Source organism: Gordonia sp. CPCC 206044 (assembly GCF_048537895.1).
Taxonomy (GTDB): domain Bacteria; phylum Actinomycetota; class Actinomycetes; order Mycobacteriales; family Mycobacteriaceae; genus Gordonia.
The window spans coordinates 403699-459924 of record NZ_JBCLVL010000003.1 but is presented as its reverse complement, the minus strand read 5'-3'; the positions used below and the strand labels follow the sequence as shown (position 1 = coordinate 459924).

At 67.3% G+C, this 56226-nt stretch carries 58 protein-coding genes (2 of these 58 cut by a window edge); 25 read left to right on the top strand and 33 right to left on the bottom strand.

All coding sequences use genetic code 11. The annotated features are described in order from the left end of the window. Nucleotides 1-1139 carry the start of an ATP-dependent helicase gene (locus AAFP35_RS06690; protein ID WP_419220763.1) on the bottom strand. Its footprint begins 2422 nt before the window's first position, so the window shows 1139 of its 3561 coding nt (coding positions 1-1139); it begins with the start codon at nt 1137-1139; the stop codon falls past the left edge of the window. A gap of 55 nt (nt 1140-1194) precedes the next feature. Between AAFP35_RS06690 and AAFP35_RS06685 the strand changes: the two genes are divergently transcribed. Next, the gene (locus AAFP35_RS06685; RefSeq protein WP_419220762.1) at nt 1195-1995 is read left to right on the top strand and encodes an alpha/beta fold hydrolase; all 801 of its coding nucleotides are present in this window, start codon (nt 1195-1197) and stop codon (nt 1993-1995) included. A gap of 1 nt (nt 1996) precedes the next feature. Further along, on the top strand, nt 1997-2299 hold the full coding sequence (locus tag AAFP35_RS06680) for an MGMT family protein (protein ID WP_419220761.1): 303 nt from the start codon (nt 1997-1999) through the stop codon (nt 2297-2299). A gap of 126 nt (nt 2300-2425) precedes the next feature. Here AAFP35_RS06680 and AAFP35_RS06675 read toward each other — a convergent pair whose 3' ends face one another. From AAFP35_RS06675 to AAFP35_RS06650, 6 genes are all read right to left on the bottom strand, one after another. Then, a complete protein-coding gene (locus AAFP35_RS06675; RefSeq protein WP_419220760.1) occupies nt 2426-3163 on the bottom strand; it encodes a sirohydrochlorin chelatase in 738 nt (245 codons plus the stop codon). After that, nucleotides 3160-4341: a uroporphyrinogen-III synthase gene (locus AAFP35_RS06670; RefSeq protein WP_419220759.1), complete on the bottom strand. Its 1182-nt coding sequence runs from the start codon at nt 4339-4341 to the stop codon at nt 3160-3162. Before AAFP35_RS06670 ends, AAFP35_RS06675 begins: the two co-directional genes overlap by 4 nt. Next, nucleotides 4338-4760: a nitrite reductase small subunit NirD gene (nirD, locus tag AAFP35_RS06665; RefSeq protein WP_419220758.1), complete on the bottom strand. Its 423-nt coding sequence runs from the start codon at nt 4758-4760 to the stop codon at nt 4338-4340. The genes AAFP35_RS06670 and nirD overlap by 4 nt, the downstream gene beginning before the upstream one ends. Further along, nucleotides 4757-7348, bottom strand: a complete 2592-nt coding sequence (nirB, locus tag AAFP35_RS06660) for a nitrite reductase large subunit NirB (RefSeq protein WP_419220757.1) — start codon at nt 7346-7348, stop codon at nt 4757-4759. Before nirB ends, nirD begins: the two co-directional genes overlap by 4 nt. 40 nt (nt 7349-7388) lie before the next feature. Next, on the bottom strand, nt 7389-8864 hold the full coding sequence (locus AAFP35_RS06655) for an MFS transporter (RefSeq protein ID WP_419220756.1): 1476 nt from the start codon (nt 8862-8864) through the stop codon (nt 7389-7391). A gap of 184 nt (nt 8865-9048) precedes the next feature. After that, nucleotides 9049-9903, bottom strand: a complete 855-nt coding sequence (locus AAFP35_RS06650; protein WP_419220755.1) for a TIGR02569 family protein — start codon at nt 9901-9903, stop codon at nt 9049-9051. Between the two features lie 149 nt (nt 9904-10052). Between AAFP35_RS06650 and AAFP35_RS06645 the strand changes: the two genes are divergently transcribed. Continuing rightward, the gene (locus AAFP35_RS06645; RefSeq protein ID WP_419220754.1) at nt 10053-10958 is read left to right on the top strand and encodes an RNA polymerase sigma-70 factor; all 906 of its coding nucleotides are present in this window, start codon (nt 10053-10055) and stop codon (nt 10956-10958) included. Further along, nucleotides 10946-11386: an SRPBCC family protein gene (locus tag AAFP35_RS06640; protein WP_419220753.1), complete on the top strand. Its 441-nt coding sequence runs from the start codon at nt 10946-10948 to the stop codon at nt 11384-11386. The genes AAFP35_RS06645 and AAFP35_RS06640 overlap by 13 nt, the downstream gene beginning before the upstream one ends. Nucleotides 11387-11436: 50 nt before the next feature. Here AAFP35_RS06640 and moeZ read toward each other — a convergent pair whose 3' ends face one another. Further along, the gene (gene moeZ, locus AAFP35_RS06635) at nt 11437-12624 is read right to left on the bottom strand and encodes an adenylyltransferase/sulfurtransferase MoeZ (RefSeq protein WP_419220792.1); all 1188 of its coding nucleotides are present in this window, start codon (nt 12622-12624) and stop codon (nt 11437-11439) included. A 76-nt stretch (nt 12625-12700) separates the two neighbouring features. After that, complete coding sequence (locus AAFP35_RS06630; protein ID WP_419220752.1) at nt 12701-13813, bottom strand: DUF3152 domain-containing protein; 1113 nt, start codon at nt 13811-13813, stop codon at nt 12701-12703. Between the two features lie 101 nt (nt 13814-13914). Here AAFP35_RS06630 and AAFP35_RS06625 point away from each other — a divergent pair, with 101 nt between their 5' ends. Further along, a complete protein-coding gene (locus AAFP35_RS06625) occupies nt 13915-14562 on the top strand; it encodes a TetR/AcrR family transcriptional regulator (protein WP_419220751.1) in 648 nt (215 codons plus the stop codon). Nucleotides 14563-14787: 225 nt separating this feature from the next. On the opposite strand, the gene AAFP35_RS06620 is transcribed toward AAFP35_RS06625, so the two are convergent. Together AAFP35_RS06620 and AAFP35_RS06615 are read right to left on the bottom strand one after the other, a co-directional pair. Beyond that, the gene (locus tag AAFP35_RS06620) at nt 14788-15021 is read right to left on the bottom strand and encodes a DUF3107 domain-containing protein (RefSeq protein ID WP_419220750.1); all 234 of its coding nucleotides are present in this window, start codon (nt 15019-15021) and stop codon (nt 14788-14790) included. A 135-nt stretch (nt 15022-15156) separates the two neighbouring features. Beyond that, nucleotides 15157-15855: a ferritin-like fold-containing protein gene (locus AAFP35_RS06615; protein WP_419220749.1), complete on the bottom strand. Its 699-nt coding sequence runs from the start codon at nt 15853-15855 to the stop codon at nt 15157-15159. A 267-nt stretch (nt 15856-16122) separates the two neighbouring features. Here AAFP35_RS06615 and AAFP35_RS06610 point away from each other — a divergent pair, with 267 nt between their 5' ends. Next, nucleotides 16123-17742, top strand: coding sequence for a DEAD/DEAH box helicase (locus tag AAFP35_RS06610; protein ID WP_419220748.1), 1620 nt, complete (start codon nt 16123-16125; stop codon nt 17740-17742). A 53-nt stretch (nt 17743-17795) separates the two neighbouring features. Continuing rightward, on the top strand, nt 17796-19076 hold the full coding sequence (locus AAFP35_RS06605) for a PQQ-binding-like beta-propeller repeat protein (protein WP_419220747.1): 1281 nt from the start codon (nt 17796-17798) through the stop codon (nt 19074-19076). A gap of 11 nt (nt 19077-19087) precedes the next feature. Here AAFP35_RS06605 and AAFP35_RS06600 read toward each other — a convergent pair whose 3' ends face one another. Together AAFP35_RS06600 and AAFP35_RS06595 are read right to left on the bottom strand one after the other, a co-directional pair. Continuing rightward, nucleotides 19088-19879 (bottom strand): ParA family protein, encoded by a 792-nt coding sequence (locus AAFP35_RS06600; RefSeq protein WP_419220746.1) that lies wholly within the window; start codon nt 19877-19879, stop codon nt 19088-19090. A gap of 82 nt (nt 19880-19961) precedes the next feature. Further along, on the bottom strand, nt 19962-20402 hold the full coding sequence (locus tag AAFP35_RS06595; protein ID WP_419220745.1) for a hypothetical protein: 441 nt from the start codon (nt 20400-20402) through the stop codon (nt 19962-19964). A 151-nt stretch (nt 20403-20553) separates the two neighbouring features. Between AAFP35_RS06595 and AAFP35_RS06590 the strand changes: the two genes are divergently transcribed. Beyond that, nucleotides 20554-21507, top strand: a complete 954-nt coding sequence (locus tag AAFP35_RS06590) for a diacylglycerol/lipid kinase family protein (protein WP_419220791.1) — start codon at nt 20554-20556, stop codon at nt 21505-21507. On the opposite strand, the gene AAFP35_RS06585 is transcribed toward AAFP35_RS06590, so the two are convergent. Next, nucleotides 21441-22565, bottom strand: coding sequence for an MFS transporter (locus AAFP35_RS06585; RefSeq protein ID WP_419220790.1), 1125 nt, complete (start codon nt 22563-22565; stop codon nt 21441-21443). The genes AAFP35_RS06590 and AAFP35_RS06585 overlap by 67 nt on opposite strands. A 438-nt stretch (nt 22566-23003) precedes the next feature. Here AAFP35_RS06585 and AAFP35_RS06580 point away from each other — a divergent pair, with 438 nt between their 5' ends. After that, nucleotides 23004-23258, top strand: coding sequence for a WhiB family transcriptional regulator (locus AAFP35_RS06580; protein WP_161062209.1), 255 nt, complete (start codon nt 23004-23006; stop codon nt 23256-23258). 151 nt (nt 23259-23409) lie between these two features. On the opposite strand, the gene AAFP35_RS06575 is transcribed toward AAFP35_RS06580, so the two are convergent. Together AAFP35_RS06575 and AAFP35_RS06570 are read right to left on the bottom strand one after the other, a co-directional pair. Next, nucleotides 23410-24924, bottom strand: coding sequence for a sensor histidine kinase (locus AAFP35_RS06575; protein ID WP_419220744.1), 1515 nt, complete (start codon nt 24922-24924; stop codon nt 23410-23412). A gap of 17 nt (nt 24925-24941) precedes the next feature. Beyond that, on the bottom strand, nt 24942-25157 hold the full coding sequence (locus AAFP35_RS06570; protein WP_419220743.1) for a biotin/lipoyl-binding carrier protein: 216 nt from the start codon (nt 25155-25157) through the stop codon (nt 24942-24944). 160 nt (nt 25158-25317) lie between these two features. On the opposite strand from AAFP35_RS06570, the gene AAFP35_RS06565 reads away from it, so the two are divergent. After that, complete coding sequence (locus tag AAFP35_RS06565) at nt 25318-25392, top strand: 50S ribosomal protein bL37 (RefSeq protein WP_370452957.1); 75 nt, start codon at nt 25318-25320, stop codon at nt 25390-25392. Nucleotides 25393-25560: 168 nt separating this feature from the next. On the opposite strand, the gene rsrA is transcribed toward AAFP35_RS06565, so the two are convergent. After that, nucleotides 25561-25878, bottom strand: coding sequence for a mycothiol system anti-sigma-R factor (gene rsrA / locus AAFP35_RS06560; RefSeq protein WP_419220742.1), 318 nt, complete (start codon nt 25876-25878; stop codon nt 25561-25563). Beyond that, nucleotides 25875-26759 (bottom strand): sigma-70 family RNA polymerase sigma factor, encoded by an 885-nt coding sequence (locus AAFP35_RS06555; protein WP_419220741.1) that lies wholly within the window; start codon nt 26757-26759, stop codon nt 25875-25877. Before AAFP35_RS06555 ends, rsrA begins: the two co-directional genes overlap by 4 nt. Nucleotides 26760-26990: 231 nt before the next feature. Here AAFP35_RS06555 and AAFP35_RS06550 point away from each other — a divergent pair, with 231 nt between their 5' ends. Both AAFP35_RS06550 and AAFP35_RS06545 read left to right on the top strand, forming a co-directional pair. Further along, entirely contained in the window at nt 26991-27488 is a 498-nt protein-coding gene (locus AAFP35_RS06550; RefSeq protein ID WP_419220740.1) for an aminoacyl-tRNA deacylase, read from the top strand. A gap of 44 nt (nt 27489-27532) precedes the next feature. Next, entirely contained in the window at nt 27533-28339 is an 807-nt protein-coding gene (locus AAFP35_RS06545) for an SOS response-associated peptidase (protein WP_419220739.1), read from the top strand. A gap of 9 nt (nt 28340-28348) precedes the next feature. Here the strand turns inward: AAFP35_RS06545 and AAFP35_RS06540 are convergent, their stop codons facing one another. Further along, a complete protein-coding gene (locus AAFP35_RS06540) occupies nt 28349-29374 on the bottom strand; it encodes a zinc-binding alcohol dehydrogenase family protein (protein ID WP_419220738.1) in 1026 nt (341 codons plus the stop codon). A 17-nt stretch (nt 29375-29391) separates the two neighbouring features. Next, entirely contained in the window at nt 29392-30873 is a 1482-nt protein-coding gene (locus AAFP35_RS06535; RefSeq protein WP_419220737.1) for a flavin-containing monooxygenase, read from the bottom strand. 215 nt (nt 30874-31088) lie between these two features. Here AAFP35_RS06535 and AAFP35_RS06530 point away from each other — a divergent pair, with 215 nt between their 5' ends. Together AAFP35_RS06530 and AAFP35_RS06525 are read left to right on the top strand one after the other, a co-directional pair. Further along, on the top strand, nt 31089-31511 hold the full coding sequence (locus AAFP35_RS06530; RefSeq protein WP_419220736.1) for a globin domain-containing protein: 423 nt from the start codon (nt 31089-31091) through the stop codon (nt 31509-31511). 118 nt (nt 31512-31629) lie between these two features. Further along, nucleotides 31630-32628 (top strand): hypothetical protein, encoded by a 999-nt coding sequence (locus AAFP35_RS06525; protein WP_419220735.1) that lies wholly within the window; start codon nt 31630-31632, stop codon nt 32626-32628. A 10-nt stretch (nt 32629-32638) separates the two neighbouring features. On the opposite strand, the gene malQ is transcribed toward AAFP35_RS06525, so the two are convergent. The 5 genes from malQ to AAFP35_RS06500 form a co-directional block, all read right to left on the bottom strand. Continuing rightward, nucleotides 32639-34783, bottom strand: coding sequence for a 4-alpha-glucanotransferase (gene malQ, locus AAFP35_RS06520; protein ID WP_419220734.1), 2145 nt, complete (start codon nt 34781-34783; stop codon nt 32639-32641). Nucleotides 34784-34886: 103 nt separating this feature from the next. After that, a complete protein-coding gene (locus AAFP35_RS06515) occupies nt 34887-36236 on the bottom strand; it encodes an MFS transporter (RefSeq protein ID WP_419220733.1) in 1350 nt (449 codons plus the stop codon). An 82-nt stretch (nt 36237-36318) separates the two neighbouring features. Beyond that, nucleotides 36319-37710 carry an FAD-binding oxidoreductase gene (locus AAFP35_RS06510; protein ID WP_419220732.1) on the bottom strand — a complete coding sequence of 464 codons (1392 nt, stop codon included), beginning with the start codon at nt 37708-37710 and terminating at the stop codon, nt 36319-36321. A 21-nt stretch (nt 37711-37731) separates the two neighbouring features. Further along, nucleotides 37732-38379, bottom strand: a complete 648-nt coding sequence (locus tag AAFP35_RS06505) for an SDR family oxidoreductase (RefSeq protein WP_419220731.1) — start codon at nt 38377-38379, stop codon at nt 37732-37734. A 69-nt stretch (nt 38380-38448) separates the two neighbouring features. Beyond that, nucleotides 38449-38718, bottom strand: a complete 270-nt coding sequence (locus AAFP35_RS06500) for a GlsB/YeaQ/YmgE family stress response membrane protein (RefSeq protein ID WP_419220730.1) — start codon at nt 38716-38718, stop codon at nt 38449-38451. Nucleotides 38719-38938: 220 nt separating this feature from the next. Here AAFP35_RS06500 and AAFP35_RS06495 point away from each other — a divergent pair, with 220 nt between their 5' ends. Together AAFP35_RS06495 and AAFP35_RS06490 are read left to right on the top strand one after the other, a co-directional pair. Beyond that, nucleotides 38939-39427: a MarR family winged helix-turn-helix transcriptional regulator gene (locus AAFP35_RS06495; protein WP_419220729.1), complete on the top strand. Its 489-nt coding sequence runs from the start codon at nt 38939-38941 to the stop codon at nt 39425-39427. Nucleotides 39428-39467: 40 nt separating this feature from the next. Further along, complete coding sequence (locus AAFP35_RS06490; protein ID WP_419220728.1) at nt 39468-41285, top strand: MFS transporter; 1818 nt, start codon at nt 39468-39470, stop codon at nt 41283-41285. A gap of 417 nt (nt 41286-41702) precedes the next feature. Here the strand turns inward: AAFP35_RS06490 and AAFP35_RS06485 are convergent, their stop codons facing one another. The 6 genes from AAFP35_RS06485 to AAFP35_RS06460 all read right to left on the bottom strand — a co-directional run bounded on the left by AAFP35_RS06485 (nt 41703) and on the right by AAFP35_RS06460 (nt 45715). Beyond that, nucleotides 41703-42959, bottom strand: coding sequence for an HNH endonuclease (locus AAFP35_RS06485; protein ID WP_419220727.1), 1257 nt, complete (start codon nt 42957-42959; stop codon nt 41703-41705). A gap of 406 nt (nt 42960-43365) precedes the next feature. Then, complete coding sequence (locus AAFP35_RS06480) at nt 43366-43656, bottom strand: hypothetical protein (RefSeq protein ID WP_419220726.1); 291 nt, start codon at nt 43654-43656, stop codon at nt 43366-43368. A gap of 23 nt (nt 43657-43679) precedes the next feature. Continuing rightward, nucleotides 43680-44327 carry a hypothetical protein gene (locus AAFP35_RS06475; RefSeq protein ID WP_419220725.1) on the bottom strand — a complete coding sequence of 216 codons (648 nt, stop codon included), beginning with the start codon at nt 44325-44327 and terminating at the stop codon, nt 43680-43682. Nucleotides 44328-44437: 110 nt separating this feature from the next. Continuing rightward, nucleotides 44438-44947: an O-acetyl-ADP-ribose deacetylase gene (locus tag AAFP35_RS06470; RefSeq protein WP_419220724.1), complete on the bottom strand. Its 510-nt coding sequence runs from the start codon at nt 44945-44947 to the stop codon at nt 44438-44440. A 4-nt stretch (nt 44948-44951) separates the two neighbouring features. Next, nucleotides 44952-45161, bottom strand: coding sequence for a hypothetical protein (locus AAFP35_RS06465; RefSeq protein WP_419220723.1), 210 nt, complete (start codon nt 45159-45161; stop codon nt 44952-44954). A gap of 62 nt (nt 45162-45223) precedes the next feature. Next, on the bottom strand, nt 45224-45715 hold the full coding sequence (locus AAFP35_RS06460) for a hypothetical protein (RefSeq protein WP_419220722.1): 492 nt from the start codon (nt 45713-45715) through the stop codon (nt 45224-45226). Nucleotides 45716-45827: 112 nt separating this feature from the next. Here AAFP35_RS06460 and AAFP35_RS06455 point away from each other — a divergent pair, with 112 nt between their 5' ends. From AAFP35_RS06455 to AAFP35_RS06440, 4 genes are all read left to right on the top strand, one after another. After that, a complete protein-coding gene (locus AAFP35_RS06455) occupies nt 45828-46301 on the top strand; it encodes an NUDIX hydrolase (RefSeq protein ID WP_419220721.1) in 474 nt (157 codons plus the stop codon). A gap of 131 nt (nt 46302-46432) precedes the next feature. Then, the gene (locus AAFP35_RS06450; RefSeq protein WP_419220720.1) at nt 46433-47266 is read left to right on the top strand and encodes an aldo/keto reductase; all 834 of its coding nucleotides are present in this window, start codon (nt 46433-46435) and stop codon (nt 47264-47266) included. A gap of 28 nt (nt 47267-47294) precedes the next feature. Continuing rightward, nucleotides 47295-48497, top strand: coding sequence for a pyridoxal phosphate-dependent aminotransferase (locus tag AAFP35_RS06445; protein ID WP_419220719.1), 1203 nt, complete (start codon nt 47295-47297; stop codon nt 48495-48497). Between the two features lie 76 nt (nt 48498-48573). Next, nucleotides 48574-49794, top strand: a complete 1221-nt coding sequence (locus tag AAFP35_RS06440; RefSeq protein WP_419220718.1) for a serine hydrolase domain-containing protein — start codon at nt 48574-48576, stop codon at nt 49792-49794. Between the two features lie 132 nt (nt 49795-49926). Here the strand turns inward: AAFP35_RS06440 and AAFP35_RS06435 are convergent, their stop codons facing one another. Beyond that, on the bottom strand, nt 49927-50592 hold the full coding sequence (locus tag AAFP35_RS06435) for a DUF6891 domain-containing protein (RefSeq protein ID WP_419220717.1): 666 nt from the start codon (nt 50590-50592) through the stop codon (nt 49927-49929). Nucleotides 50593-50718: 126 nt separating this feature from the next. Here AAFP35_RS06435 and AAFP35_RS06430 point away from each other — a divergent pair, with 126 nt between their 5' ends. Both AAFP35_RS06430 and AAFP35_RS06425 read left to right on the top strand, forming a co-directional pair. Then, entirely contained in the window at nt 50719-51390 is a 672-nt protein-coding gene (locus AAFP35_RS06430) for a class II aldolase/adducin family protein (protein ID WP_419220716.1), read from the top strand. Further along, a complete protein-coding gene (locus AAFP35_RS06425; protein WP_419220715.1) occupies nt 51387-52301 on the top strand; it encodes a carbohydrate kinase family protein in 915 nt (304 codons plus the stop codon). The genes AAFP35_RS06430 and AAFP35_RS06425 overlap by 4 nt, the downstream gene beginning before the upstream one ends. Here AAFP35_RS06425 and AAFP35_RS06420 read toward each other — a convergent pair. Next, nucleotides 52298-52888 carry a TetR/AcrR family transcriptional regulator gene (locus tag AAFP35_RS06420; RefSeq protein ID WP_419220714.1) on the bottom strand — a complete coding sequence of 197 codons (591 nt, stop codon included), beginning with the start codon at nt 52886-52888 and terminating at the stop codon, nt 52298-52300. The two genes, AAFP35_RS06425 and AAFP35_RS06420, sit on opposite strands and share 4 nt — an antisense overlap. Nucleotides 52889-52990: 102 nt before the next feature. Here AAFP35_RS06420 and AAFP35_RS06415 point away from each other — a divergent pair, with 102 nt between their 5' ends. The 3 genes in view from AAFP35_RS06415 to AAFP35_RS06405 are tightly spaced (at most 48 nt apart) and all read left to right on the top strand, a layout consistent with a single transcriptional unit that may run on beyond the window. Next, a complete protein-coding gene (locus tag AAFP35_RS06415; protein ID WP_419220713.1) occupies nt 52991-54766 on the top strand; it encodes an acyl-CoA dehydrogenase in 1776 nt (591 codons plus the stop codon). Nucleotides 54767-54814: 48 nt separating this feature from the next. Then, nucleotides 54815-55576: an SDR family NAD(P)-dependent oxidoreductase gene (locus tag AAFP35_RS06410; RefSeq protein WP_419220712.1), complete on the top strand. Its 762-nt coding sequence runs from the start codon at nt 54815-54817 to the stop codon at nt 55574-55576. A 47-nt stretch (nt 55577-55623) separates the two neighbouring features. After that, on the top strand, nt 55624-56226 hold the 5' portion of the coding sequence (locus tag AAFP35_RS06405; RefSeq protein WP_419220711.1) for an SGNH/GDSL hydrolase family protein. 165 nt of this gene lie beyond the right edge of the window; only the first 603 of its 768 coding nucleotides appear in the window; its start codon is at nt 55624-55626; the stop codon falls past the right edge of the window.

Here is a 56226-nt window from a genome sequence, read left to right as displayed (position 1 = left end):
ACCAGCTCCTCGACGAACCGCGGGCTCGCACCGCGGAACCCGAAGACCGACTGGTCGGTGTCGGCCGTCACGATCGTCGACTCCGTGCCGGTGCCGATCAACGTGACCAGTGCCGCGGCCTGCGGGTCGAGGTGCTGCGCGTCGTCGACGAGCAAGTGCCGGATACGGCGCCGCTGGCCCTCGAGCAGCTCGGGATCGGTGGCGAACGCGGAGAGTGCCGACCCCACCAGCTCGGCGGCATCGACCGCGGGCGCGGATGCTCCCGGGGCGTCGGCCCCCACCGCACCGCGCAGCAGCATGTTCTGTTCGTACTGAGCATAGGCGCGCCCGGCCGCGACCCATTCCGGACGTCGGTGCCTGCGCCCGAGCTTGGTGAGCTCTTCGGGACCGATCCCGCGTTCGGCCGCACGCATCATCAGATCCCGCAGCGCCTGGGCGAATCCGTCGGTGCCCAACGCGGGCCGCAACCGTTCCGGCCAGTACAGGGCACCGTCCTCGAGGTCACCGGCCAGCAGCTCACGCAGCACCATGTCCTGTTCGGAGCCGGTGATCAGCCGGGGCGGCGGATTGCCGTGCGTGCTCGCCTGCAGGCGCAGGATCGCGAAGGCGTACGAATGCACGGTGCGCACCAACGGTTCCCGCAGCGCGTGCACCCCGCCCTCGGCCCGCGACTCGGTGGCCGCGAGCACCCGCCGGGTGATCTCCTCGCGCAGCGTGGCCGCCGCCCGGCGCGACGAGGCCAGCACCAGAACCGATTCCGGGTCCACACCCGGGTGCAGCAGGCGCGCGACCGCGGCATCCACCACGAGCGATGTCTTGCCGGTCCCCGGACCCCCGTGCACGCGAACGGGAGACCACGGCCGTTCCGGATCCGCCGACATCGCGCCGTCGATCACCGCCTGCACGTGCGCAGGCCAATGCCTCGCCCCGGCCGTCTCCGATGCCGTGGCGACCAGTCGGGCACGCAACGCGGTGCCGGCGCCGGAACCCGACTGAGCTCTAGAACCAGACTGGGCTCGAGAACCAGACTGGACCCGCGAACCAGACTGGACCCGCGAACCAGACTGGGCCCGCGAACCCGACTGGGCCCGCGAACCCGACTGGGCTCCGGAACCCGACTGGGCGCTGCGACTTGCCATGCCACCATGGAATCACGCGGCGCCGACACCGCCGCGCGTACGGCAGGATGGCCACATGCCTCTGCACACCTCGTTGTTCGGGCCTGCCCTGCCCGACACCCCGACCGTGCTCGCCGTCCACGGGTTGACCGGCCACGGTCGTCGCTGGGAGTCACTGGCGCGCGATCACCTCGCCGATCTGCGTGTCGTCGCTCCCGACCTCATCGGCCACGGATACTCGCCGTGGGAGCCGCCGTGGTCGTACGACGATCAGGTCGACGCGCTCGTCGAGGTGGTCGACGAGCACATCGGTCCATGGGCGCGGCCGTTCGTCGTGGTCGGCCACTCGTACGGCGGCGCGGTCGCGATTCGTCTGACGCAGCGTCTGGGCGCCGACGTCGTCGACGGTCTGGTGCTGCTCGATCCGGCACAGGGTCTCGATCCCGCCTGGACCCTGGAGGTGGCCACCGACAGCCTCACGCATTGGGACTATGCCGACGCCGCAGCGGCCAGGTCCGCCAAACGTGCCGAGGGCTGGGCGGACATACCGGATATCCTGCTGGACAAGGAGATCGACGACCATCTCATCGACCTACCGAACGGCCGAGTCGGATGGCGGGTCAGCGCTCCCGCGTGTGCGGCGGCCTGGAACGACATGGCGCGACCGGCCGCGCTGCCACCGCCGGGGACACCCACGTCGATCGTCGTCGCCGACCGGGTCGACCCGCCGTTTGTGCGACCCGACTTCCTGGCTGCCTGCGCCGCCGAACGCGCAGGATCCGTCGAGGTGATCCACGCCGACTGCGAGCACATGGTGCCCTTCCTGGCCCCCGACCTGACCGCCGGGTTGATCCGCGCCATGCTCGATCGGGCCTGACATGGCAGCTGTCACCGAGGACGAGGTGGAGCAGGTCCGCGCGCTGGTCGCGGCCATCCCGGTCGGCCAGGTCACCACCTACGGCGACCTTGCAGGCGCCGTCGGGCTCTCCAGCCCGCGCATCGTCGGCTGGATCATGCGCACCGACTCCGCGGATCTGCCCTGGCACCGGGTCATCTCGGCGAGCGGCAAGCCGGCCGCCCACCTGGCCGGTCGACAACTCGAACGCCTACGCGCCGAAGGCGTTCCGGTCCGCGACGGGAAGGTCGTGCTACGCGAATGCCGCTGGTCCCCCGCTTCCTGATCGCACGCGCCGGCGTCGACGAACCACCCGCGATCAGCTCCGCGACGGCGAATCCCGCGCGGCGAGGCGGATCACGAAACGTGGCCGCGAGAGCCGATCGGGAGACGGCGATCAAGGACGGGGCGATCAGCGACGGGCAACGGGTTGGCGCCGGTACGGACTCACCGCGGCGCGCATCCGGGTGACGATGAGATCCGCGATCCGTCGATCCGCACCGAGCGGTTCGGCCACGGCGTCCGCCCCATAGGTGTGCAGACGATTGTGGAACAGCCCGGGCGCCAACAGATACGACGCGATCACCACCCGACGCCCGCTCCGCGCCGCACGTTCGACGGCTTCGGGCACCGACGGTGACGCGGTGGTGATGAATCCGACCTCGACTCGCCCACCGATCAGCGACTCCAGCTGACGCGCCGCGAGATACACCTGTGCGCAAGCACTTTCGTCCGAGGAACCGGCGGCCGCCAACACCACGGCGTCACCGGGTTCGAAGCCCGCCTCGATGAGGCGCAGACGCGCGACCGCGGCGATCGTGGGGTCCGGTCCGAGGGCGCGCGTGACCACCGTGTCAGCCCGGCCCGCAGCCTGGACATGGTGCGGGATGTCCTGGCGCACATGATATCCCGAGGCCAGAAAGGCGGGCACCAACACGGCGGGCCGGTCCACGTCGGCGATGACCTCCGACGGCGTCGGCCCCAACACGTCGACAAAAGCGGTCCGGGTGGTGCCGATCCGGTCGCTCACCGCCTCGGCGATCTGCGCGATCACGTCGATCCCGTGCGGGTTGCGGGTGCCGTGGGCGACCAGCACGGGGCTGATGTCGCGCAGACGGTCACCGACGGGCAGGAACGATTCGTGGGTCATTCCCCGTCCTCTCCCTCGTATTCCAGGTCGACGGCGAGGCGATAGCCGCGCTTGACCACGGTCTGGATCATCTTGGGGTCCCCCAGCGCGTTGCGTAGGCGGGCGACGGCCACCTCCACCGCGTGTGTGTCGGAACTGTCGCCGGGCAGCCCGGTGAGCAGGTCCTGCCGCGACACCACCCGGCCCGGTGTGGCCGCGAGCGACTTGAGCAGGATGAGACTCGTCGCCGAGAGATCGCGCAACTCGCCGTCGACGAGAACCGCCTGGCCACGAATGGCCGTGTCGTGACCGTGGATTCGCAGATCGTGACTGCGTCGCGGCAACTCGTCGGTGATCAACCGCGCCAGGGCGCCGAGCCGATACCGCTTGGGATAGATCGTCGGTATCTGCAGCGCTTCGAGCGGGCCTGCGGTCACCGAACCGACACACATGACCGGCACCGAGGTGCGCATGGCATGGACGAACTGTGACAGCTTTCCCAGTTCTTTGGCACGGGTGAGGATCGAGGCCGCCGCCGGTGCACTGGTGAAGGTGATGGCGTCGAGATCGGCTCGGATGACCGCGGCGATCATCTTGTCGATCCGGTCGACGTCGGGATGCATGTTCCACCGGTACACCGGCACCGGCAGGACGTCGGCACCGGCGGCGCGGAGCACGGCACAGAAATCCGGCAGCGGCTCCCACTCGGTGGTGGCCCCGTGCAATTGCACCGCGATGCGGACACCCTCGACGCCTTCTTCGAGAAGTCGGTCGAGAACCTCCGAGGAGGATTCGCTCTCCGGCGACCACTCCTCACGCAGCCCGGCGGCCCGGATCGCTCCCTTGGCCTTGGGGCCGCGCGCGATCAGTCTGCTCTTGCCGAGCGCACCGAGCAGCGCCTCGGCCCGCCCCCACCCGTCGACGGCCTCCACCCATCCGCGGAACCCGATCCCGGTGGTCGCCACCATCAGGTCGGGTGGATCGGCGATGATCGCCTCGGTCACCTGCTCGAGTTCGGTGTCGTCGACCAGTGGCAGGATGCGGATCGTCGGCGCGGCCATCACCTCCGCACCGCGGCGGGCCAACAGCGCGGCGAACTCCTCCGCGCGTCGGGCCGCCGTGATGCCGATGGTGAATCCGGCCAGCGGCAGGGCGTCGGTGTCGTCAGGGGCGCCGGTGCCTTCTCTACGGGTGCTCATCGTTGCGGAAAGTACACCTCGACCATGGTGTCCACGACTTGGACCGCATAGCTGGGGACCGATGTCGACTCGTCGTCGAGGCAGGCGCCGGTCCGCAACGAGAAGATCTGCTTGCCCAGGGGGCTGGCGACGGTGGGTTCGCCGGATCGATCACCGGTGACACCACGCGAGAGCACCGCGGCGCGCGCGAACGGGTCGATGTTGCCGATCGCGTAGAGGCGTGATCGGCCGGCCGCCGCCTCCCGATCGGTCTCCATGGCGGGCACCCGGAACAGCGCGGCCTGTTCGAAGTTCGGTCCGAGCACTCCTACACCCCGACCGACGGACAGATCGGCGAGAGCGCAGGCGCGCACCCACTGCCCGGGCAGGGCGTCGGGATGGGTCGTCGGCTGGGTGGATGATCCGTGCGCGAGACTCACGACGGGACTCCTTCACGTTCGGCGGCGTCGGCGGTGACGCGCGGAGGCAGGGACGGCATGTCGAGCAACACCGGGACCTTCCGTTCGGGCTCGAGCTCACCGAGTCCGTCGGTCGGATCACCGGGGCTCGCGAAACGGATGGTCGGATCGGGCACCTCCGGAGCGTTGACGAAGGACACGAACCGCTTGAGCTTGTCCTCGTCTTCGAGAACCGCTGCCCACTCGTCCCGATATCCGGCGACGTGTCGCTCCATGGCGGCCTCGAGCTCGACCGCCAACCCCAGGCTGTCGTCACAGACGACAGCCTTCAGATGATCCAGGCCGCCCTCCAGCGACTCCAGCCACGGCGCTGTGCGCTGGAGACGATCTGCAGTGCGGATGTAGAACATCAGGTACCGATCAATGTAGGCGATCAGCGTCGCGTCATCGATACCGCTGGCCAGCAGCTGCGCGTGTTTCGGGCTCTGACCACCGTTACCGGCGACGTACAGGTTCCAGCCGTTCTCGGTGGCGATCACGCCGACGTCCTTGCCGCGGGCCTCCGCACACTCGCGGGCACACCCGGACACACCGAACTTGAGCTTGTGCGGCGACCGCAGGCCGCGATACCGCTTCTCCAGGAGCACCGCCATCCCGACCGAATCCTGTACGCCGTATCGGCACCACGTCGAGCCGACGCAGCTCTTCACGGTGCGCAGGCTCTTGCCGTAGGCGTGACCCGATTCCATCCCGGCATCGACGAGACGTCGCCAGATCTGCGGCAGCTGATCGACCCGCGCGCCGAACAGGTCGATGCGCTGACCGCCGGTGATCTTGGTGTAGAGGTCGAAATCGCGGGCGATCTCGCCGATCACGATGAGCTGCTCGGGCGTCACCTCGCCGCCGGGCATCCGCGGCACCACCGAGTACGAACCGTTCTTCTGCATGTTCGCCAGGAAGTGATCGTTGGTGTCCTGCAGCGCCACCTGCTCGCCGTCGAAGATGTGGTCGCTCGACGTCGAGGCCAGGATCGACGCGACGGTCGGTTTGCAGATCTCACAGCCCTGGCCGGTGCCGTAACGCTCGACCAGTTCGGAGAACGTGCGGATCCCGGTGACCGAGACGATCTCGAAGAGTTCCCGACGAGATTGCGCGAAGTGCTCACACAGCGACTTGGACAGCTCCACGCCCGATGCCTCGAGCAACGCCTTGATGCTGGGCACACAGCCGCCACAGGTGGTGCCCGCAGACGTGCAGCCCTTGATGGCGGCGACGTCGCAGGCCCCCTCGGCGATCGCCGAGCAGATACTGCCCTTGGACACGCCGTTGCAGGAGCAGATCTCGGCATCGTCGGGCAGGGCATCGAGACCCACCCCGGTGCCGCCGCCCGCGGGTGCGATCAGCGCGGCGGGGTCGCCGGGGATCTCGCGACCGACCATCGGCTTGAGCATCGCGTACGCCGAGGCGTCACCCACCAGGATGCCGCCCAGCAGCGTGGTGGCGTCGTCGGAGACGACCACCTTGGCGTACTTGCCTGCGACCGGATCGTGGTAGACGATCTCGAGCGCATTCTCGCTGGTGGCCATCGCGTCGCCGAAGCTGGCCACATCCACGCCGAGGAGCTTGAGCTTGGTGGACATGTCCGCGCCGGGGAAAGTGGACTCCGGCCGTCCCAGGATCTGGTCGACGACGATCTCGGCGGTGCTGTAACCGGGCGCCACGAGACCATAGCAACGGCCCTCGACCGCGGCGACCTCGCCGATCGCGTAGATGTCGGGATCGTCGGTGCGGCAAGCGGTATCGACCAGCACGCCGCCGCGCTCACCGACCGCGATCCCCGCCTCCCGGGCCACCTGATCGCGGGGACGCACACCCGCGGAGAACACCACCAGGGCGGCATCGATCTCGCTGTCGTCGCTGAGCGTCACGGTGAGTCCGCCGCCGTCGTTGTCGGCGATGTTCGCCGTGCCGACGCCGGTGTGCACACTCAGACCGAGATCGGTGACCAGCTTCTTCAGTACCGCGCCGCCCCCGTCGTCGACCTGCATCGGCATCAGCCGCGGAGCGAACTCCACCACGTGCGGGGTCATCCCGAGCAACTTGAGGGCATTCGCCGCCTCGAGGCCGAGCAGCCCACCACCCACCACGATCCCGGGCGCGCCCGGACCGGCGGCATCGGCGGCTGCCCGGATCGCATCGAGATCGTCGAGGGTGCGGTACACGAAGCACTTCTCGTTGTCGTGGCCCGGCACCGGCGGCACGAAGGCGTACGAGCCGGTCGCCAACACCAGTGCGTCGTAAGCGATCTCACGTCCCGCCGACGTCACCACCCGGTGACCGGACCGATCGATGTCGGTCACCGTCTCGCCGAGGTGCGTGATGACGTGTGCGTCACCGTCGTAGGTGTTGCCGTCCAGCGCCAGCGCATCCCGCTGCCACGAACCGACGTACGACGACAACCCGACACGGTCGTAGGCGGGATCGGCCTCCTCGGAGACGATCTCGACACGCCAGAGTCCGTCGGTGTCACGCTCGCGAAGCGTTTGCACGAAACGGTGACCCACCATGCCGTGCCCGACCACGACGACTGTCTTGGATGTGCTGGTCACTGGACTACTCCTTGATCGATGAACTGTGGTTCGACGGACGTCAGGCCATGGCCTTGCCGGCCGAACCGCTGCCGGTCGCCGACGTCGCGGACTCCGAAGCCGGAGCGGCGACCTGCAGGTCGGTGGTCTCGCCGATGACGATCGGCTTGCGGGCGTAGAACCACCAGGTGATCACGGCGGCCACCACGTAGAAGCCCATGAAGATCCAGAAGGCCAGGGTGGCCGACTGATTCGACTTGTAGCTGGCCCGCAGAACCAGGTTGATCCCCACGCCGCCGAGTCCTCCCGCTGCTCCGGCCAGACCGATCAGGGCACCGGACATGCTGCGTGACCATTTGGTCTTACCCAGGGCATTGAGCCCGGAGATGTTCTGCGCCTTGTGTTCCCAGATGGTGGGGATGATCTTGTAGACCGAACCGTTGGCGATCCCCGAGATCAGGAAGAGCAGGATGAAGCCGGTGATGAAGGCAGCGAGCACACCACCGGTGATCACCTTGTCGTTGGCGTCGGCGACCATACCCGCGGTGACGAGGATGGCTGCGGAGAAGATCATCGCGATGAAGCTGTACAGGGTGACCTTGCCGCCACCGATGCGGTCGGACCATTTGCCGCCGTAGGGACGGGCCAGCGAACCGAGAAGCGGTCCGATCCAGGCGATCTGAGCTGCGGCCAGCGCAGGCTTGGCCGCGCCCGCCGACGTGAAGCTGATGTTGAGAACCTGGCTGAACGCGAAGCCGAAGCCGATGAACGAACCGAAGGTGCCCACGTAGAGCAGGGCGATCAACCAGGTGTCGCGGTATTTGAGGCAGTCGATCATCGCCCGTCCGCTTGCCGTCTGGTGGTCGAGGTTGTCCATGTAGATCGCAGCACCGACGCCGGCCACGGCGAGTGCGACGAGATAGATGGCACAGACGATCTCGGGCCGATCGGCGGCGAGCCAGATGACCAGGAGTCCCACCAGCTGCACGACCGGGACACCGATGTTGCCGCCACCGGCGTTGAGCCCGAGTGCCCACCCCTTGAGCCGCTGCGGATAGAACGCGTTGATGTTGGTCATCGACGACGCGAAGTTGCCGCCGCCGAAGCCGGTCAGCGCCGCCACGGCCAGGAACCAGCCGTACCCGAACTCACCCGGGTTCATCATCAACATCAAGGTGAGGGCGGTGGGGATCAGCAGGACGATGGCGCTGAAGATCGCCCAGTTGCGCCCGCCGAAGCGAGCCGTGGCCTGGGTGTAGGGAATGCGAAGGCAAGACCCGACGAACGTCGCGGTCGCCGCGATCACGAACTTCTGATCGAGACTGATCCCGTACTCGGGTCCCATGAACAAGGCCATGACGGAGAACAGCGACCACACCGAGAATCCGACGTGCTCGCAGATGACCGACCAGACCAGGTTGCGCTTGGCGATCGCGGCGTTGCCGTTGTCCCAGGCCTTCCGGTCCTCGGGATCCCAGTCGGTGATCGTGTGGTCACGTCCTAGCGCGTTGCGCACGGACGCAGGCAGTACAGGCATGGGCCGTCCAATCGTGGTGTTGATCGAGCTGTTCCCGACGACGGTGTCGGACGATTGGACTCAAAGTTAGGCAGCCTGTGTTGCCGGGGTTTTTTCTCCCGTGACCGAAGAGTCACGTTGTGCTCACATCACCCCGACAAACCTGTGAGAAGCGCAGAAAGTACCTCTACCTGCGCGGACGCTGCTAGAGCAGCAGTCGGACCAGATCCACCACCCGTTGCAGACCGGGCAGTGCCCCCGAGGTGGCACGCGGATGTAACGCGTGCACGGCCAGCCGGAACATCGTCGCGCGCAGCATCATCTGTGGCCATTCCGGCTGGTCCGCCCAGCGTTGCACGAGTTCATCGTCGGCGCCACCCCAGGCGAGCGAGTCGACGACGACGACCGCGGCAGCCCACGGCGCGGGCCGCCAGTACGGCACGATATCGGTGATACCGGGTGCCGCGGCACCGGCGAAGAGCACCGTGCCGAACAGGTCCCCGTGTACCACCTGCGACGGCAGGTCGACCGTTTTTCGCAGCGTCGCAAGCGTTTTCAGCATCCCCATGCTCTCGACGCCATCTGCAGACGTCGGCTCCGACATCCCGGCCGCGCGTGCCGTGCGCAACGGGACGGCCTCCCAGGCGGCACGGTCGGCGGCCGTGAAGACGTCCACGTCGGTGTGTGGTGGCGCAGGTGACTGCAGGAGGAATCGGGGCCGATCGAGTCCGGCCGTTGCCGCATGCAGTCGGTCGGCGACCAGCACGACCTCGTCGTGGCGAGGCTCGGAGGTACCCGCGATGTAGGTGTCGGCCCGCCAACCCGACACCACGTAGCGCCCGTCGGTGGCACGGAAGGGCCGCGCGATCCGCAACCCCTCGACGTACAGGGACTCGCGCACCCCCGCCGACCACGCGGCCCGCGCATGATCCGGGACGAGCGACAACACCACCTCACCGACACGCCAGCCACCGATCCACGAATCTCCCATGGGAATCGGCGGGTGCGAGGTCAGCCCGAACGTGTTGAGCACGTGCTCGGGCGGCTGGACGGTGTTCACTTCTGCAGAGATTACCGAGCAAACCCGGTGGTGGGCGTCAGCGACGCGGCCCTCAGGCCACCCCATCGTCCACGAGGGCGAACACGCCGTGTGATGCACAACACACCGGGAACCTGTCACGCACCCCCGGGGTGCGGTGTCATTGGACTGTGACCGATCCCGACGAGACCTTCGCGGAACTCCGACCACTGCTGTTCACCGTGGCCTACGACGTCCTGGGCGCCGTCGCCGATGCCGAGGACGTCGTCGGCGAGTGTTATCTGTCCTGGTCTCGACAGGATGCGTCGACGGTCGACGATCCGCGGGCGTATCTGGTGACCGCGGTGTCCCGCCGTGCCTTCAACCACCTGCGCACGGTGCGACGACGGCGTGAGACCTACATAGGCTCCTGGCTGCCCGAGCCGCTGCATACCGAATCCGACGTCGCCGACGACGCGGTGCTCGCGGAATCGGTGTCGATGGCGATGCAGATCGTCCTCGAGACGTTGTCCCCCGTCGAACGGGTCGTGTTCGTACTGCACGAGGTGTTCGGATACGAGCACACCGAGATCGCCGCCGTGGTCGATCGATCCGATGTCGCGGTACGTCAGATCGCCCATCGGGCCCGTCAGCACGTCCACGCGCGCCGCCGCCGCGCGGTCGCCACCCCGCCCACCGACACCGACGATGTGGTGGCCCGACTCCTGCTCGCCTGCCTGACCGGGGACGTCGACGGCCTGCTCGACGTGCTCGCACCCGACGTCGTCGCGATCTCCGATGGCGGTGGCCACGTCGCCGCCGCCCGCCGCCCGCTGGTGGGTCCGGAGAAGGTCGCGCGGTTCCTGCTGGCGGTGGCGCGCACCGAGATCGGCCGGGCGACGGTGGACCTGGCCACCTTCAACGCGTCGCCGGCAGCGATCTTCACCGTCGACGGACGCGTCGACACCGTCGCCGTCTTCGAAGTGCACGACAAGAAGCTGACCGGGTTCTACGCGATACGCAACCCCGAGAAGCTCGACCGGATAGAGCGCACACATCGACTGGACCGAGGAGAGGACACCCCATGCAGACCGTGACCGTGACCCGCACCATCGACGCCCCGCTGACGTCGGTGTTCGACTGGATCAGCAATGCGCACAACTACACTCACTCACGCTGGGTGATTCGGGAACGGTTACGGACGCCGGGGGCCGACGCCCCGTACGGGCTCGGTGCCGTGCGGGTGCTGATCTGGGTGGTCGGCTGGTTCTCCGAGCGGGTCACCGCCTACCACCCACCGCACTCGTTCGACTATCACGTCGATCGCAGCGTGCCGCCGTCACGGCACGAGCACGGACGCGTCACGTGCACGGCCACCGACGGCGGCACCCACGTCGAGTGGACCACGACCTTCGAGGTCGCGGTCCCGATCGTCGGCGGTCTGCTCACCCGCTACGTGGGTCGCCCGGTGATGACCTACGCCTTCACCACGATCCTGGACCGTGCGGAACAGGATCTGGCGTAGGCGGGTCGTCAGCAGGTGGTTCGGTACGCAGTCGGCGCCAGTCTGTGCGGTCAGTAGGTCGGCAGGCTCTTGTCGACCTGGTTGGCCCACGCGGTGACACCGCCCTGCAGGTGGGTGGCATCGGCGAACCCGGCACGCTTGAGCGCGGCGAGTGCTTCCGCGGACCGGATGCCGGTCTTGCAGTACAGCACCGTCGGGCGGTCCTGCGGGATATCCGACAACGCCGCGCCCGACAGGATCTGGTCTTTGGGAATCAGCGTGGCACCGTCGATGCGCACGATGTCCCACTCGACCGGCTCCCGCACGTCGATGAGGGCGACATCCTCGCCGGCGTCGAGCTTGTCCTTGAGCTCGGCGGGGGTGAGCGTGGAACCGGTGGCCGCATCGGCCGCCTCGGTGGAGACCACGCCGCAGAAGTCGTCGTAGTCGATCAGCTCGGAGACCCGCGCACCGTCGGGATCCTTGCGGATCTTGATGGTTCGGTAGGTCATGTCGAGGGCGTCGTAGACCATCAGACGGCCGAGCAGCGGCTCACCGATACCGCAGATCAGCTTGATCGCCTCGGTACCCATGATCGAACCGATCGAGGCACACAGGATGCCGAGCACGCCACCCTCGGCGCAAGAGGGCACCATCCCGGGCGGAGGGGCCTGCGGGTAGAGATCGCGGTAGTTCAGGCCGCGACCGTCGGGCGCGTCTTCCCAGAACACCGAGGCCTGTCCCTCGAAGCGGTAGATCGAACCCCACACATAGGGTTTGTGCGCCAAGACCGCGGCGTCGTTCACCAGGTAGCGGGTGGCGAAGTTGTCGGTGCCGTCGAGGATCAGGTCGTAGCGACCGAACAGTTCGATGGCACCTTCCGGTTCGAGGCGCTGGTCGTGGATGTTGACCGTCACGTACGGGTTGATCTCCAGGATCGAATCGCGCGCGCTCTCGGCCTTGGGCCTGCCGATGTCGGATTGGCCGTGGATGACCTGGCGCTGCAGATTCGATTCGTCGACGACGTCGAACTCGACGATGCCGATGGTGCCCACCCCGGCCGCGGCGAGGTAGAGCAGTGTCGGCGACCCGAGCCCACCGGCCCCGATGACCAGGACCTTGGCGTTCTTGAGTCGTTTCTGACCGTCCATCCCGACGTCCGGGATGATCAGGTGCCTGCTGTAGCGGGCCACCTCTTCGTTGGAGAGTTCCGCTGCGGGTTCCACCAGCGGGGGCAAGGACGACACGGGCGCCTCCATCACGTGCTGAATTGTTGCGACTTAGGAGTCAACCGGCTCGGCGGTCCCGACATTCCGCCCACAGGTACCCGGGGGCTCACCGATTCGGGAACGGCCACGGATTCGGTTTGCAGACCAGACTCCGATTGGCCTGCATCTGCGGGTCGAGGGCGAGGATCTCGCTGTTGGCGACGCCGAAGGACTGCTGCATCATCACCGGGGCGAGCGCACCGTTCTCCTTGCAGGGTTCGTGGGCCTCGTACCCGATCCCGTGCCCGGTCTCGTGGTTGACGAGATATTGGCGGTAGAGAAGGTCGTCTCCCTGGTAGGACACCGCGCCACGCACCCACCGGGCCTCGTTGAGGGTGACCCGCTCTTCGGGCGGATAGAAGCACGACGTCTCGAGTTGGATCTGGTAGCCGCACAGTTCCCGGGTGGTGCCCGGCGAGGCGAGGGTGATGCGCAGGTCCGGTTCGCCGGAGGAGATGCGTCGGAACGAGACCTTGCCGTCGCCGATCCAGCTGCGCGGATTCGCCAGCGTGGCGTCGACCATCTTGCCGAAGCTGCCGTCACCGCCGTAGTCCTGCGGATTGACGCCGTTCTCCACCTCGACGGTGTAGGTGTACACCTGCCCTCCGGTGCCCACCTGCTTCCCGCCTCCGGGCACCACGTGGTAGGACTCCTTGCCCTTCTGGGTGAACGGCCCGCCCGCAGGTAGGGCGCCAGCAGGCAACGACGCGGCCTGGATGGCCCCGGTCGGGGCCCCGATGGGCTTGGTCTCCTTGCTGACGTCGGTGTTGCGCGACGCCGAATCCGGATTCACGTCGGCGGCAGGAGCGAATGCCGAATCGCTGCCGTCCTTCACGGTCATGACGATGAGCGTGATGGTGATGATGGCGAGCACCGGGACGGCGTAGGCGCGCCATCCGTAGGTGGCGACGAAGCGCCCCAGCGCCGACTGCTTCTTGCGCTCGGGCTGGGCATCACGGTCGACGCGCGGTCGGCCGCTGTCGTCCGTCGGGTCCCACCGCGCCCGTAACGGCTGGTCCGGGCGTGGCCGTGTCCGCGGGATCGCCTCGGTGGCGTCGCGGTCGGGTGACTGCGTCGTCGACCGCGCACCGGTCCCACCGGACATTCGAGGGTCGCCGTCGACCCCGGTGCCCCCGCGTTCGACGCCCCCCGGGTTCGGCCCCTCTCCTGGGTGACTCACATGGCAACTTTCTCACAGGTCAGTGCGAATCTCTTCGACCCGCACCCCGCCGAGCCGTGTGCGGATCGGATTGTGAAACCCGTCGCAGGTATTCTCGACGCATGACGACCACGACCAACTCTTCGCATCGTGCGGCACGCAGCAACACGCGGATGCCGCGCAGCGCGCGTCGAATGCAGTTGCTCGATGCCGCCAGCGAGATCTTCGTGGAGCGTGGTTACCACTCCGCTGGGATGGATGAGATCGCGGTACACGCAGGGGTCAGCAAACCTGTTCTGTACCAACATTTCCCGTCGAAGCTCGATCTCTACATCGCCGTCGTCGACTCGCACGCCGAGAAGCTCGTCAGCGACGTCAACGCGGCCCTGCTGACCACCACCGACAACCGGCAGCGTGTCCGAGCCGCGGTAGAGGCGTTCTTCGATTTCATCGACCAGGACAACTCGGGTTACCGCCTGATCTTCTCCTCCGATGCGATGGATCCGGCGGTGATCCGTCGGGTCGAGGGCGCCACGGAGGCCTGCGTCGACGCGGTCTACGGCCTCGTCATGCACGATTCGGGACTCGATCCCTACCGTTCCCGCATGCTCGCGGCAGGTCTGGTCGGCGCCAGCCAGGTCAACGCCCGCTACTGGCTCGAGGCCAAGCGGCCGGTCGACAAGCAGACCGCCGTGGACACCACCGTCGCGCTGCTGTGGGGCGGACTGTCCCACGTGCCCAAGCAGAACGAAGAAGCCGAGCAGGACTGAGTTCGTACCGGTCAGACGCCCCACCGCGCGGTTAGTCGCAGTGAGTCCTCCGAATGCGCAGGCCGCTGCCCCGCCGATGAGCGAGCACACGCATCACCGTGTCCGGTCGAGCGTTGCGCCCACGACCGTCGATGTGAGGCCGTCCATTCGGAGCTGCCGACACGAGACCGCCCAAAAGAAACAGTGGCGCGCCCGCGAACGGGCACGCCACTGTTTTCTCTCGATTCAGACGGCGCCGAATCCGACGCGGCGGTTCTCCGCGCCACCCACCTCGACGTAGGCGATCTTGGTGATCGGGATCAGGTAGCGCGCGCCCTTGTCGTCGGTCAAGGAGAGCAACTGCGCCTTGCCGCTCAGCGCCGCCTCGACCTCGGCGTAGGCCTCGTCGCTGGTGAGCGTCGAGGCGACGGTCACCTCCCGCGGACTGTCGGAGATGCCGATCTTCACTTCAACGGCCATGGCCACCCTTCTCTCGTCTCGACGATGCTCACGATGCGTGCGGAAAGAAACTCTCGACGTCCGAGACTAGTTGAGCTCCAAGCGACGACGGTATCGGCTCCGCTCACAGCGCAACCGGAGGCCGATCGGGGCGTTTCAGCCCAGACCGAGATCGGCCATGCGGTCGGCGTGCTTGGCGGCGACCGCGTCGAAGAACGTCGCGATGCCCTGCAGCGACGACGCATTCGAGAACAGCAGATCGGTGACCTCTTCTTCGGCCGCGAGCACCCACTGCGCATGCGTCACGGCCTCGCCGAGCAGCCTCCTGCCCCACAGGGTCAGGGGCGAGCGCAACAGCGGGTCGGCGGCCACCGCGGCCGACACCTGTTCCCGCGCGAACTGCGAGCTGGCCGTCTGCCCCATCACCTCTCCGACGACGTCGCGGACCTCACGCGGCAGCACACCGACGAGTTGGGTGTAGAAGTCGGCGGCCAGACCGTCACCGACGTAGGCCTTGACGAGCACCTCGTACCAGGTCTTGGGCGTCGTCACCGTGTGGTACTGGTCGAACACCGAGCGGTAGCGCTGCACTGCGCCGGCCGGGTCGATGCCGCGCGCCGAGATCTGCTCGGCGAGCAGGTCGAAATGACCGATCTCCGAGGCGGCCATCCGTGCGATGGCGATCCCGCTGGGCACGTCCGGCGCCATTCGCGACTCGTCGATCAGCCGATAGAAGGCCGCGTACTCGCCGGCGAGGAGCACCGCGAACAGCTTGCCGACGGCGTCGGATCGGTCCGGATCGGGGCTGGCGGTCGGGTCTGACGAGACCCCGGACGGAGGCGGCGCGGTGGACATGCAGGAGATGGTAGGCGGGGGTGCAGCGTTGACCAAGTACACTGGGTGGCGGTGTACCAACGCGAACGTGACGATTCGCGATCACGCGCGGGACACCGGACAATGTGCGCGCACTCTGCGCCGGGCACCGATGCTCGGCCTGGCCACCACACAGTCGGGAACGAATCTGCAGGTCAAGATCGTATCCCCCTCACGCGAGACGACTCGCGATCTCCGCTGTGGTGCCTTTCGTGCGTGCAGGAAATGCAGAAAGGCATACAACCACACATGAGCAGTACCGGCGCATCCAGCGCGACCACCAGCGACGTGACCACGACCGACGCCGACGACGTGCAGACCACGATCCTCGACGACACCCACACGTCCCCCACCTTCGCCGAACTCGGCGTCGACGACCGCATCGTCGCGGCCCTCGCCGACGACGGCAAGACCCACACCTTCGCGATCCAGGAACTCACCCTGCCGCTGGCGCTCGCCGGCGACGACCTCATCGGCCAGGCACGTACCGGGATGGGCAAGACGTTCGGCTTCGGCGTCCCGATGCTGCACCGCCTCGTCCATGCCGAGGAGTCGGGCCTGCGTCCGCTCGACAACACCCCGCGGGCCCTGGTCATCGTGCCGACCCGTGAGCTGTGCGTCCAGGTGACGGGCGATCTCGCGGTCGCCGCCCCCAAGCTCGAGGTGACCCTCCCCGACGGCACGGTCCGCCCGCTGAAGGTCGCATCCATCTACGGCGGCCGCCCGTACGAGTCGCAGATCGCCGAGTTGCAGGCAGGTGTCGACGTGGTCGTCGGCACCCCGGGTCGTCTGCTCGACCTCGCACAGCAGGGCCATCTCATCCTCGGCAAGGTCGAGGTCCTCGTCCTCGACGAGGCCGACGAGATGCTCGACCTCGGCTTCCTGCCCGACATCGAACGGATCATCGGATCGCTCCCGACGGCACGCCAGACGATGCTGTTCTCGGCGACGATGCCCGGCCCGATCGTGACGCTGGCGCGGACCTTCCTGAACCGTCCGACGCACATCCGTGCCGAGCACGCCAACGATTCGGCGGTGCACGAACGCACCACCCAGTACGTCTACCGGGCCCACGCACTGGACAAGGCCGAACTGGTCGCCCGCATCCTGCAGGCCGAAGATCGCGGCGCGACAATGATCTTCACGCGCACCAAGCGAACCGCACAGAAGGTCGCCGACGATCTGGGTGAGCGCGGGTTCTCGGTGGGCGCGGTCCACGGCGACCTCGGGCAGGTTGCCCGGGAGAAGGCGCTCAAGCGCTTCCGCAACGGCGACATCAACGTGTTGGTTGCCACCGACGTCGCGGCCCGCGGCATCGACATCGACGACGTCACCCACGTCATCAACTACCAGTGCCCCGACGACGACAAGACATACGTGCACCGCATCGGACGCACGGGTCGCGCCGGTCGGACCGGTATCGCGATCACCCTCGTGGACTGGGACGAGCTGCACCGGTGGGAGCTGATCAACTCGGCGCTCGGCCTCGAGGTGCCCGACCCGGTCGAGACGTATTCGACGTCGGAGCATCTGCGGTCCGACCTCGGTATCCCCGAGTCGGCGACCGGCCGGATCGCGTCGTCGAAGCCGCGCGGCGACGACGAACAGCGTGAACGCCGCCCGCGTTCGGAACGGCCGAAGTCCACCCGGACGCGTCGTCGCACCCGTGCTGGTACCCCGGTCACCAGCGCCCCGGACGAATCGGCAGGCGGCGACACCGACAAGGCAGACAAGTCGGCCGCGGCCCCGTCGGCCGAGGACGGCACCGACAAGCCCCGTCGCCGGCGTCGCCGTCGCGGTGGCGCCAAGCGCAGCGGATCCAACGGCCAGCACACCGACCAGGCCGCCGCGGTGAACGCTGCGGAGTGACCCTCGACGAGTGAACCGGACGGCATCCATTCACTGCGACGAGGCGAGGGCGCGTGGCACGCATCCGACCTGAACGACGGACCGCCGTCGATCTGTGGATCACCGCTGCGATCGTGACGATCGTGCTCGTGGTCGGCGTGATCGTCTGGGCGAACAGCCCGGTCCGCCACACCGACAGCGCCCAGGCCGCGGTGCCCGCGGTGGCACCACAACCGGCGACGGCGGTACCGGCTGCCCTCACCCCGACCTGGCGGGCCACCTCGAGCGCCACCGACACCCCGGCGCTGACCGGCGCACTCGTGGTGACCGCCGATGACGGCGCGGTGGTCGCACACGACCCGTCGGATGGCCATCAGGTGTGGCATTACCGTCGCGACCTGGCGCTGTGCGCCGTGGTCGCGGCCTGGCCCACCAGCAGCGACGAAGTCCTCGCCGCCTACCGCAATGCGCGCGGCTGCGGTGAGGTGACCGGACTCAAGGGTTCCACCGGGCAACGGGTCGGCGCCCGATCGAGCGACGCCGACAACCGGGTCCGACTGACCCCGAGTTCGGGATATGTTGTCTCCCAAGGGCCTACGCGCCTGGAGAGCTGGGGGTCGAACCTGGTCCGTGGCATCGAGTACGGGCGAATCGACGCTCCGGTGAAACCCGGCGTGCAACCCGGGCGCGAGGACTGCCGCCTGTTCTCGTCTGCGGTCGGCGGGGACCGCATCGCGGTCATCGAGCACTGCGGCACCGAGCGGGGGTACCGGCTCACCGTCCTCGGTGCCGTCCTCGACAAGGACGAGACGGTGCAGGAATACGGCTCCACCCTGATCACCGAGGGCACCGCGGGCGCGCCACCGGTGGCGATGGCGATGAGCAGTTCCGGGATCGCCGTCTACGACGGTGGCGCCAATCCGCCCGCACCGCCGACCGATACGCCCGCGGCCCCCCGCACGCCGACCATCCGCCAGTTCAGCAGTGACGGTGTCGCGTCGGCCACCAACATGGTCGACGGTGACGCGTCGCCGCCGTCGTCGGTCCCACCCGTGACCGCCAACGGCTTGACCACGGTGTTCACCGGGCGCGCCACCGTGGTGCTCGACGCACAGACCGTGCGGCCGATCTATCAGGTACCCGGAACGATCGGGACCGGAGACGTGATGGCCGGACAACTGCTGTTGCCGACCGCCGCCGGTGTGAGCGTCCGCGACGCGGCCACCGGACGAGAGCTACGCACCATCCCGTTCACCCGAGACGGACGCGCCGACGAACCGGTCAGCCTGAGGGTCCTCGGCGACACGGTCGTCGAACAGTGGGGCGACACCGTCCAGTCGTATGGACCGGCCTGACACAGGCGGGGTCAGATGACCTCGAGGATCCGCACCTGCTCGCCGGTCTCCCAGTACTTCCAGAGATTCTCGGCAAGATCACGATAGGCGTTGGCGCCCTTGTTCTTCCGGCCACGGATCACCGACGTCCCGGATGCCGAGGCCTCGGCGAACCGCACGGTCCGCGGGATCGGCGGATCGAGCACCGGTAGTTCGTACCGGTCGGCGACGTCGGACAGCACATCGCGGCTGTGGGTGGTGCGGGCGTCGAACAACGTCGCCACCGCCCCCAACACCGACAGGTCCGAGTTGGTGATCTGCTGAACCTCGCGCACGGTGCGCATCAACTGCCCGACCCCGCGGTGCGCCAAGGTCTCACACTGCAGCGGCACCACCACCTCGTCTGCCGCGGTGAGACCGTTGAGCGTCAGCACGCCCAGCGACGGCGGGCAGTCGATGAGGATCACGTCATAGTCCTCGGACACTTCTGCCAGTGCCCGTTTCAGCGCATACTCACGGCCGGGCCGCATCAGGAGCAGCGCCTCGGCTCCGGCGAGGTCGATCGTGGCCGGCAACAACGTCACATTGTCGTCGGTGTCGAGCAGGACATCGGCGATCTCGGCGTCGCCGAGCAACACGTCGTGTACCGACAACTCCAGCTGATCCGGATCGTGTCCCAACGAAAAGGTAAGACAGCCTTGGGGATCGAGATCGACGACGAGCACCGATACGTCGAGGTCGGCCAACGCCGCGCCGAGAGACGCGACCGTGGTGGTCTTGGCCACCCCACCCTTTTGATTCGCAATGGCCAGCATGCGTGTCATGGCATCACTTTACGGCCCATCCTCGCGATCATGCGCCCTACCGCCGCCGATCGGCCGGACGACCGACACCGCCGACGGCCCCTCAGCGCCGCCGCGGCCCCGAATCGTCCGCAGTCGAGTCGTCGGGGCCGTAGTCGACCATCAGCCAGCGTGTCGACGCAGGGCTGAAGATGAGGACCAGCACCGCGATCGCAGCGATCGCGAGTGGGATGCCGAACCACGGCTGGTGGCTGTCGGTCAGCAACGCGTACGCCACCGGCAGCAACAGGATCTGGGCGACCACCGCGATCGCCCGTCCCCAGCGGCGGCCGGCCAACAACGCCACCCCGCCGACGAGGACGCCGCCACCGATGATGCCGAACCATGCGGCGGTGCCGTAGCCGCTGATCGCGGCCTCTTCGTGCCCGGCGGCCTCACGGATCGCGAGCACGACGGCGACGATCACCGCGATCGCGCCCTCGAGTGCGGTGACCAGCCCGGCCACCCGGATCGTCGTCGGCGGCCCGGTCTGCTCAGTGGACACCGAGCCACCCCCTGTCTTGCCTCACGCAACCCAGAGTATGGGTCCGCGCACCGTCTGCGCCCCTCGCCCCCGACGGCCGTCTACTCCTCACCTCGCCGGGGGGATGCACGTCACACGGCCCGACCCCATATCGTTGGGAGCCGTGCGCGTCATGCTCATCGTCAATCCGTTCGCCACCGCGACCAGTCCCGCGGGCCGCGACGCGCTCGCGCACACCCTCAGCTCCCGCTTCCACCTCGACGTCGAGCACACGACGCATCGCGGGCACGCGGGTGAGCTGGCGCGCCGCGCGGCCGACGACGGCTTCGACGTCGTGCTGGTACACGGCGGCGACGGTTCGGTGAACGAGGCGGTCAACGGTCTGCTCGGTCCTCCCGGGACATTCCGCCCGGGCGCACCCCGCCCCCGACTCGGTGTCATCCCGGGCGGCAGCGCCAACGTGTTCGCCCGCACGCTGGGCATCCAGGCCGATCCACTCGCCGCCACCGGCCAGATCATCGAACTCCTCGAATCCGGACAGTGCCGCCAGATCGGCCTGGGACACACCCGCGATCGATGGTTCCTGTTCAACACCGGCATGGGGATGGACGCGGTGGTCGTGCACGCGATGGAGGACAAGCGACACGCGGGCAAACCGGCCACTCCGGGGCGATACTTCTGGACCACGGTCACGTCGTTCCTGCGGCACGCCGGGAGCACGGCCTCGTTCACCGTCGAGCTGCCCGATCGCGATCCGATCCCCGGGGTCCGATTCGGCTTCGTCAGCAACACCAGCCCGTGGACGTATTTCGGCGACTTCGAGATACGTACCAATCCCACGACCGGTTTCGACACCGGACTCGGGATCTTCGCGGCCACCTCGACCGGGGTGGCCCGCAATCTCCCGTTGGCGGCCCGACTGCTGACCCACCGCACCCCGGCAGGCCGACACCTGCACCGCGACGACGACGTCGCGTGGGTGCGCTTCCATGCCGACGAGCCGATCGACGTGCAGATGGACGGTGACTACATCGGCGCGCATGCCTCGCTGGACTTCGGTCACCGCGCCGACGCCCTCGCCGTCGTCGCACCCGACCAGAGCAGCACCACACACAGCACCGCGTAGGGCGTCGCGGCCAGCGCGAACAGTATCGTCGGCGGCCACCACTGTGCACCCACCGCCCACGCACCGAACGCCGCGATCGCGACCAACTCCTCACCTACCCCGGCCATCGACGTGATGGTGGCGCGATGGCTGGAGGGCACCCGGTCCTGCAGCATGCCGTCTGCAACCACCAGCGCCCAGCCGAGAACTCCGAAACCGAAGGCCACCAATACAATTCCCGCGGGATGACCGGAGCCGGCACCGATCGCCATCGAGAGCGCCCCGGCAAGCAGCCAACCGGCCAGCACGGCCCGTCGCACGACCGGGGCACGCGCGGCCGCCAGGCCGCCTGCGATGTCGCCCACCGCGACGACGAGCATCAGCAACGCAACACCCGCGGGAGCGTCGCCCCCACCCAACATCGTGTCGGCCAGCAACGGCAGATATTCATCGAGCGCGGCAATCCAGGTGAGCGCGATCAGGAGCGCAAACGGTGCGTACACCGCGCGTGTGCGGACCGCGGCGAGGGCACCCATGCCGGGCGACCCGGTGTGGCAGGCATCCTGCTGGGTCTCGGGTCCCCGCGACGGGGGCGCGTCCTCCGGGAGCAGCGCCGACGCCAGTGCGCAGACACCGCATGAGACGACGCTCGCCACACCGGCCGCGGTATATCCGCCCCAGGTGGCGAGCGGCACGGCCGCGGCGGTACCGAGAACCACACCGGCCGCCCCCATCGCCCGCACCCTTCCCGCGACCGCGACATATCGCCTGCCCTCGCCGCGGGCCGTCAGGGAGTCGTACAGCAGCGCCTGCAGGGTGCCCGACCGCATCGATCCGCCCGCGGCCCAGAGCACGAAGCCCACGGCGAACATCGGATATGACGGCCACCACATCCACGACATGAATCCGATCGCCGTCACAATTGGCCCGAGCGTCAAGAGAATTCGACGCGGAATGCGGTCCGCGATCAGTCCCGTGGGAACCTCGAGGACAACCGCGGACACCGACCAGATGACAAACAGAGAAGAGATGGCCGCGTCCGACAATCCGGCCCCGGCCACCGTCGGGTCGGAGAACATCACCGCGTAGAGCGGATAGAGCGGGACCGCGTCCTCGGCCAGGGCCGCGACGTAGGCCGCGACACTCAGCCGGTGTGACGAGGATCAACATCGTCGGCGTGTCATGGCTCACAGAATATCGGAGTTGACTCGAAGAACACCAGGGTGCAGACGTGACGACCTGCGGAAATTCACTGACAGTGCCTCATCCGACCGGGTAGACTAATACATCGGTAGGCCACCGAGTGCAGGCACCCCCTCCCGGGGTGTGTTCACACACAGTGATATTGCACACGTGTCAACGGAACACCATTGACTTCGCCTGGATTCGTGAAAGTATTCACAAGCAACAGTGCGGAAACATTCGGTGGGTCCGCGTGAACTAGCGGTTACAGCCACAACAAACCAGACATTGGGAGTTGTCGAGTGGTGCGTAAAAAGCACCTGAAGGAGTAAGGAATGGACTGGCGTCACAACGCAATCTGTCGCGACGAAGATCCGGAACTGTTTTTCCCGGTGGGAACCAGTGGCCCGGCCATCGCGCAGATCGCTGATGCGAAGCTCGTCTGCGCCCGCTGCCCCGTCACAGCCGAGTGCCTTTCCTGGGCACTGGAATCCGGCCAGGACGCAGGCGTCTGGGGCGGGATGAGCGAGGACGAGCGACGCGCACTCAAGCGGCGTACCGCTCGGACGCGGACCCGCAGCAGCGTCTGAGGGCAGACGAACCACGCCGTTCGCAACGGCCCGAAGAGACCCGGCCCCGGCCGGGTCTCTTCGTCTGTGGTGAATGAGATGCGTTGCGGGACAAGGGCCTGGTCGGCCCTCGACCCAGAGTTCAACGCAGCAGGGTTCAACGCAGCAGGGTTCAACGCAGCGGGACGACGACGGTCACCTCGGTGCCCCGCCCGTCCGGGCGCGGGCCCATGGTGAGGGTGCCGCCGAGTTCGATCTGCACAAGCGTCTGCACGATCTGCAGCCCGAGGCGATCCGAGGTGCCGATGTCGAAACCTTCCGGGAGGCCGGAACCGTTGTCGCGCACCGAGATCCGCAACTGACGCATATCTCGGTCGGCGATTATCTCGATACCGCCTGTGGACTGGCCGTCCTGCGTCGGGTCGATGCCGTGCTCGATCGCGTTCTGGATCAGTTCCGTCAGCACCATCACCAAGGGCATCGCCAGCTCTGCCGAGAGCACCCCGAGACGGTCGCGATGACGCACCGACACAGGCGCATCCCCCGATGCGACATCCACGAGGATCGGCACCAGACGGTCGACGACCTCGTCGAGGTCGACCTCTTCGTCGACGCTGCCGGAGAGCAACTCGTGCACCAGCGCGATGGACGCGACTCGACGGACGGCCTCGGTCAGCGCACCGCGCGCCTCCGGGTTACCCGTCCGGCGGGCCTGGAGTCGCAGCAGTGCCGACACCGACTGCAGGTTGTTCTTGACACGATGGTGGATCTCGCGGATCGTCGCGTCCTTGCTGATCAGGGCCAGGTCCCGACGTTTGACCTCGGTGACGTCGCGGATCAGGACCACCGCGCCGGTACTGACCCCACGGGGACGCAGCGGCACCGCCCGGATGAGCACCGTGGCCCGGCGGGCGTCGGCCTCCATCCGCATACCCACATCGCGGTACGGGCCGTCCGGCACGGTCTGGGCGTCGACCGCCGAGTCGATCATCGTGGCCAGATCGTCGGATTCGAACCGGTCGGTCAGCAACGAGGCCGCCACCTCGGACAATCGAGAATGGGTCAGTTCGGTGGTCCACCCCATCCGGTGGAACGCCGACAACGCGTTGGGACTGGCGTAGACCACCATGCCGTGTTCGTCGGCACGGACGAAGCCGTCACCGGCACGGGGCGTCGACAGCCCCCTCGGATTGCCCTCTTGCTGGGGGAACGTACCGTCGGCGACCATCTGGCACAGATCGTTGGCAGAATCCTGGTACGCGAGCTCCAGGGGTGACGGAAGCCGCGGGTGGGTCAGGTCCACCGCCCTGGTGAGAACCGCGATCGCACCGTCGGCGCCGGGGAACCCGACGGGCACCGCCTCGCGTCGAATGGCCACCGACCCCAGCCATAACGGATCCTCGTCGCGCAGCACCCGGTCGGCGGCGAACGCGCGCTCGAGCTGCGGGCTCACCCGGCCGTAGGCGACGGTGCCCACCTCATCGTTGGGGAACACCGTCGAGGCCGTGTTGGGCCGGCACTGCGCGACGGTGAGGATGTCACCGTTCTCGGTTCGTACCGACATCAACAGATCGGCGAACGACAGGTCGGCGAGCAACTGCCACTCGGCGACGAGTCGCTGCAGATGGCCCGCCGCGGCGTCGGACAGATTGGTGTGCTCGGCGAGCAGATCCGCGAGAGTCGACATGCGCCGCCGTCGATGCCCTACTCGTAGACGGCGATGACGTCACCGGCCTGGATGACGTCACCGACCTTCACCTTGATGTCGGCGATGGTGCCGGGTTCCTCTGCGAGAACAGGGATCTCCATCTTCATCGACTCGAGCAGAAAGAGCGTGTCGCCGATGTCGACCTGCTGCCCGGGGGTGGCCCGCACCTCCAGGACGCTCGCCACGATTTCTGCCACGACGTCTTCAGCCATGCACATAACCTAGCCCACCGGTGGGGCGCTCACGACGCGGTGGGCGCCACCCGCCGATAGCGTCCACGACCGCCGCGGGCAAGCCCACGACAGGCGATTTCGGTCACGCACGACCTCCGTGGGACAATGGACGACGCACACAGCACGAAGGAGGCCCGTCATGGGTAAGCGCGGACGTAAGAAGCGCGCTCGCAAGAAGAACGCAGCCAACCACGGCAAGCGTCCTAACTCCTGAGTCCTCGACTCAGGGAACCGAGCACGGTCGTTGGAACGCCTCGACGCCCCTCGCGTCGAGAGCAACCAGAAAAACGCCGAGAGCAACCAGACTCACCGCAGCGTCGATGCTGTCGATGACGAACTGGTTGCTCTCGGCGTTTGTGGTCGGTCTCCAGAGACGGCCTGATCAGCCGAGGTCGGTCTCGCGGACGGTCACGGTCCTACGGATCTCGATGCGCAGGCGCTCCCGCAGCCCCTCGGGCGCGTGGTCGCCCCCGCATTTGCGGCTGATCAGCGTCTTGAGCTGCTGCTCGATGCCGTAGTGCGCCAGGCACGACGGGCAGTTGTCGAGGTGCCCCTGCAGGCGTGAACGGGCGCCGGGATCGCATTCGTTGTCCAGCAACAGCCATACGTCGGCGATCACCGCCGAACAGTCGAGGCTGGTGAACTCCGGATCGGCGTCGGGATCCGGACGCGACATCTCGGGCCGGTCGTCGGTGCTCATCGGGCCACCCCGCTGCCCGAGGTCGGTGCCGAGCGGTTGAAGCCACGTTCGCGGGCCACGTCGGCGAGCAATTCGCGCAGTTGACGTCGGCCACGATGGAGTCGGGACATGACGGTACCGATCGGGGTGTCCATGATCTCGGCGATCTCCTTGTACGGCAGACCTTCCACGTCGGCGTAGTACACCGCCATGCGGAAGTCTTCGGGCAGCTCCTGCAAGGCCGCCTTGATGTCGTCGTCGGGCAGGGCCTCGAGAGCCTCGATCTCGGCCGATCGCAAGCCCGTCGAGGTGTGCTCGGCGGTCGCGGCAAGCTGCCAGTCGGTGATCTCGTCGGTCGGGTACTGCGCCGGTTGCCGCTGCTTCTTGCGATAACCGTTGATGTAGGTGTTGGTGAGGATGCGGTAGAGCCACGCCTTGAGGTTGGTGCCCGCGCGGAAAGACGAGAACGCCGAGAACGCCTTGACGTAGGTCTCCTGGACCAGGTCCTCGGCGTCGGCCGGGTTACGTGTCATCCGCAGCGCGGCGCCGTACATCTGGTCGAGCAGCGGCAGGGCGTCGCGCTCGAAACGCTCGGTCAGCTCCTCCGGCGTCTCCGACGGGTCGGCCCGACGGGGCGCAGCCGAACGGGCTCCCGACGTCGTCTCGGCGACGTCGGCGGACTCGGCTGTCGACGATTGGTCCGGTGTTTCGGCTTCGACCACTACGATCCCTTCGGTGGCGGCGTTCGCAGCGGAGTCCGGTGTGTCGATGACCCAGCGGGGGTCGACGTTGCGGTGTCCGCTGTCGGTCCAGCTTACCGAGACCGCGTCCGGTGCGACCGGAGACCGGTCGCCCGCGGGCACGTCGGTTCTGGTGGGCACGAGCAGGCCGGGGGTACTCATCGGGCTGATCGACCTTCCTTCGACTCGGGATCCGCTGGTCACGAACGCGACGACGACCGGATCGGATCGTCGGCACCATTCGACACAACAGACCGACGTCGACAAATGTTCCATGCCGCCACCGGTTCCCGACGCGGACACTGCCGTGACGGTCGGGGCGGCCCCGGATTCGCCCGTGTGTTCACGTCGCCATCCGTCGGCGTGAGACGCCCAGAACCGAGAGGACACGACATGGCCGCGACACCCGCGATCGCCGCACTCGAACGTGCCGGTGTCACCCATACGGTGCATCGATACGAACACGATCCGCGACACGACTCCTTCGGTGACGAAGCGGTCGCCGCACTGACGCAATCGCTCGGCGTCGACAGCGAGCAGATCTTCAAGACGCTGGTCATCGAGGTGTCCGGCTCGCTGGCCACAGCCGTCGTGCCGGTACCGCGACGACTCTCGCTGAAGGCCGCGGCGATCGCTCTCGCCGGCGCGGGCATCGGGTCGGGAAAGGCCCGGATGGCCGACGAGAAGGCGGTGACCCGGGCGACCGGATACGTCCTGGGCGGTGTGTCCCCCGTCGGTCAGCGCACCGCACTGCCGACGGTGATCGACCGTTCCGCCCTCACCTGGTCGACGGTGCTGTGCAGCGCGGGCAGGCGCGGACTCGAGGTCTCACTGGCCCCGGCCGATCTGATCGCCGTCACCGACGCGGTGGTCGGTGACATCGCGGTCTGATCGACACCGCCGCGCTGTCGGCCACACGTGACAGCATGGTCTGCATGTGCGGACGTTATGCGGTGACCACCGACCCGGCGAAACTCGCCGCGGAGATCGACGCGATCAACGAGGTGCCGGTGCCCCTCGACCCGAGCGCGTCGGGAGCCGAGGCCCAGGATTCGTCCACGGTCGCCGACGCCGTCGACACAGAGCGGGCGCCACGCGCGCTCGGACCGAATTACAACGTCGCGCCGACGACCACGATCATGACCGTCGTCAAGCGCCACTCCCCCGACGATCCGGACGACGATCCGGCGTTGCGTATCCGTGCGATGCGGTGGGGTCTGGTGCCACCGTGGGCCAAGGAGGTCGGCAAGGGGCCCCTGTTGTTCAACGCGAGGGCCGAGAGCGCGGGCGAGAAGAGTTCCTTCCGGACGTCGGTCAAGTCCAAACGGTGCCTGGTACCGATGGACGGTTGGTACGAGTGGAAGAAGGGACCCGTCGACGCGAAGGGCAAACCCACCAAGGTGCCCTACTTCATGTCGCCGCACGACGGCACCCGTTTGTTCATGGCGGGCCTGTGGTCGGTGTGGCGACCCAAGGACGCACCTCGCGACACCGCACCGCTGTTGAGCTGTTCCATCCTGACCACCGACGCCGTCGGCCGGCTGCAGGACGTCCACGACCGCATGCCGCTGATCATGCCCTTCGACAACTGGGATGCCTGGCTCGATCCCGACCACACCGCCCCCGGCGATCTGTTCGCCCCGCCCGCCACGGCGGTCGCCGACGCCATCGACATCCGTGAGGTTGCGCCGCTGGTGAACCGGGTCGCCAACAACGGTCCCGAGCTGCTGGCTCCGGTGTAGCGCCGACGATCAGTCCGCGACCAGGACTGCCGCACCGTCGAAGCGGCCCGCGGCCAGGTCGGCGAGGGCATCCGCGGCCGCCGACAAGGGGTACGGATGCACCGTGGACCGCACGCCAAACCGGGCGGCCAGCTCGAGGAACTCTCGCCCGTCGGCACGCGTGTTCGCGGTCACCGAACGGATCTCCTTCTCGTAGAACAGTTCCCGCTCGTAATCGAGTGCCGGGACATCGGTCAGATGGATACCCGCGATCGAGAGGATGCCGCCACGATCCAGCGCCCGCATGGCCACCGGGACGATCTCCCCCACCGGCGCGAAGGTGATCGCGGCATCGAGCGGTTCGGGTGGCGCGTCATGGGTGTCGCCGACCGACGCCGCGCCCAGTTCACGGGCCAGGTCGCGGGCCGCGGCGCCGCGGGTCATGACGTGCACCCTCGCCCCCATCGCGATGGCCACCTGGGCACACAGATGCGCGCTGCCCCCGAAACCGTAGAGCCCCAGGCGCGGCGGCACCGTGAACGCCGTCCCCCGGTCACCGTCGCGGGCGGCACGTTTGAGCGCCCGGTAGCCGATGATGCCCGCGCACAGCAGCGGAGCCGCCTCGACGGTGTCGATGTCGGCGGGCAGACGATAGGCGAAGTCCGCAGGTACCGTGGCGAACTCGGCATATCCGCCGTCGGCGTCCCATCCGGTGTACGACGACGCCGCACAGAGATTCTCGTCGCCGCGGCGACAGTACGCACAGGTACCGTCGGTGCTGCGCAACCAGGCGATCCCGACACGGTCGCCGGATGCGAATCCCGCGACGTCGTCGCCGGTCGCGACGACCTCACCGACCACCTCGTGACCTGGTGTCACGCCCTCGCGCCGTACCGGGAGGTCGCCCTCGGCGACGTGCAGATCCGTTCGGCACACCCCGCACGCGAGGACCCGGACCAACAGTTCTCCGGCGGCAGGTGTGGGCGTGGGTTTCTCGACAAACGCCAGCGGGTGTCCCGCGATCGGACCCGGTCGGGTCACCGCCCATGCGCGCATGCCCTCAGGATAGGACCTCAGGCGAAGTCGTAGGCGTCCAGCGGAAACCGTGACATCTCGCGCAGCGTGGTCAAGGTCGAATTCGGTCGGAGCAGTGCCGCCTCGCCGTGCTGGTTGAAGTAGTAACTGCGCGCGCTGCCGCAAACGCCGTTGTAGAACACCGACGACTGCAGATCGTCGGTGACCTGCTGCAGGAACGCATCGTTGGCCGAGTCGGTGACCTCGAAGGTCGTGGCGCCCCGACGGTGCAGTTCCCCGAACAGCCTGCGGATGTGGCGCATCTGCCCCTCGATGGTGGTGAAGTACGACAACCCGCTGTAGGAGTACGGACTGTTCAGCGAGAGCAGGTTGGGAAAGTGCGGGATGGCGATCCCCTCGTACGCCTGAAATCTGTTGTCGCGCCACCATGTACCCAGATCTCTACCTTCCCGCCCGACGATCCGGAAGGCCGGGAAGTTGACGTCCCACAGGTTGAATCCGGTGGCCAGCACCAGAGTGTCCGCGACGATCTTTTTGCCGTCGACGGTCACCAGACCATCCGGCTCGACGCGCTCGATCGCACTCGTCTCCAAGGTGACGCCGGGCTGGTTGAAGGTGCGGAAGTACGTGTTGGAGAAGGTCGGCCGTTTACAGCCGAAATCGTAGGACGGCGTGAGTGCCCGTCGTGTCGCGCGGTCACGCACCGACGCCCGCAGATGGGCCCTGGCCAGCAGTGCCGCACCACGATTGCCCGGTTTTGCCTGCTTGAAATGCAGCACTCCGAACACCATCAACACCTCGAGCAGCGAGGTGCTGACGGCACGCGCGGCACGTTGGGTCATCGGCATGCGGGCGAACAACTCCTGCACCACCGACGGGATCGGGAAGTCGATCTTGGGTACCACCCAGATCGGGGTGCGCTGGAAGACAGCCAGTGTCGCTGCCCGTCTGGCGATCTCGGGGATCAGCTGCACCGCCGTGGCGCCCGTCCCGACGACGGCGACGCGCTCGCCGGTGAAGTCGTGACCGTCTTCCCACGCCGTGGTGTGGATGATGCGGCCGGCAAAGGACTCGATGCCGGGGAAACCCGGGGTGTGCGGCTGCGACAGGAAGCCGGTGGCAGGAACCAGGTATCGGCAGGTTCGGACTCGTCCGTCGTCGGTCGTGACGTGCCAGATCCGTTGGGTGTCATCCCATTCGGCCCGCTCGACCACGGTGGAAAACTCCATCCGTCGCCGTAGGTCGTATTTGTCGGCGACGTGCTCGGCGTAGCGTTTGAGTTCTGCGCCGGGCGCAAACATCCGCGACCAGTAGGGATTCGGCTCGAAGGAATACGAGTACGTGACCGATGCGATGTCGACCGCGAGGCCCGGATAGTGGTTGACATGCCACGTCCCACCGAGGTCGTCCGAGCGTTCGAGAATCGCGATGTCGTCATGGCCGAGGCGGGCGAACTCGATGGCGGCGCCCATACCCCCGAACCCGGCACCCACGATCACCACGTCGTGGTCAGGCTGCATGCCACCTCCCGGTGGATCCGTGAACGTCATTTACGTGTTACACAGCGACACATTAATCCACCGGGGCGGTGATGACCAGACCTCCGACCCACCTGCCTCGGGCGCGCGATCTCACACACCATGACCACGCGTGTGAGATCCCGGCAACGCGGTCGCCAACAGACCTTGCGGAAGGGGTAATCAGCCGGTAACGGCGTGCGCCCACCCTGGCGCACATGGACAAAACCCTTCTGGAGAGCAGCCTTTCGGTGGTCGATCTGCCCGACGACGGCTTGACCATTCGCTTCTACGAGATCCTGTTCGAGCGCTACCCGCAGGTGAAACCCATGTTCAGCCGGGACACCGAGGTGCAGGCATCGATGTTGCGGTCGGCCGTGATCTCGGTGATCGATCACCTGGACGACGCCGACTGGTTGTCCACCAACCTCGGCACCCTCGGTCGTCGACACGCCGAACTCGGTGTGACCGAACCCATGTACGGCGCGGTCGCCGAGTGCATGATCGCCGCGATGAGCGAGATCGGGGGCCGACGGTGGACACCGGAGATGACAGAGGTCTGGACCGAGGCGCTCACCGCAGTCGCGTCGCTGATGCTCGCCGGATATCCGGCGGCCGGGGATACCTCCGGCGCCGCCTGACGCCTCCGGCCGGACGTGCGCAGCCCCCAGGTCGCGGCGACAACGGAGTCGCCCGGTGGTGCACGGAACAGCGGATCGGCGCCATGCGACAATGATTCGCGCCGATGATTCGCGCCCGATGTCCGACACCAGGGAGTCCGATCTGTTCATGACCGCCGCCGAAACCGTCACCCTGGACAACTTCGTGCAAGCCGAATCGGCGCGCTATTTTCGGGCACAGGTGGCGAACGCACCGGTCAACACCTATTTCCACAATCGGGTTCCGGTCAGTGCGCGTAACCAGGTCATGAACCGCTCTGCCGTCGACCTGATCTACTCCTACGCCGTCGTCGACGTCACCGAACAGGCCACCTTCTCGGTGTCGGCCTCCGAGGAGTTCCAGGTCGATCAGATCATCGACCAGCACCACCACACCCTGGCGGTCGTGTATCCGGGGCAGACCCACACGGTGCGTCGCGCCGATCTCTCCGGCGGTACGCACGTCTACGTACTGGGCCGGACGTCGACCGCGAACGGGATCGAGCGTGCGCACGCACTGCAGGACGCACGACGGATCGAGGCGGCGACCGCCAACGTCTTCATCGCCCCCGACTACGACGAGGCCTCACGACAGCACGTGGGAGCCGAACTCGATGCCCGCGCAGGCGAGATCGACTTCTCCCGAGCCTTCGGCGCACCAGGCACGACAGATCCCTTCCACCATCTGCTCGGCACCAGGCTGGGCTGGGGCGGTCTGCCCGACGATCACGCGCAGTTCTTCCAGGCGGCGGCCATCGGTACCGGAGCCGACGTGTGGACCTTCCCGGTCCCACCGCTCGACTACGCACACAGCGGCTACTTCGCGGTGATCAAGTACGACGCGAACGGGTGGCTGGACGTCACCTGGCCGGGTTTCTCCGACCGTGAACTGGTCCGCAACGGCGACGGCACCATCAGCATCTGGTTCGGTGACAGCCGGTGTGTCGATCAACAGAACGTGATCGAGACCGCGGAGGGACAGCACTTCATCTACGGCCTGCGCCTGTACCGGCCCGCCGATGCCGCCGAGACCCGGCGTTACCTCGAGGAGCTGGGTACACGGGGCCTGACGCCCGCCGACCCGCGGCGCAACGCCTGACGGTCCGTGGTCATCCACCGACCCCGGAGGCGCGCAGCGCTGCGACGAGGTCGGTGAACCGCGCATTGCCGTCGAGATCTTCCACGAGCACCGCATTGCCCTCCGAATCTGCCAGTGGCACACACCAGTTCGGATACTGGTCGGCTCCGGTGCCCGGCTGGTTCTGAATCCGCCGCTCCCCTACCGCGTCGACGAGTGCGACACCGAGCAGCACCGACGGGCTCGACGCGATCAGCCGGTAGAGCGCATCCACGGTCTTCGGATCGGTTCGCGCCGTCGTCTCCGACAGCAGGCCACGGTGGCGTGCCAAGTCCAGGATCGCGTCGCGGTCACGCTCGTCGCGTGCCCGCTCGGCGTCCTCGCCGGTCTCCAACAGGCCCAGCCGAGAACGTAATTCGATGTGGTCGCCGGCGAGATAGCCCACCGTCGGCGGCAGATCGTGGGTGGTCACCGACGTCAGACACAGCTGCCGGTACTCCTCGGGAGGGATCGGGGCGTACGGCCCGTGTTCGAACCAGAGGATGGAGGTCCCGAGGATGCCGCGGGCGGACAGGGTCTCACGCACATGCGGTTCGAACACGCCGAGGTCCTCCCCGATGACGACGGCACCGGCCCGCTCCGCCTCCAACGCGAGGATGCCAATCAGGGCGTCGTGATCGTAGTGGACATAGGCACCTTCGGCCGGGCCCATCCCGTCGGGAATCCACCACAGCCGGAACAGGCCGAGGATGTGATCCACACGCAGTCCGCCTGCGTGCCGCAACACCGTCCGCAACATGTCCCGGTACGGGACGTAGCCTTCCTCGGCGAGGTGCCGCGGATGCCACGGCGGCTGATCCCAGCTCTGCCCCTGCTGGTTGAAGCCGTCGGGCGGAGCGCCCACGACGGCTCCGGTTGCGAGAACGTCGCCGAGCATCCAGACGTCGGCACCGTGGCGACCCACCCCCACCGCGAGATCCGCGACGATGCCAATGGACATCCCCGCCGAGACCGCCGCGTGTTGCGCGGCGGCCAGCTGCTCGTCGCAGATCCACTGCAGCCAGGTGTAGAAGTCGATACGATCGGCGAGCTCACGTCGCTGCTGCTTGACGAACCGCTTGTCGCGCAATTCCTCCGACCATTCGGGCCCCTCCGAGCCGTGGCGTTCCACCAATGCGCACCACGTGGCGAACCGGCGCAACCCCTTGCCCTCGCGTTTGCGAAAAGAGCGGAAGGCGAAGTCGCGTCGCTCCGTCCGGGGTAGACGGTGAATACGCTCGAGCATGTCCATTTTTGCTCGAAACGCCTTGTTGCGCTTGATCTTGCGCGACGACAGGTTCTCGTCGAAGAACATTCGGGTCAACTCGGCCATCCGTTTACGGTCCCGTTTGCGCAGACCTGCGGCCTCCGGGATGTCCTCGACTCGAATGTAGAGCGGGTTGACGAAGCGCCGGGTCACCGGGAGGTACGGTGACGCCTCGACGGGCGCCTGCGGCTGCGCGGCGTGCAGTGGATTGACCTGGATGAAGTCGGCGCCGTACACACTGGCTGCCACCTCGCTGATCCGGGCGAGGTCGGCGAAGTCGCCCACCCCCCAGGAGCGCGCCGAGCGCACCGAGTACAGCTGGGCCGCCAGCCCCCACCGCTGCGTCCCGAGCAGTGAGTCCGCGGTGGACAAACGTCGCGGCGTCACGATGAGCGGACGTTCGTCGGTGTGGTCGGCGGTCGAATCCAGAGCGTGGAGCCGGTGATAGCCGGGCTCGAGTTCGTCGGGAACGGCAAAGGTGGCCCGGCCGACCAGGACACCGTCGATCTCGCGCGGGTCGACCCAGACGTCCATCTGCGGCGGGTGTAGCGTGCGACCGTCCTCGGCGACGATCCACACGTGGACCGGATTCCAATGCGGGACATGGACACCGAACGTCGCACCGCCACCCTCGGTCGCCACCGTCACCGCCGGGAGCATCCGTTGCCACGGCTCGTCGTCGAGTCGGGTGTGCGCGTCGGCGATCTCGTCGGCGCTGCCGGCGGGCACGCCGAGGGAACCGAGAACCGCCACAATCGTTTCCGAACTCACGTCGTGCTCGCGCTGATCCCAACCGACGTAACGGGCCGCCACCCCACAGCGTGCGGCGAGGTGGACCAGCGCTTCGCGGTGAACCTCATCGGTGCTCACCCGAGCATCGTCTCACCGATCCCGGGATCCGCGCGCGTCGGCGAGGGAAATCCGTCCGAGTGGTCGCCTCTGCGCCTGCCGCTCGACATTCGATCGTGGTCGCTCAGTCACGTCCGGACACCAGGTGCAGGTCCCGTGAGCGGATGAGCGCGGTGGCGATCACGCTGACGATCGCGGTCCCCACGAGGTAGGCCGCGGCCGCCCAGGGCGCCCCACCGGCCGCACCGACGAGCGCGGTGAGGATGAGCGGGGTCAGGCCGGACGCATAGATGCCGGAGAACTGATAGACGACCGACAAACCGGTGTATCGCACCGGGGTCGGGTACAGACTGGCGAACAGGGTGCCCTGAGCACCGTAGAACAGGGCGTGCACGACGCCGAACACGATGATCAGACCGACGGTGAACCAGACCAGATCTTCGGTCCCGAACAACGCGAACACCGGATACACCGCGACGCCGTATGCCGCGATCCCGATCAGATAGATCCGTTTGGGCCCGTAGGCATCCGACAGCAGGCCCGACACCGGCAACAGCACCGCCATCACCACCGATGCGATGGTCACCGAGACCAGGACCGGCACCTTGTCCATGCCGAGTTCGTTTGTCGCGTAAGCGATCGCGAAGACACCCCACGTGTTGAACGCCGATCCCTCGCCCCAGCGGGCCAACAGTCCCAGCACCGTGTTCCGGGTGTTCGGCGGCATCAGCACGTCGCGGATCGGCGCCGACGACTTCTGCGCCAACGCGTCCACCGCGGCGAAGGCCGGTGTCTCGTCGACTTTGAGCCGCACCACGAAGCCGATCACCACGAGCACGATGCTCACGCCGAAGGCGATCCGCCACCCGTAGGTGAGGAAGGCGTCCTCGTCGAGGACGCCCTGCAGCAGTGCGAACACGCCGGTGCCCAACGCCAGGCCGAGGGCGAGTCCGACCTGCGGGATGCTGCCGAACAATCCGCGTCGGCGGCGTGGGCTGTGTTCCACCGCGAGCAGCACCGCGCCCGCCCATTCACCGCCGAGAGCGAAGCCCTGCACGATGCGCAACGCGAGCAACAGGATCGGTGCTGCCACACCCACCTGGGCCGCGGTGGGCAGCACGCCCATCAGGGCGGTGGCCGCGCCCATCAGCAACATGGTCAACGCCAACGTCTGTTTGCGGCCGATCCGATCCCCGATGTGCCCGAACACGATGCCGCCGATCGGCCGCACCACGAAGCCGACGGCGAAGGTGGCAAACGAGAGGAGCGTGCCGACGAACGAGCTCTGGTCGGGGAAGAACACCGAGTTGAACACCAGGCTCGCCGCGGTGGCGTACAGGAAGAAGTCGTACCACTCGATGGTGGTGCCCAGCAGACTCGCCGCGATCACGGTGCGCAGCCGCTTGCGACGTTCGTCCTCGGTCTCGTCGCCGACCACGGCAGGGTTCGGGTCGGTCGTCAGGATGGTCGCCATAACCGGACCACCGTAATCGTGGCCGGACGCGTCGCCCAAGACTCGAAATCAGCGTGAACAAAACCCCGTCGCGGCTCGGACGTCAGCCGAACAGCACGCCCGGATTGAGCATGCCCGCCGGGTCGAGCGCGTCCTTGACGGTGCGCATCACCTCGCGATCGACGTCGCTGCGGCCGAGGTCGGTCCACTGCACCTTGGCCCGGCCGATCCCGTGCTCGGCGCTGATACTGCCGCCGTTCGCGGCGACGACGGTGAACACCCGGGCGGTCACGCTGTGCGCCGCGGCCTCGGGAACATCGAGGAGGTTGACGTGGATGTTGCCGTCGCCGATGTGCCCGAACAAGATCGGCCGACACGGATGGTCGACCACCTCACCGACCGCCGACAGTTCGGCCATCGCCTCCGGTAGTGCCCGCAACGGCACCGAGACATCGAGTTTCACGACCGGTGTCGTGGAGGCACGCGCGATGGACTCGGTGTGCTGTTCGCGGACCGCCCACAGGGCGCGCGCCGGACCGGGTTCGACCACCGCATCCACCACCGGCGCGTCGTCGAGGATCTCGAGCACGACGCCCTCGATGTCCCCCGGACCCGACGCCTCGAGCAGCAGGTGAAAAGGCGAAGCGCTCGCCGACGGCCGCCGCAGGCCGTGCTCGTGGACGAGCGCGACGCCCGCCTCGGTCATGATCTCGGCCGCCTCGATCGTCAGGCCGCGGTCGGCGACGGCGTCGAGCAGCCCGAGCGCGTCTTCGACGTGACGCACCCCGGCGACCGTCACCACGGTCGCCGCGGGCGGTGCCACCAACCGGAACAGCACCCGGGTGATGACCGCGAGTGTGCCCTCGCTGCCGGCGAGTAGACCGGGCAGGTCGTATCCCACATTGTCTTTCACCAGTGAGGTCCAGCGGCGCAGGATCCGTCCGTCGGCCAGGACGGCCTCGATGCCGAGGACCTGGGCCCGTGTGTTGCCGCGTCGGATCATCCGGATGCCGCCGGCATTGGTCGCCACGACGCCACCTGCGGTGGCACTTTCTCGCGAGGCGAGATCCACAGGGAAGGTCAGTCCCGCTGCGCCCGCCCGCCGGTCGATGGCGTCGACGGTGACTCCCGCTTGGACTCCGACGCATCGGCCGACGGCGTCCACCTCGTCGATATCGGACATCCGGACGGTGCTCAACACGATCAGTGGGGTATCGGGGCGACGATCGGCCGGTGGCACCGAACCACCCACCAGACCTGTGTTGCCGCCCTGGACGCAGATCGCGACATCTGCGCCTGCGCACCGCGCCACCACCGCGGCCACCTGGTCGGTGGTCCGCGGCCGCACCACCGCATCAGCGGTGCCGGAGAACCGGCCCGTCCAGTCCGTGAGATGCCCAGCCATCGCATCGGGTTCCGTCAGCACGTGGGTGTCGCCCACGATCCCACGTAGATCGTCGGCCCAGAACGGATCGCGCGTCCGGTTCCCGGTCACCGGTCTTCTGTCCGGCGGCCGTCAGGTCAGTGCGTCGGCGATGGGGGTGTCACCGTCGTCGAACTCGATCGTCCGGCCCGCCGTGGACGGGTCGGACAGCACCGCTGCCGCGACCTGCGCCACGTTGTCACGGCTGACCTCGCTGTTGGGTCCACGTGTGCCACCCACGGCGATACGGCCCGAACCGGGTTCGTCGGTGAGCCGGCTGGGCCCGAGGATGGTCCACCGCAGTGTGGTGCCTGCCAGGTGGACGTCTGCGGCAGCCTTGGCGTCGGCATAGGGAAAGAACGAATCACCTTCGGGTACACCGTGGTCGGGGCCCGCACCGAAGTAGGACACCATGACGTAACGCAGCACCCCCGCGGACGCCGCCGCGTCCATCGACCGGATCGCCGCGTCCCGATCCACCGCGTAGGTGCGCGCCGGATCGCCGCCGCCGGCGCCTGCCGACCAGACGACGGCCTCGGAACCGTCCAGCACCGTCGCCAGCCCGGCGGTGTCCAACGCCTCCACGTCGGCGACGACCGGAGTCGCCCCGGTCGCCGCGACATCATCGCTCTGGGCCTCGTCACGGATGACCGAACGCACCACGTCGCCGCGGGCGGCCAGGATCTTGGCGAGCCGTAACGCGATCTTGCCGTGTCCACCGATGATCGTCACCGTGGCCATGGATCATTCCTCTCGTCGTCGAGCACGTCGATTCCCAACGTACCCAGCGACGCGCTCCTGCGGGGGTGGTCACGCCTTCTGACGTCGGCGCACCATCCCGACGATCCACAGCAACACGCATGCGCCCGCCAGACATGTGACGAAGCTGAAGATCCATCCCGCACCTTCGACATCGACGCCGAAGAGGCTGAGGATGAAACCGCCGACCAGTCCGCCGACGACCCCGACCACGATGTTGAGCAGGATGCCCTGTTGCGCGTTGGTCTTCATGATCATGCTGGCCACCCAACCGGCGAGTCCGCCGATGATGATCCAGCTGATGATTCCCAATCCGAGCATTGCGACCTCCAGATCTGTGGCGTGCGGCCACCACGTTCGACCGACCTGATTCGGACGCTACGCGCTCCGTGGTCGCGGTGGGTCCCGAGAAACCTTTTGTCGCAAAGACGAGACCGCACGCCCGTCGATCTCCCGAAAAGCGACCACTTACTTAGCAGTAAACAACTAATCTGTCCGGTAGCGACTCAATCATTCGCACGCAGCATCGAAAGGCACCCCGATGACGAGTCCGTCTGCTCCCGAAACGCAGCACGGGGAACCGGCCCACACGTCCGGCGAACCGGTACCCGACACTCCCGCCGACGTCGCGGTGCTCTATCACCTGCTCACCCGGATCAACCGCACACTGCGGGCCGGCGGCGGGAACGGGAACCTCAGTGCCGGTGTGGCCGCGGCCCTGTGGACGATCATCAACCATGCTCCGATCCGGATGACCACACTGGCCGATCGCGAAGGCGTGACACCGCCGACCATGTCGCGAATCGTCGCGGCCCTGGAGGAGAACGGCTACGTCGAACGCACCGCAGACCCCGAGGACGGTCGTGCCCGACTGCTGCGGCCGACGCGCAGCGGCATCGACCTGATCGCCCACGCACGCACCCAGAAGGCGCACCTGCTCGCCGACGCGATCGCCGGCCTCGACGACGACGACCGCCGGACCGTCGGTCGCGGCCTGGAGATCCTGGCCGCGGCACTCGGCGCGACCTGATCACCGCCGAGCCCTGTCCACCCTGCGTCACGAGGACCCCATGATCGCCACCCATCCCGCCACACCGCACCCGGACGTCGAGACAACCGACCCGCGGTACAAGTGGATCGCGTTGTCCAACACCACACTCGGGATGCTCATCGCGACCATCAACTCCTCGATCGTCCTGATCGCGCTGCCCGACATCTTCCGCGGCATCCATCTCGATCCGCTGCTGCCCCAGAACACCAGCTACCTGCTGTGGATGATGATGAGCTTCCTCGTCGTCACCGCCGTACTCGTGGTCACCTTCGGCCGCCTCGGCGACATGTTCGGTCGAGCCCGCATGTACAACATGGGTTTCGCCATCTTCACCGTCTCGTCGATCTTCCTGGCCATCACCTGGTTCGACGGCAGTGAGGCGGCGATCTGGCTGATCTTCTGGCGAGTGATCCAGGGCATCGGTGGCGCCTTCCTGATGGCCAACTCGTCGGCCATCCTCACCGACGCCTTCCCCGCCGACCAACGCGGACTCGCGTTGGGCATCAACGGAGTCGCCGCGATCGCCGGCTCGTTCCTCGGCCTGCTCGTCGGCGGTGTCCTCGCACCGATCCAGTGGCACTTCGTCTTTCTGGTCTCGGTGCCCTTCGGAGTGGTCGGAACCGTCTGGGCCTACCTGAGGTTGCGCGACACCGGTCTGCGACGCCGCGCCCGGATGGACTGGTGGGGCAACGTGACATTCGCCGTCGGATTGATCGCGGTCCTTGTGGGGATCACCTACGGCATCCAGCCCCACGGCGACCACAGCATGGGGTGGACGAGCCCGATGGTGCTATCGTGCCTCATCGGTGGCGGATCGTTGCTCGCGGCGTTCGTGGCGATCGAGACCCGCGTGCCGAGTCCCCTGTTCGATCTGCGCCTGTTCGCCAACCGCTCGTTCACGTTCGGCAACATCGCGAATCTGATGTCGTCGATCGGCCGCGGCGGACTCCAGTTCATCCTCATCATCTGGCTGCAGGGCATCTGGCTTCCGCAACACGGCTACAACTTCGAGCAGACACCACTGTGGGCCGCCATTTACATGATCCCGATGACCGTCGGCTTCCTGGTGGTCGCGCCCGTCTCGGGCGCGCTGTCGGATCGACTGGGCACCAAGTGGTTCACCACCACCGGCATGCTCATCACCGCGGGCACGTTCTTCGCCCTGATCGTGATGCCGGTGGACTTCACCTATCTTCCATTCGCGATCGTGTTGCTGCTCAACGGGATCGGGATGGGCCTGTTCTCCTCACCGAACCGGGCCGAGGTGATGAACAGCCTACCCGCCGACGCGCGGGGCTCGGGATCGGGCATGATGGCGACCTTTCAGAACGCCGCCATGGTGCTCTCGATCGGGCTGTTCTTCAGTCTGATGATCACCGGGTTGTCGGAACATCTGCCCAGCGCGATGAGCGATGGACTGACCGCCAACGGGGTGGCCGCGGCGCAAGCGGATCAGATCGCCCAACTCCCCGCCGTCGCCGTCCTCTTCGCCGCCTTCCTCGGCTACAACCCCGTCGAGCACCTCCTCGGCACGCATCTGACGAGCCTGCCGCAGGCCGGCCAGGATGCCTTGACGGGACTGGACTTCTTCCCGCGTCTGATCAGCGACCCGTTTGCCGACGGGCTCTCGGCGGCCTTCACCTTCGCGATCGTCTGCTGTCTGATCGGCGCGGTGGCATCACTGTTCACCGGGGGCCGACGAACAGAACCGGAATCGTTGCCGCGCAACGCCGCCCGATCCCACAGCTCGGCAGGCGCAGACCTGGCGGCGGCGACACACTGCGCCTCGTCGGAAACCCTGCCGGAACTGATCGACGAGCCGACGCGACACCCCTAACTTCTTGTCCTACGCCTGCGTCGAGAATCGAACGTGCGAGCCTCCCGACCTGTCGGCAGGTGGTTTGCGGGGTGTCACGATATGGCCGCCGTTCGGATGCCCCATTCACACTGTGGAGTTTTCAAGGGTCGTACACGACCCAGGGGTCGCCCGCGTCGCCGGTCAGAGGTTGGTGAAAGTTGTGGTAGGTCAGCCTGCTTCGGCTATGAGGATGCACTCGGCATCGAATCCGTGCCCGGGATTCCCACCCACCGCTGATCGAGTAGCCCGCGATGCCCGCCCACCGCTGATCGAGTAGCCCGCGAGGCGCAAGCCGAGCGAGCGTATCGAGATCAACCTCCTGACTGTGCCTCCACTGCAGGCGGTGGCCGCTATGCCGCAGGGGCCGGGGCAGGCGGGCGCTCGGTCGGGACGTGGTCAGGCCGCGAGCGTCATGGTGCGTCTGTTGTAGGCCGGCAATGGAGTCCGTGTCGGGTCGATCTCGGCGGGTGGGATCAGCCAGGGGTGTCGGTCGGCGCCCATGATGATCTCCCAGTCTGATGCGTGGATTTGGGCGTGGCAGGCGGTGCACAACAGGCAGCCGTTGTCGATGACCGTGGCACCACCGTGTGACCAATAAATGATGTGATGGCACTGCGTATACCCCGCGGCGGCTCCGCATTTCACACAGCAGTGATCACGCACGATTAACGCTCTGCGCTGCTGGACGGTGAACAGCCTCGCTGCGTTGCTCACGCCGAGGGGTGCACCGTGCTCGTCGACCTCGAACACGGTGACGGCGGAATCACACGCCACCAGATGGGCCGTGGTCTGGGAGACCGGACCCAACCATTCCAGAGACGCACGATCGGGGTGGTCGGCGGGCACCGTCACACTCACCTGCGTTTTCGGGGCCACCACCATGTCGGCGTCACCGGTTCGAGTGGCTTTGGCCGCGGCATCCAGGATCATCTCCAACGCGTCGGCGCGACGTTGCCCCTTCGAGCGGGCGTCGTCGGATCCGTCGGGCTCGGGCCTCTTCTTCGACAGCGATTCGACCGCGGACACGAACTTCTCACCGGTGACGATGTCGAGGTTGGCGAACACCTCCAACCGGCCATCACCTGTCACGGTGGTGGAGACCTCGTTGATCGTCCGGTCTTCGGCGGCTGGTACACCGTCCTGGTCGTCGGCGATCTGGTTGCCTCGCGCGCGTGCCGCCGCCAGTACTTCGCGTGGAGTGGCACCGGAGAATGCTTGGGCGATCAGGGCGAGTTCGTGTTCGATCACCGACCCCGCCGAGAGTGGTTCTGGTGCGCGTTGGTCGATGTGGGCCATCCCCCGCACCAGTGCGTCGACATGCTCGCCGGAGAACACCCCGTCCGCAGAGTAGGCAGCGATCCGTTCCAGCCGATTCAGGGCGGTCCCGATGCGTAGCCAGCGGTCGGCGACCGCTGGGGCGGCTCCCATCTCGATCAACAGGCCGCGGGTGCGGCCACCGGACCGCTGCGCCACCCCCAACCTGTCCATCGCCGCCACGTGCACCGCCAACTGGTGATCGACCAGGTTACGTACCTCCATCAATGTCTTCGTGGTCTCGAAGACCTGGCGACCGGACGCATCAGCGTCGATCGTCACCTCACGCAGCAGCGGTATCAGGGTGTCCAACGGCATGACTCGATTGTAGTCGAACATACGTGCCCCTGGAAGGGTTCATCCACAGTTATCCGACTGTGCGGCAACGTCTTTCACTACCACAGTCGTCACCCATTGCCATTGTAGAGGCACCCTCCGACAGGTTCAGCGCGGTGAGTCCTGTTGTTGTACAGGGGTAGTCCTTATCCGCTGATCGAGTAGCGTCCGAGCGCTAGCCAGGCAGCATATCGAGATCTGTTGCGAGAGTGTTGGTCTCGATACGGTGTCTCCATCCCACACCTGCCTACGCAATGTCTTCGACCATCACCCTGGCATCGAAGAACGGTCACCCACGCCGACCGTCCGCACCGGCAACAATTCGGCGATCGACTCCCACTACTCATCCGAGCACTCCTGAAACCGCGACAGTCCCACAGGCTCACGCAACGACTCAAACAGCCTTGGGTCAGTCGTGGAACTCGTTCTTGGGTAATCGCGGTCGGGCACCGGCAGGCCACCTGCGGCCGGGCACACGCAACGTCCAGCCTGCCGGCGGCACGGTGAAGTCCATCCACCGCCCGTCACCGAGCCACAGCGACCACAGATCCTCGTCGGGAAAATCGCCCATCCGGACGAACAGACTCCGACCGGACACCTCCGCGGTCATCCAACCCTGATCATCCGGATCGTCGTCGAACACCGCGGTGGCGACCAACGCAGCCTCGAGGTCGTCCACCCGATCGGATCGGCTGACCATGATGTCGATGTCCTTTCGTGTGTTCAGTCGTCGAGACGTACGGTGCTGACGGCTGCCGCGATCGAGGTACGGAACGTCGCACCCTCACGGGCCGGCGCAGTGCCCGTCGCATGCACGAGATAGGCGACGTTGCCACGCCGATAGGCAGCGTAACGGATTGCGCAATACCAGGTTTGATCATCGCCGACATAGGTGCCCGTCTGCATCGACGACCCCTCGTTGCGAAAGCCGGGCTGAGTGCGGGTCGCCTCGAGTTCGTGCCATTCGGGCAGACCGCGCGCCTCCACGAAAGCGTGGTCGATCAGGTCACCGATGACCACCGCATGATCGACGACGAACCTCGTCAGGACGATGGCGATGGTGCCGTCGTTGCCGTGGTCGGCGATGAACAGCCGCAGATAGCCCGGCGCGGTGGCACTGCGCCACGTGTCGGCATCGATGTCGACGAGGATCTCCCCGGGCACGGACCGCTCGTCGACCACCCGATTCGCCGAGACCGCCATCCGCTGCAGCCGGTCGAGGATCGGAATCGTCTCACGTGCCGATGCCCGCGGTCGTCGGGCCTGCGCCGCCGCGCCGTAGGCGAAGGTGTGCGGCCGCAGCACGGTCGGCTCCACGATCCGCGGTTCACGGATGCCCGCGTCGACACGGTCCGTCGACTCCGTCGTCATCGGTGTCCACGCATCCGATCGGTGGTCGCGATCACGACCACCTCGACGTGCGCGACGCTCCCCCTGATTTCGGCCACCTTGCGAGGATAGTCAGGAGTGTCGACGAATGCTCAGATCAGCGCCCGGCGTGTGCGATCGGCCACGTCGGGCGAAAAGGCAACCAGCGTAACGAGTTCGACAGCACAATTCGAATCTTTGACAGCACGAACCTGCTGGTGGACCGCGTCGTCGAGGGGCCATCCGTACGCTCCACCGGAGATCAGTGGGAACGCGATCGAGCGGGCGCCCAGAGCGTCGGCCAGTCGCAGACTGCGGCGGTAACACGCGGCCAACAATTCGGAGCGGTCGTCGCGATCGGAGAAGACCGGGCCGACGGTGTGGATGACCCAGCGTGCGGGCAGCGCGCCCGCGGTGGTGGCCACCGCCGCGCCGGTCTCGAGCCCCGACGGCAGAGTTGTCTCGCGCAGCAGCCGGCACTCGGCCAGGATCGCCGGGCCACCTCCCCGATGGATGGCACCGTCGACGCCGCCACCGCCGAGCAGCGACGAGTTCGCCGCGTTGACGATGACGTCGGCATCGACCCGGGTGATGTCGCCGGTCACGACATCGATGGCGGCCATCGGGTCAGTAGGAGTTGCCGTTGTGGTTCTTCTTCGAGGAGCGCAGCAGCACCCAGCCGCCGTAGATCGCGAGTGCGACGAAGGCGATCCAGAAAAGGCCCTTGAGCAAGGGACCGACGATGGCGAGCGCGAGGAGCACCACCGCGATGATGCCGAGAATCTTCCAGAAGCCGAGGCCCTGGGAGGTGGTTCCGTTCTGAGTTGGTGTGGTCATGACTCCACTGTGCGCTCGTCGCGGTGATAAATCACCAGGCGCGAGCGCATATCGGGGAAAGATCAGGGGTATCCCTGACGCTCGACCGGGTGGTTGCCCTCGGCGCTGCGTGGCAGCTGTACGGCCTCGGTATAGGAGCATCCCAGTTCGTCGGGCGAGCCGAATCCACAGCGGTCCCGAAACCAGGCGACGGTGATCTCCGCGATGCGCCGACGAGACCTGCTCATCAGGTATCCGTGCGTGCAGTCGGTGAACGCGTCGTCGTAGAACCACCGATCGAGCGCGTCGCGTGGCACGCTGTGCGACGCGAGTAGCGGTGCAGACATCGCGACCGTGGACAGCCGGACGATGAAGGTCCCCGACGACAACGCCTGGATCTGAGCGCAGTCGACCTCCGGGGCGTCGTCGCCGACGTGCACCCCGCACGGACCGATGTCCACGATGGCCGCCCGGGACATGTCGGCGAGGGATTCGACGAGCCACCGATCCATCGCCACCCAGTCCATGCCCGACGACGTGTCCGACCGCGGGTCGGGTTGCTGATGGGTGGTCACGGTGCCTCCTACGTGTCCGAACGTGCTCCTCATCCTCGGACGCACAGTGAATCATCGGGCACCGACAACACCGTGTTACCTGGGCCGTGCCGCGCACGGCAGTATGGCGGGTATGCCGATCCCGGACTTCATCCGCGAACTGCGCCGCCATGTCGGACACGACCCACTGTGGCTGTCCGGGGTGAGCGCCGTGGTGGTCGACGACACCGGTCGTGTCCTGCTCACCCACCGCGCCGACACGCACGAATGGGCGGTGGTGTCGGGCGTCCTGGAGCCGGGTGAGCAACCCGCCCGCGCCATTGTTCGCGAGATCGTCGAGGAAACCGGTACCCACGCCGAGGTTCTCCGGCTGACCAGTGTCGACGTCACGCCGATGATCACCTACCCGAACGGCGACCGGACGCACTACCTCGACGTGTGTTTCCTCGCCCGGCATCTGTCGGGCGAACCGCATCCGGCCGACGACGAGAACACCGCGGTCGCCTGGTTCGCTCCCGACGAGCTGCCCGCCTCGCTGGCCGCGACCTCTCGACTGCGGATCGACAAGGCCCTGCGTGACGACCCGCGGGCCTGGTATCGCACCTGACGGGCGGTGGGCGCGGTCGACACCGCGCTGCGGTCCGCGATCGGGGCACGTCGGAATACACGAGCGCGGTGATCCCTTACACCAATCGTGGTCGCATCGACGCGACCCCGACCACGACGAAAGGTGACCAGGTGCCCGTTCCGTCAATCACTCTCAACAACGGTGTGACGATCCCGCAGCTCGGGTTCGGGGTCTTCCAGATCCCACCGGAGCAGACCCGCGAGGCGACGCTGACCGCGCTCGAGCTGGGTTACCGGCACATCGACACCGCCGAGATGTACGGCAACGAGAAGGGCGTCGGTGAGGCCGTCCGCGACTCCGGCCTGCGCCGCGACGAGGTGTTCATCACCAGCAAGCTCAACAACGGCTTCCACGCGTACGACGACGCGCTGGCCGCCGCGGACCGGACACTCGCCGACCTCGGCGTCGACGCGGTGGATCTGTTCCTGGTGCACTGGCCGATGCCGGGCAGCGACATCGACTACGTCCAGACGTGGCGCGCCATGGAGAAGATCTACGCAGACGGCAAGGCGCGTGCGATCGGTGTCTCCAACTTCCAGCAGGCCCATCTCGAACGGCTCTTCGCCGAGACCGAGATCGTGCCCGCCGCCAACCAGATCGAGGTCCATCCCTATCTGACCCAGAACTCGCTGCGCGCCTTCAACGCCGACCACGGCATCGCCACCGAGGCCTGGTCGCCGATCGCGAAGGGTGCGGTCGCCGACGATCCCGTCATCGGCAAGATCGCCCAGGAGAAGGGCCGCAGCCCCGCACAGGTCACGCTGCGTTGGCACATCCAGCGTGGCGACATCGTGTTCCCCAAGTCCGTGACGCGCTCACGGGTCCAGGAGAATCTCGAACTCTTCGACTTCGAACTGTCCCCCGAGGACGTCGCGGCCATCGACGGGCTCAATCGCGACGAACGCACCGGGCCCGACCCGGACACGTTCAACCTGATTCCGTGACGATCGCTCATGGGGCCACAATGGCCCCATGAGCATCTCCCCCACACGGATCTCACGCCGCGCAGAATCGGTTGCCCCGTTCTACGCCATGGAGTTCGCCAAGCATGCCGCCGAGCTGCAGGCAGCCGGCCACGACGTCGTGAAGCTCAGCATCGGCGAACCCGACTTCGGTGCTCCCCCAGCGTTTCTGGCCGCCGTCCGGGAACTGACCGACGGCAGGCCACTGGCGTACACCGACGCGTTGGGACTGCCGGAACTGCGGGCGGCGATCGCCGATTTCCACGCGACACATTTCGGGGCACAGGTGCCCGCCGAGCGTGTGGTGGTGACGTCGGGTGCCTCAGCCGCCCTGTTGCTCGCTTGCGCCGCCCTCATCGACCCCGGCGACGAGGTGTTGGTCGCCGATCCGTCGTACCCGTGCAACAGACAGTTCGCCGAGGGTTTCGGTGCGCGGGTGCGCCTCGTCCCGACGACACCGGCCACCCGGTTCCAACTCACCGCCGACCTCGTCGCCGAGACGTGGGGTCGCGACACGCGCGGGGTGATGATCGCGTCGCCGTCGAACCCGACCGGGACGTCGGTGCCCCACGACGAACTCGTGCAGATGTGCGGACAGATCGGTGAGCGCGGCGGTTGGCGCATCGTCGACGAGATCTATCTCGGGCTCGCCGACGACGCGGACGGCCGCGGCACGCGCAGCATCCTGGCCGACGACCCGGACGCCATCGTCGTCAACAGTTTCTCGAAGTACTGGGGTCTCACCGGCTGGCGGCTGGGATGGTGTGTGGTGCCCGACGATCTGGTCCCGGTCATGGAGCGGCTCGCCCAGAATTACTACATCTGCCCGCCCACACCGTCGCAGCTCGCGGCGCTGACCTGCTTCACCGACGAAACCCTCGTGCTGGCGCAGGCGCGTCGCGAGGAGTTCCGGATCCGGCGCGACCTCGTCATCGACGGTCTGGCCCGCATCGGATTGGACGTACCTGTCGTGCCCGATGGCGCCTTCTACGTCTACATCGACGTGCGCAGCACGGGACTGACATCCTGGGAGTTCTGCGCGAGAGCGCTGCACGAGGCGCATGTCTCGCTCACGCCGGGCAAGGACTTCGGCCATCACACCGCCGACGATCACATCCGACTGTCGTATGCGGCCTCGGTCGACGACCTCACAGAAGGTATCCGTCGCCTCGGTGAGTTCGTGTCGTCTCTGCCGACCCACGGGGGCCGATGACCGCGGACCGGGTCCGACCGCGTGTCTGCAGGACGCCCCGGCCGTGCGACGTCCCGACACCTCTACACTGCGCCACATGAGTACCCCGGTCGCCGATCCCCGCACTGTTGCCCAGGCACTCGACGAGGTCACCACCGCCGCCACGACGGGCTCACCCCGAATGCCGGGCGTGGTCGCCGGGGTGACCACCGACGCTCGGACGATCGCGATGTCCGCCGCCGGGGTGCGCGCGATCGATCGGCCCGACGCGATGACCACCGACACCGTGTTCGCGATGTTCTCGGCCACCAAGGCGATCACCGGCACCCTCGCGCTGAAGCTCGTCGAGAAGGGCTTGCTCGACCTGGATGCGCCCGCCAGGCAGTACGCGCCGCGTTTGGCGAACGCGCAGGTGATCGAAGGCTTCGACGACAACGGCAACCCGCGGCTGCGCAATCCGAAGACCGACATCACCACCCACCAACTCCTCACCCACACAGCAGGTTTCGGTTACGACTTCTTCAACGAGACGTACTCACGGCTGGCCCGCGAACTCGGGGTACCCGGCGTGATCAGCGGCAAGCTGGCTTCGCTGGAGACACCACTGTTGTTCGATCCGGGCACCGAGTGGGAGTACGGCTCCAACATGGACTGGGCGGGCCTGGTCATCGAGGGCGTGACCGGAATGCGACTCGGCGAGGCGATGTCGGAGTACGTGTTCTCGCCACTGGGGATGTCCGAGACGTCGTTCGGTCTCGGCTGGGAGTCCGCCGGGCGCCGCGCGACGATGCATCATCGCGCGGCCGACGGTTCGTTGCGCGCCGATCACCGATGGGCGCTGCCCGAGAACCCGGAAGTGCAGATGGGTGGGCACGGACTGTATTCCACCGTGCGCGACTACCTGTCGTTCATCCGCATGTGGCTCAACGACGGCCGGTCCGACAGCGGCGACCAGGTCCTTCGCCCCGAGACGGTGGCCTTTGCCGAACGCAACCACCTCGGTGATCTCGCGGTGAAACGCCTGCCCGGGGTGAACCCGCGGATCGCCAACGACTGTGAGTTCTTCCCCGGCATGCCGAAATCGTGGGGCCTGACGTTCATGATCAACGACCAGGACGCGCCCACCGGCCGACCGGCCGGCTCATTGGCATGGGCCGGTCTGGCCAACCTCTACTACTGGATCGACCGCCGTACCAAGATCGGCGGCTTCTGGGCGACACAGGTCTTTCCGTTCGCCGATCCGACCGCACTCGATCGCTACCTCGACTTCGAGACCGCGATGTACCGCGTGCTGGGCGAGACGTCGAGCGCCGGCTGACGTCGACGAGAGCGAACACATTGTGCCGTGGATCCGGGCCGTCTGGTGACCCGGATCCACGGCACTGATCCCGCTACGAATGGCGACGGTGCCAACGCGCACCGCCGCCATTCTCCCCAATCCCCCGGGGCCTCAGATACCGCTGTGTGGCAGCGGTTTTCGCCACTGCGGAACGTGCACGACGATGCGGTCACGGCGCGCCTGCGACCACCGGACATCCAGTCCGTGACGCTGTAGGGTGGCGACGATCTGCTCGCCGACCAGCGTCTCGGTGCGCTCGTAGGCGGTGCGCTCGGCCTGCACATCACCGTCGGACATCGCGTCGAGCAACTCCTCCGGCAATGACGGATGCGGCCGAAATGCGCTGTACCCCAGGTAGAGCATCGGGTCGTCGTCGGCGAGGCGCTCGGCATCCTGCTCGTGGAAGAAGACATACGCCCACTCGCGGAACAGATACCAGTCGTCACGATCCGGGTCGGGGGTGCGCTGCGCGTCGATCTCCTGCGTGGCACAGCGGCTGCAGCAGGAGAAGTTCATCCGGGCGAGGATGCCGGCCGCGTCGAGTTCTGCGAACGCATCGGCCAGACGGCCGTAATCGCCGGTGTCGGACCATCCGCGCTGCTCGTCGATCCGCTGCGCCCACAGCTGCCGCGCGACGGCAAGCGCATCGTCGGTGTCGGCCCCGACATCTTCTGCCCAGTCCCGCACGTCGGCCTCGAGCTCGAGGCGATCGACGAAGCCCGGGATCACACGAGACCTGACCAGTTCACGAAGATCGGTGAGATCCTCGGCGCGCATCATCCCTCCCATCGACGGCTGTTGGACATTGGACGCGCGTGAGCCGCTCTCGGTTCCGTCAATCCGTCCGGTTCGTCCGAACGGATGACCCACGCTCGGAGGACACCGGCGGCGTAGTCTCTCACCGTGTCCACCACCGACCTGCGATTCCCCGATCTACGCGCCGCCCTGGCGACAGCAGCACATCGACTCGCGGCCGCCGGGATGACGCACGGTACCGGCGGCAACCTCTCGGTCCGGGCCGATGAGCACGTCCTGCTCACCCCCTCGGGGTGCCGGCTCGCCGACGTCACCGCCGAACAGATGGTCCTCGTCGACCATTCCGGGACGGTCGTCGAGTCGACCCAGCACACACCGACTTCCGAATTGCACATCCATCTCGACGTGTACCGGCGGACGTCGGCGACCGCGGTCGTGCACGCGCATCCGGTCAGCTCGATCGCGGTGGCGAACATCGTCGACGAACTCCCGGTGGTGCACTACACGGCGGCGCTGCTCGGTGGTTCCATCCGGGTGGCACCGTATGCGGTGTTCGGCAGCCGGGAACTCGGCGACGGCGTCGCCGACGCACTCACCGATCGCACCGCAGCTCTGATGCGCAACCACGGATCGGTGGCGTACGGCGACGACCTCGAATCCGCTTGCGACCGCATCGAACTGGTCGACTGGCTGGCCGACGTCTACCTGCGCTCGGCAGCCGTCGCCGCCCCCGCGACCCTCGACCCCGACGCTGTCGTGGAGGTCATCACCACCGCTGTGCGCCGCCAGTACACACCGTTCCCCGGGAGGAAAGCATGAGAGTCGCCACCTTCGGAGCCCACGTCCTCGACGTGTTGGCCACCCCCGTCGACGAGATCCCCGAGGGGCAGGGCGCGGCACTGGTACGCGACATCCGGATGTCGGCGGCGGGTCCGGCCGGCGGCACCGCGCTCACCTTGGCCAAACTCGGTGCCGAGGTGTACACCGTCGGCGCGGTCGGCGACGACGATCCGGGTCGTCTGCTCGCCGATGCGCTCGGTCGATTCGGCGTCGACACCACCCACCTGCTGACCACGGCTCAGCCGACGTCGATGAGCGTGTTGCCCATCCGCAGCAACGGCGACCGTCCGGCCCTGCACCTGCCGGGCGCCAACCTCGCGTACCCGCTGGCCGAGGCACCACTGGAGTTGCTGACCGGTGTCGATCACGTGCACATCGGGGCACCCGAGCTGCTCAACCCGCCCGAACTCGCACCCCTGCTCGCCGACATCCGGGCGACCGGGACCACGGTGTCCGCGGACATCCTGGCCGACGGCGATCCCGGCGTGCTCGCCTGGATCGAACCCGTACTCGCACACCTGGATTACCTGCTGCCCAACGACGATCAGGTCCGCGGGTTCACCGGTGAGACCAATCTGATCACCGGGTGTCGCATGCTGATCGAGCAGGGCGTGTCCTGTGTGGCACCCACCGCGGGCGCCGACGGCGCCTATGTGGTGACCGCCGACGACGCCGAACATGCACCCGCGCAGGAGGTCTCGGTGGTCGACACCAGCGGCTGCGGCGATGCGTTCTCGGCCGGCTTCCTCGCCGCACGCGGACACGACCTGGATCTACTCGACTCGGCCCGTGTCGGATGCGCGGTGGCAGGCATCGTGGCCACCGGACTCGGCAGCGATCACGGCGACTTCACCTGGGGTTCGATCACCGGAACGCCTCTGGGCATCTAGACCGATCGCACCATCCGCACCGCGAGGTCCGCGTATGCCCGACCGAGCGCCACCGGGTCCCGGTGGGTGCGTGACGGGAACCAGCGACACACATCCACACACAGCGACGACAAGGCGAGTACCGCATCGTCGGGTTCGGTGGCGTCGAACTCGCCCGACGCCACGCCGTGACGGACGATCACCGTCAGCACCTCGGTCGTCTCGCGCCGGATCGCGGCGATCTCTCGATAGTGCGCCCGCGTCAGACCGTGCAGTTCGTACTGGACGACCTTGGCGTGATCGTGATGGCGGGCCTGCCATCGAGTGAACTCACTGACCACCGCACGCAGGCGCTCGCCTGCCGGCTGCGTGTCGTCGTCCACGGCGCGCAGAGCCGCGAGCACCCCGCGATGCCCCTCGAGGGCGATCGCGTAGAGCAGTTCCTCCTTGGAGCGGTAATGCGGATACATCGCCGCCGCACTCATGTTCAGCCGCTTGGCGATCTGCCGCGTCGACGTCCCGCCGTACCCGACCTCGGCGAACGACGCGATCGCTGCGTTGCGGATCCGCTCCGCCGCGACGGAGTCGGTGCCCCGCGTACTCGTCATCGCGCGCCTCATCTTCTGTCTCGTTGACCCGACCGACCTGTACGATGCATCATAAGCGAGCGCTTAGAAAATGAGCGACTGCTTATGCGACGAAGGAGTCCGATGGCCGCCCCACTGTCCCGCCGGGATCTGGAGTTCCTACTCTACGAATGGCTCGATGCCGAGGCTCTGACCCGCCGTGACCGGTTCGCCGAACACTCCCGTGAGACCTTCGACGCCGTCCTCGAACTCAGCGAGGACATCGCCGTGAAGTGCTTCGCCCCCGTGAACAAACTCGGCGACCAGAACGAACCGTACGTCGGCGACGACGGCAAGGTGGTGTTGCCCGCGGAGATCTCGGCGGGTATCGACGAGTTCCGCAAGGCCGGGCTGATGGCCGGATCGTTCGACGAAACACTCGGCGGGATGCAACTCCCGACCGTGATCAGCCGCGCGTCGAGTGCCTGGTTCCAGGCCGCCAACGCCGCGATGTCGTCCTACGCCTTCCTGACCGTCGGCAATGCCAATCTGTTGGCCGAGTACGGCACACCCGAACAGATCGACACCTGGGTGCGACCGATGGTCGAGGGCCGCTTCTTCGGGACGATGTGCCTGTCCGAGCCACAGGCCGGGTCGTCGCTGGCCGACATCACCACCAAGGCCCAGCCTGCGCCCGACGGCACGTACCGGATCACGGGCACCAAGATGTGGATCTCGGCTGGAGAGCACGAACTCGCCGAGAACATCGTGCACCTCGTCCTTGCCAAGGCGCCCGGGGGTGGTCCGGGCGTCAAGGGCATCTCGCTGTTCGTCGTGCCGAAGTATCTCGCCGACGGCACCCGCAACGACGTCGCCCTGGTGGGCCTCAACCACAAGATGGGCAATCGCGCGACCACCAACACCCTGCTCAATTTCGGCGACGGAACCCATCGTCCGACAACCGAATCGGGTGCGGTGGGCTACCTCGTCGGCGAGGAGCATCGCGGCCTGTCGTACATGTTCCACATGATGAACGAGGCCCGCATCGGTGTCGGATTCCTCGCCACCGCTCTGGGGTACGCCGGCTATCTGGCCTCGCTGGAGTATGCCAAGGTACGCACCCAGGGCCGCCCGGTCGATCAGAAGGACCCGTCCTCGTCGCCGGTCCCGATCATCGAGCACGCCGACGTCAAGCGGATGCTGCTCGCCGAGAAGTCCTACGTCGAAGGTGCGCTGGCGCTCGAGTTGTACTGCAGCGCACTGGTCGACGAGCAGGCCACCACGACCGGTGACGCACACGCCCGCGCATCGTTGCTGCTCGACGTCCTCACGCCGATCGCCAAGAGCTGGCCGTCGCAGTGGTGCCTGGAGGCCAACAGTCTGGCCATCCAGATCCACGGCGGCTACGGCTACACCAAGGAGTTCGACGTCGAGCAGTACTACCGCGACAACCGACTCAATCCCATCCACGAGGGCACCCACGGCATCCACGGCCTCGACCTCCTCGGTCGCAAGGTCGTGATGGGCGACGGCAAGGGGCTCGCTCTGCTCGCCGAGACGATCGGTGCGACCATCGACCGTGCGTCGTCGAGCCAGGCGACCGCCGGGCACGCGGCCGACCTGCGAAAGTCGTTGGACCAGTTGATCTCGGCGACTGCCAAGGCGTGGTCCACCGGCGATCCGGCGGTGGCGCTGGCGAATGCGACCGCATATCTGGAGGCCGCCGGACACATCGTCGTCGCCTGGCTGTGGCTCGAACAGCTACTCGCGGTGGGCGAGCACACCGGCGACTTCTACGACGGGAAACGTGCTGCGGCGCAGTACTTCTTCCGCTACGAACTGCCGAAGACCGAGCCCCAGCTGGCGCTCGTCTCGGCGTGCGACCGCACCACGCTCGACACCGATCCCGCCTGGCTGTAGAGCCGTCACCCGATTCCACAGACACCGACGTACACGAGGAGACCATAGATGTCCGTACTGGACCTGTTCGACATGACCGACAAGGTGGTCGTCGTGACCGGAGCATCCTCCGGACTCGGCGTCTCGTTCGCCAAGGGATTCGCGGAAGCCGGCGCCGACGTCGTGCTCGCCGCACGCCGCGCCGAACGACTCACCGACACCGCAGCCGCAGTGGAGGCCTTGGGACGCAAGGCATTGTCGGTGCCGGCCGACGTCGCCGACCCCGAGCAGTGCCAGGCCGTCGTCGACAAGGCGATGGCGACCTTCGGGCGGGTCGACGTCCTGATCAACAATGCGGGCATCGGCACCGCGTTCCCCGCTACCCGCGAGACCCCCGATCAGTTCCGCCAGGTCATCGACGTCAACCTCAACGGTTCGTACTGGATGGCGCAGGCCTGTGGCCGGGTCATGCAACCGGGCAGCGCCATCGTCAACATCTCGAGCGTCCTGGGCATCACCACCGCCGGACTCCCCCAGGCCGCCTACGCCTCCAGCAAGGCCGGCGTCATCGGATTGACCCGAGACCTGGCCCAACAGTGGGGTTCGCGCAAGGGGATTCGCGTCAACGCCATCGCACCCGGCTTCTTCGCCAGCGAGATGACCGACACCTATCACGACGGATACCTGGAGACACAGCTGCCCCGCGTCGTGTTGGGCCGGATGGGCAATGGCGACGAACTGGCCGCCACGGCGATCTGGTTGGCGTCGGCGGCCGCCGGGTATGTCACCGGGCAGACGTTGGCCGTCGACGGTGGCGTGACGATCACCTAGCAAGCGAGCCACTCACAAACGGGAGACCCCGGAGATCAAGGAGCACAGTGCGTTACGTTGCGGTCGGTGACAGTTTCACCGAGGGCGTCGGCGACGAGCCATCGGGCCCGGACACCCCACGCGGATGGGCCGACCTCGTCGCTGCGGGACTCGCAGCCGCAAACGGCGGCATCGATTATGCCAACCTCGCGGTGCGCGGCCGCCTGCTCGCACCGATCGCCACCGAGCAGATCGACGCTGCGCTCGCACTGGATCCGCTGCCGACGGTGATGACGTTCAACGGTGGCGGCAATGACGCGCTGCGTCCGGGCATCGATCCGGCACACCTGCTCGATCTCATCCGCACCGCTGTCCGCCGGGCCCGTGACGCGGGGATCGACGTGGTCGTGCTGGCGGGCGCCGACCCGTCCGACGGCCTGCCGTTCGGCTCGACGATCCGCCGCCGGTGCGCCCACCTGACGGACGAGACGGGAGTCATCGCGGCCCAGGAGGGCGCCACGTTCGTCGATGTCTTCCACGACGAGGAGATCCGCGGCCCCGGTTACTGGTCGGACGACCGGCTGCACCTCAACCCCACCGGTCATCGCCGGGTCGCGGCATTGGTCCTGCAGGCCATGGGAGTCGACGACGCCGTGCTACCGGACCCGCCT

Excerpts from the sequence above, each read along its gene's own strand:
- AAFP35_RS06685 (WP_419220762.1), top strand. The coding sequence starts at position 1,195 with ATGCCTCTGCACACCTCGTTGTTCGGGCCTGCCCTGCCCGACACCCCG.
- AAFP35_RS06680 (WP_419220761.1), top strand. The coding sequence starts at position 1,997 with ATGGCAGCTGTCACCGAGGACGAGGTGGAGCAGGTCCGCGCGCTGGTC.
- AAFP35_RS06675 (WP_419220760.1), bottom strand. The coding sequence starts at position 3,163 with ATGACCCACGAATCGTTCCTGCCCGTCGGTGACCGTCTGCGCGACATC.
- AAFP35_RS06670 (WP_419220759.1), bottom strand. The coding sequence starts at position 4,341 with ATGAGCACCCGTAGAGAAGGCACCGGCGCCCCTGACGACACCGACGCC.
- AAFP35_RS06655 (WP_419220756.1), bottom strand. The coding sequence starts at position 8,864 with ATGCCTGTACTGCCTGCGTCCGTGCGCAACGCGCTAGGACGTGACCAC.
- AAFP35_RS06640 (WP_419220753.1), top strand. The coding sequence starts at position 10,946 with ATGCAGACCGTGACCGTGACCCGCACCATCGACGCCCCGCTGACGTCG.
- moeZ (WP_419220792.1), bottom strand. The coding sequence starts at position 12,624 with ATGGAGGCGCCCGTGTCGTCCTTGCCCCCGCTGGTGGAACCCGCAGCG.
- AAFP35_RS06625 (WP_419220751.1), top strand. The coding sequence starts at position 13,915 with ATGACGACCACGACCAACTCTTCGCATCGTGCGGCACGCAGCAACACG.
- AAFP35_RS06620 (WP_419220750.1), bottom strand. The coding sequence starts at position 15,021 with ATGGCCGTTGAAGTGAAGATCGGCATCTCCGACAGTCCGCGGGAGGTG.
- AAFP35_RS06615 (WP_419220749.1), bottom strand. The coding sequence starts at position 15,855 with ATGTCCACCGCGCCGCCTCCGTCCGGGGTCTCGTCAGACCCGACCGCC.
- AAFP35_RS06610 (WP_419220748.1), top strand. The coding sequence starts at position 16,123 with ATGAGCAGTACCGGCGCATCCAGCGCGACCACCAGCGACGTGACCACG.
- AAFP35_RS06600 (WP_419220746.1), bottom strand. The coding sequence starts at position 19,879 with ATGACACGCATGCTGGCCATTGCGAATCAAAAGGGTGGGGTGGCCAAG.
- AAFP35_RS06590 (WP_419220791.1), top strand. The coding sequence starts at position 20,554 with ATGCTCATCGTCAATCCGTTCGCCACCGCGACCAGTCCCGCGGGCCGC.
- AAFP35_RS06585 (WP_419220790.1), bottom strand. The coding sequence starts at position 22,565 with ATGTTCTCCGACCCGACGGTGGCCGGGGCCGGATTGTCGGACGCGGCC.
- AAFP35_RS06580 (WP_161062209.1), top strand. The coding sequence starts at position 23,004 with ATGGACTGGCGTCACAACGCAATCTGTCGCGACGAAGATCCGGAACTG.
- AAFP35_RS06575 (WP_419220744.1), bottom strand. The coding sequence starts at position 24,924 with ATGTCGACTCTCGCGGATCTGCTCGCCGAGCACACCAATCTGTCCGAC.
- AAFP35_RS06570 (WP_419220743.1), bottom strand. The coding sequence starts at position 25,157 with ATGGCTGAAGACGTCGTGGCAGAAATCGTGGCGAGCGTCCTGGAGGTG.
- rsrA (WP_419220742.1), bottom strand. The coding sequence starts at position 25,878 with ATGAGCACCGACGACCGGCCCGAGATGTCGCGTCCGGATCCCGACGCC.
- AAFP35_RS06555 (WP_419220741.1), bottom strand. The coding sequence starts at position 26,759 with ATGAGTACCCCCGGCCTGCTCGTGCCCACCAGAACCGACGTGCCCGCG.
- AAFP35_RS06550 (WP_419220740.1), top strand. The coding sequence starts at position 26,991 with ATGGCCGCGACACCCGCGATCGCCGCACTCGAACGTGCCGGTGTCACC.
- AAFP35_RS06545 (WP_419220739.1), top strand. The coding sequence starts at position 27,533 with ATGTGCGGACGTTATGCGGTGACCACCGACCCGGCGAAACTCGCCGCG.
- AAFP35_RS06540 (WP_419220738.1), bottom strand. The coding sequence starts at position 29,374 with ATGCGCGCATGGGCGGTGACCCGACCGGGTCCGATCGCGGGACACCCG.
- AAFP35_RS06535 (WP_419220737.1), bottom strand. The coding sequence starts at position 30,873 with ATGCAGCCTGACCACGACGTGGTGATCGTGGGTGCCGGGTTCGGGGGT.
- AAFP35_RS06530 (WP_419220736.1), top strand. The coding sequence starts at position 31,089 with ATGGACAAAACCCTTCTGGAGAGCAGCCTTTCGGTGGTCGATCTGCCC.
- AAFP35_RS06525 (WP_419220735.1), top strand. The coding sequence starts at position 31,630 with ATGTCCGACACCAGGGAGTCCGATCTGTTCATGACCGCCGCCGAAACC.
- AAFP35_RS06515 (WP_419220733.1), bottom strand. The coding sequence starts at position 36,236 with ATGGCGACCATCCTGACGACCGACCCGAACCCTGCCGTGGTCGGCGAC.
- AAFP35_RS06505 (WP_419220731.1), bottom strand. The coding sequence starts at position 38,379 with ATGGCCACGGTGACGATCATCGGTGGACACGGCAAGATCGCGTTACGG.
- AAFP35_RS06500 (WP_419220730.1), bottom strand. The coding sequence starts at position 38,718 with ATGCTCGGATTGGGAATCATCAGCTGGATCATCATCGGCGGACTCGCC.
- AAFP35_RS06495 (WP_419220729.1), top strand. The coding sequence starts at position 38,939 with ATGACGAGTCCGTCTGCTCCCGAAACGCAGCACGGGGAACCGGCCCAC.
- AAFP35_RS06490 (WP_419220728.1), top strand. The coding sequence starts at position 39,468 with ATGATCGCCACCCATCCCGCCACACCGCACCCGGACGTCGAGACAACC.
- AAFP35_RS06485 (WP_419220727.1), bottom strand. The coding sequence starts at position 42,959 with ATGTTCGACTACAATCGAGTCATGCCGTTGGACACCCTGATACCGCTG.
- AAFP35_RS06480 (WP_419220726.1), bottom strand. The coding sequence starts at position 43,656 with ATGGTCAGCCGATCCGATCGGGTGGACGACCTCGAGGCTGCGTTGGTC.
- AAFP35_RS06475 (WP_419220725.1), bottom strand. The coding sequence starts at position 44,327 with ATGACGACGGAGTCGACGGACCGTGTCGACGCGGGCATCCGTGAACCG.
- AAFP35_RS06470 (WP_419220724.1), bottom strand. The coding sequence starts at position 44,947 with ATGGCCGCCATCGATGTCGTGACCGGCGACATCACCCGGGTCGATGCC.
- AAFP35_RS06465 (WP_419220723.1), bottom strand. The coding sequence starts at position 45,161 with ATGACCACACCAACTCAGAACGGAACCACCTCCCAGGGCCTCGGCTTC.
- AAFP35_RS06455 (WP_419220721.1), top strand. The coding sequence starts at position 45,828 with ATGCCGATCCCGGACTTCATCCGCGAACTGCGCCGCCATGTCGGACAC.
- AAFP35_RS06445 (WP_419220719.1), top strand. The coding sequence starts at position 47,295 with ATGAGCATCTCCCCCACACGGATCTCACGCCGCGCAGAATCGGTTGCC.
- AAFP35_RS06440 (WP_419220718.1), top strand. The coding sequence starts at position 48,574 with ATGAGTACCCCGGTCGCCGATCCCCGCACTGTTGCCCAGGCACTCGAC.
- AAFP35_RS06435 (WP_419220717.1), bottom strand. The coding sequence starts at position 50,592 with ATGCGCGCCGAGGATCTCACCGATCTTCGTGAACTGGTCAGGTCTCGT.
- AAFP35_RS06425 (WP_419220715.1), top strand. The coding sequence starts at position 51,387 with ATGAGAGTCGCCACCTTCGGAGCCCACGTCCTCGACGTGTTGGCCACC.
- AAFP35_RS06420 (WP_419220714.1), bottom strand. The coding sequence starts at position 52,888 with ATGACGAGTACGCGGGGCACCGACTCCGTCGCGGCGGAGCGGATCCGC.
- AAFP35_RS06415 (WP_419220713.1), top strand. The coding sequence starts at position 52,991 with ATGGCCGCCCCACTGTCCCGCCGGGATCTGGAGTTCCTACTCTACGAA.
- AAFP35_RS06410 (WP_419220712.1), top strand. The coding sequence starts at position 54,815 with ATGTCCGTACTGGACCTGTTCGACATGACCGACAAGGTGGTCGTCGTG.